The 41,851-nt window shown below is 53.6% G+C and carries 36 protein-coding genes and 1 pseudogene; 32 read left to right on the top strand and 5 right to left on the bottom strand.

Features of this window, described 5'->3' with window-relative positions:
- The 13 genes from HALA3H3_RS26130 to HALA3H3_RS12565 form a co-directional block, all read left to right on the top strand.
- On the top strand, window positions 1–425 hold a 425-nt coding region (locus HALA3H3_RS26130; protein WP_144410456.1), incomplete at its 5' end, for an MFS transporter.
- 291 nt (window positions 426–716) lie between these two features.
- On the top strand, window positions 717–1,016 hold the full coding sequence (locus tag HALA3H3_RS12510; protein WP_022521951.1) for a hypothetical protein: 300 nt from the start codon (window positions 717–719) through the stop codon (window positions 1,014–1,016).
- A 187-nt stretch (window positions 1,017–1,203) separates the two neighbouring features.
- A complete protein-coding gene (locus HALA3H3_RS12515; RefSeq protein WP_022521952.1) occupies window positions 1,204–2,328 on the top strand; it encodes a heparan-alpha-glucosaminide N-acetyltransferase domain-containing protein in 1,125 nt (374 codons plus the stop codon).
- Between the two features lie 29 nt (window positions 2,329–2,357).
- The gene (locus HALA3H3_RS12520; RefSeq protein ID WP_022521953.1) at window positions 2,358–3,503 is read left to right on the top strand and encodes a serine hydrolase; all 1,146 of its coding nucleotides are present in this window, start codon (window positions 2,358–2,360) and stop codon (window positions 3,501–3,503) included.
- Window positions 3,504–3,552: 49 nt separating this feature from the next.
- A complete protein-coding gene (locus HALA3H3_RS12525; protein WP_007112840.1) occupies window positions 3,553–3,831 on the top strand; it encodes a peptidylprolyl isomerase in 279 nt (92 codons plus the stop codon).
- 83 nt (window positions 3,832–3,914) lie between these two features.
- The gene (locus HALA3H3_RS12530) at window positions 3,915–4,856 is read left to right on the top strand and encodes an ABC transporter ATP-binding protein (RefSeq protein ID WP_022521954.1); all 942 of its coding nucleotides are present in this window, start codon (window positions 3,915–3,917) and stop codon (window positions 4,854–4,856) included.
- Window positions 4,853–5,614, top strand: a complete 762-nt coding sequence (locus HALA3H3_RS12535) for an ABC transporter permease (protein ID WP_009287521.1) — start codon at window positions 4,853–4,855, stop codon at window positions 5,612–5,614. The genes HALA3H3_RS12530 and HALA3H3_RS12535 overlap by 4 nt, the downstream gene beginning before the upstream one ends.
- Window positions 5,615–5,649: 35 nt before the next feature.
- The gene (locus HALA3H3_RS12540; protein ID WP_022521955.1) at window positions 5,650–6,663 is read left to right on the top strand and encodes a nucleoid-associated protein; all 1,014 of its coding nucleotides are present in this window, start codon (window positions 5,650–5,652) and stop codon (window positions 6,661–6,663) included.
- A 117-nt stretch (window positions 6,664–6,780) separates the two neighbouring features.
- Complete coding sequence (locus tag HALA3H3_RS12545; RefSeq protein ID WP_022521956.1) at window positions 6,781–7,743, top strand: RpnC/YadD family protein; 963 nt, start codon at window positions 6,781–6,783, stop codon at window positions 7,741–7,743.
- Window positions 7,744–8,272: 529 nt separating this feature from the next.
- The gene (gene ltrA, locus HALA3H3_RS12550; RefSeq protein ID WP_022521957.1) at window positions 8,273–9,661 is read left to right on the top strand and encodes a group II intron reverse transcriptase/maturase; all 1,389 of its coding nucleotides are present in this window, start codon (window positions 8,273–8,275) and stop codon (window positions 9,659–9,661) included.
- A 223-nt stretch (window positions 9,662–9,884) separates the two neighbouring features.
- Window positions 9,885–10,349 carry a tellurite resistance TerB family protein gene (locus HALA3H3_RS12555; RefSeq protein WP_022521958.1) on the top strand — a complete coding sequence of 155 codons (465 nt, stop codon included), beginning with the start codon at window positions 9,885–9,887 and terminating at the stop codon, window positions 10,347–10,349.
- A complete protein-coding gene (locus HALA3H3_RS12560) occupies window positions 10,342–10,935 on the top strand; it encodes an exopolysaccharide biosynthesis protein (RefSeq protein ID WP_009287523.1) in 594 nt (197 codons plus the stop codon). The genes HALA3H3_RS12555 and HALA3H3_RS12560 overlap by 8 nt, the downstream gene beginning before the upstream one ends.
- A gap of 42 nt (window positions 10,936–10,977) precedes the next feature.
- Window positions 10,978–11,538: a YqhA family protein gene (locus HALA3H3_RS12565; RefSeq protein WP_009287524.1), complete on the top strand. Its 561-nt coding sequence runs from the start codon at window positions 10,978–10,980 to the stop codon at window positions 11,536–11,538.
- A gap of 22 nt (window positions 11,539–11,560) precedes the next feature.
- Here the strand turns inward: HALA3H3_RS12565 and HALA3H3_RS12570 are convergent, their stop codons facing one another.
- Window positions 11,561–12,583 carry a serine hydrolase domain-containing protein gene (locus HALA3H3_RS12570; protein ID WP_022521959.1) on the bottom strand — a complete coding sequence of 341 codons (1,023 nt, stop codon included), beginning with the start codon at window positions 12,581–12,583 and terminating at the stop codon, window positions 11,561–11,563.
- A 173-nt stretch (window positions 12,584–12,756) separates the two neighbouring features.
- Here HALA3H3_RS12570 and HALA3H3_RS12575 point away from each other — a divergent pair, with 173 nt between their 5' ends.
- Window positions 12,757–13,077, top strand: a complete 321-nt coding sequence (locus HALA3H3_RS12575) for a helix-turn-helix domain-containing protein (RefSeq protein WP_230805795.1) — start codon at window positions 12,757–12,759, stop codon at window positions 13,075–13,077.
- The gene (locus HALA3H3_RS12580; RefSeq protein WP_022521961.1) at window positions 13,074–14,312 is read left to right on the top strand and encodes a type II toxin-antitoxin system HipA family toxin; all 1,239 of its coding nucleotides are present in this window, start codon (window positions 13,074–13,076) and stop codon (window positions 14,310–14,312) included. The genes HALA3H3_RS12575 and HALA3H3_RS12580 overlap by 4 nt, the downstream gene beginning before the upstream one ends.
- Before the next feature lie 375 nt (window positions 14,313–14,687).
- Here HALA3H3_RS12580 and HALA3H3_RS12585 read toward each other — a convergent pair whose 3' ends face one another.
- Window positions 14,688–15,059 (bottom strand): hypothetical protein, encoded by a 372-nt coding sequence (locus HALA3H3_RS12585; RefSeq protein ID WP_022521962.1) that lies wholly within the window; start codon window positions 15,057–15,059, stop codon window positions 14,688–14,690.
- 172 nt (window positions 15,060–15,231) lie between these two features.
- Between HALA3H3_RS12585 and HALA3H3_RS12590 the strand changes: the two genes are divergently transcribed.
- From HALA3H3_RS12590 to HALA3H3_RS12635, 10 genes are all read left to right on the top strand, one after another.
- Window positions 15,232–16,584 (top strand): UDP-glucose dehydrogenase family protein, encoded by a 1,353-nt coding sequence (locus HALA3H3_RS12590; RefSeq protein WP_022521963.1) that lies wholly within the window; start codon window positions 15,232–15,234, stop codon window positions 16,582–16,584.
- Between the two features lie 129 nt (window positions 16,585–16,713).
- Window positions 16,714–18,060, top strand: a complete 1,347-nt coding sequence (fliD, locus tag HALA3H3_RS12595) for a flagellar filament capping protein FliD (protein WP_022521964.1) — start codon at window positions 16,714–16,716, stop codon at window positions 18,058–18,060.
- Window positions 18,061–18,264: 204 nt separating this feature from the next.
- A complete protein-coding gene (gene fliD, locus HALA3H3_RS12600) occupies window positions 18,265–19,671 on the top strand; it encodes a flagellar filament capping protein FliD (protein WP_022521965.1) in 1,407 nt (468 codons plus the stop codon).
- 308 nt (window positions 19,672–19,979) lie between these two features.
- Window positions 19,980–21,680, top strand: a complete 1,701-nt coding sequence (locus HALA3H3_RS12605; protein WP_022521966.1) for a flagellin N-terminal helical domain-containing protein — start codon at window positions 19,980–19,982, stop codon at window positions 21,678–21,680.
- Between the two features lie 124 nt (window positions 21,681–21,804).
- Complete coding sequence (locus HALA3H3_RS12610; protein WP_053856974.1) at window positions 21,805–26,235, top strand: class I SAM-dependent methyltransferase; 4,431 nt, start codon at window positions 21,805–21,807, stop codon at window positions 26,233–26,235.
- A 60-nt stretch (window positions 26,236–26,295) separates the two neighbouring features.
- Window positions 26,296–26,499 carry a hypothetical protein gene (locus HALA3H3_RS12615; protein WP_022521968.1) on the top strand — a complete coding sequence of 68 codons (204 nt, stop codon included), beginning with the start codon at window positions 26,296–26,298 and terminating at the stop codon, window positions 26,497–26,499.
- A gap of 373 nt (window positions 26,500–26,872) precedes the next feature.
- Window positions 26,873–28,459 (top strand): ATP-binding protein, encoded by a 1,587-nt coding sequence (locus tag HALA3H3_RS12620; protein ID WP_022521969.1) that lies wholly within the window; start codon window positions 26,873–26,875, stop codon window positions 28,457–28,459.
- A gap of 185 nt (window positions 28,460–28,644) precedes the next feature.
- Window positions 28,645–29,415, top strand: a complete 771-nt coding sequence (locus HALA3H3_RS12625) for an amino acid ABC transporter substrate-binding protein (RefSeq protein ID WP_022521970.1) — start codon at window positions 28,645–28,647, stop codon at window positions 29,413–29,415.
- A 68-nt stretch (window positions 29,416–29,483) separates the two neighbouring features.
- On the top strand, window positions 29,484–30,152 hold the full coding sequence (locus tag HALA3H3_RS12630; protein ID WP_022521971.1) for an amino acid ABC transporter permease: 669 nt from the start codon (window positions 29,484–29,486) through the stop codon (window positions 30,150–30,152).
- Entirely contained in the window at window positions 30,149–30,904 is a 756-nt protein-coding gene (locus HALA3H3_RS12635) for an amino acid ABC transporter ATP-binding protein (RefSeq protein WP_022521972.1), read from the top strand. Before HALA3H3_RS12630 ends, HALA3H3_RS12635 begins: the two co-directional genes overlap by 4 nt.
- A gap of 60 nt (window positions 30,905–30,964) precedes the next feature.
- Here HALA3H3_RS12635 and HALA3H3_RS12640 read toward each other — a convergent pair whose 3' ends face one another.
- From HALA3H3_RS12640 to HALA3H3_RS12650, 3 genes are all read right to left on the bottom strand, one after another.
- Entirely contained in the window at window positions 30,965–31,318 is a 354-nt protein-coding gene (locus HALA3H3_RS12640; protein WP_022521973.1) for an HVO_A0114 family putative DNA-binding protein, read from the bottom strand.
- Window positions 31,315–31,665, bottom strand: a complete 351-nt coding sequence (locus HALA3H3_RS12645; protein WP_022521974.1) for a toxin-antitoxin system TumE family protein — start codon at window positions 31,663–31,665, stop codon at window positions 31,315–31,317. The genes HALA3H3_RS12640 and HALA3H3_RS12645 overlap by 4 nt, the downstream gene beginning before the upstream one ends.
- Before the next feature lie 631 nt (window positions 31,666–32,296).
- Complete coding sequence (locus tag HALA3H3_RS12650; RefSeq protein ID WP_053856975.1) at window positions 32,297–34,273, bottom strand: sensor domain-containing diguanylate cyclase; 1,977 nt, start codon at window positions 34,271–34,273, stop codon at window positions 32,297–32,299.
- Window positions 34,274–34,568: 295 nt separating this feature from the next.
- Here HALA3H3_RS12650 and rpsT point away from each other — a divergent pair, with 295 nt between their 5' ends.
- From rpsT to ispH, 7 genes and pseudogenes are all read left to right on the top strand, one after another.
- Window positions 34,569–34,835, top strand: a complete 267-nt coding sequence (rpsT, locus tag HALA3H3_RS12655; protein ID WP_022521977.1) for a 30S ribosomal protein S20 — start codon at window positions 34,569–34,571, stop codon at window positions 34,833–34,835.
- 84 nt (window positions 34,836–34,919) lie between these two features.
- On the top strand, window positions 34,920–36,503 hold the full coding sequence (murJ, locus tag HALA3H3_RS12660) for a murein biosynthesis integral membrane protein MurJ (RefSeq protein WP_022521978.1): 1,584 nt from the start codon (window positions 34,920–34,922) through the stop codon (window positions 36,501–36,503).
- A gap of 66 nt (window positions 36,504–36,569) precedes the next feature.
- Window positions 36,570–37,682 (top strand): bifunctional riboflavin kinase/FAD synthetase, encoded by a 1,113-nt coding sequence (gene ribF / locus HALA3H3_RS12665; RefSeq protein WP_022521979.1) that lies wholly within the window; start codon window positions 36,570–36,572, stop codon window positions 37,680–37,682.
- On the top strand, window positions 37,666–40,521 hold the full coding sequence (ileS, locus tag HALA3H3_RS12670; protein WP_022521980.1) for an isoleucine--tRNA ligase: 2,856 nt from the start codon (window positions 37,666–37,668) through the stop codon (window positions 40,519–40,521). Before ribF ends, ileS begins: the two co-directional genes overlap by 17 nt.
- A 58-nt stretch (window positions 40,522–40,579) precedes the next feature.
- Entirely contained in the window at window positions 40,580–41,077 is a 498-nt protein-coding gene (gene lspA, locus HALA3H3_RS12675; RefSeq protein ID WP_053857186.1) for a signal peptidase II, read from the top strand.
- Between the two features lie 35 nt (window positions 41,078–41,112).
- Window positions 41,113–41,559 carry an FKBP-type peptidyl-prolyl cis-trans isomerase gene (fkpB, locus tag HALA3H3_RS12680; protein ID WP_022521982.1) on the top strand — a complete coding sequence of 149 codons (447 nt, stop codon included), beginning with the start codon at window positions 41,113–41,115 and terminating at the stop codon, window positions 41,557–41,559.
- 11 nt (window positions 41,560–41,570) lie between these two features.
- A pseudogene (gene ispH, locus HALA3H3_RS12685) lies at window positions 41,571–41,851 on the top strand (4-hydroxy-3-methylbut-2-enyl diphosphate reductase); the annotation flags it as partial.

Consider the following 41,851-nt stretch of genomic DNA (forward strand, 5'->3'; position numbering starts at 1 on the left):
AGCCGCTGCTTTGGGGTGGTTCGGTTGGCATGGCGGGGACACTGGCGTGCCTCTCCTATGCGTTTTCTACAGCGACGATGGTGGATGGCAGCCTACAGTTATCGAGTGATATGGGCGTATTTGCGCTGCTGTGCGCCAACCTTTATGTGCTGTTTTTTAACGCCTCGTGGGGGCCGGTGATGTGGGTCATGCTGGGTGAAATGTTCCCCAATCAAATGCGCGGCTCGGGGCTGGCGATTGCCGGTCTTTTCCAATGGCTAGCCAACTTCGGTATCACCATGACCTTCCCGATCATGCTGGCATCTATTGGCTTGTTTGGGGCCTACGGGTTTTATGCGATCAGTGCCGTTGCCTCTGTCTTCTTTGTTATCTACTTCGTCAAAGAGACGCGCGGGAAAGAGCTCGAAGAAATGGCTTACGAGTAAGTCACTTTCACTTTGTTGCCCCGATTGCATGATTAACCGGGGATCATGTGTCTATTTTAAACAGTATAAGACTAGTTTTTATTAATAAAATCAAAGGGTTGGTGTGTGTTTAAAACATATAAGCAATTGTTTAACAATGCTTTTTGTTAACTATTGGCACAGGCTGGCACGGGCACTGCAATGCAGTAGGTAAGAGTGGAACAGGTAGGACGATCTGACGCTCTTACTCATTAAACCCAGTGCGATGCTCGCACAGATGTTTAAGTAGCAACGTTTGATAGGAGCAGTATCATGATGAAGACGGAATCTCTCAAGAAACTTGGCATCCTAGGTGTATCATTTGGCCTGTTGGCCAGCCCACTTGCGTTTGCTCAAGTGGACAGCAGTGACGAGTACGAAGAACCGACCCCGCAAGAAGAAACGACGCAGGATGATCAAGGTACCTACAACAGCTACGACACTGAGCAAGATAAAGGTTCGGATGTAGGCACTGAGTATGAAGAGGAAGAGCAAGAATTCACTTACGAAGAAGAGGAAGAGGAGCAAGAAGTACCCGCCACCGATGAAGAGGAGGATGATTCCGGCTGGTAATTGCAATCTTTAAGGAATAACTTTTCTCGGGCTCAAGGATGAGCCGACAGATGCCCCGCCAACTGCGGGGCATCTTTGTATGTGGCCGTTAACAGTATCAACCAAAGCGCACGATATAATTTCGCGCTAAGGTGTTAAGCATCGGCGCGCTTAACAATTTGAGAACGCTACCCACAAGGATGTCTCGATGCCCCTGAACTGGTCGCCCTTAAAATGGACAGACAAGCCCCAACTGCCCAAGGCCGAGGGCCGCATAGCGGCGATTGACCTAGCCCGTGGTATAGCCATCGGCTTGATGATTATTAGCCATTCAGTCAGTGGGTTAGTCGGCATTCGCAATGTACCCGATTGGGGGATGGTGCCGGTTCATTTGCTGACTAAATTCTCCTCTTCGCTGTTTATTGTGGTGTTTGGTATTGCCCTGGCGGTGGCGTTTCTTTCCCACACTCAAAGCGATGACTGGCCTAAGCGCCGGTTAAAGCTATGGCTGCGCGCTGTAGAAGTGTGGTTCTGGTACAAAGCGCTCCTTGTCATTGAGATGCTGCCGTTCTACTCGCCCAGCGAGATCGTCGATGCGTTGCGCTATGGCCGATTTGCCATTTGGGTCGAAATCTTAGGCTTCTACGCCATCGCGCTGCTTTGGGTGCCGCTGATTCTGCCGCTCTGGGCGCGGGCGCCGCTCTGGAGTCGACTCGCCACCATTGGTGCATTAACCGCACTCACTATTTGGCTGCAAAGCCTTACGTTTGGTGGCAACGATATTCTGAAGGCGCTGCTGGTGGATCATGAAGACCATTACACCTGGGGGCAGATCAGTCGCGCGCCGTTGATTTTGGTGGGCCTACTCATCGGCGAAGCGTTGCTGCGCTGCTACTTCGACTCCGCCAAACGGCGCCGCTTAGTACTCACTCTGTTGAGCCTGGGTACGATGATGGTGGCGGGGTTTTATGCGTTGGCGTTTATCAGTGGCGATGTGCATGCGGCGATGCTGGCGGTGGCCAACAATGTCGGCAAACACCCGCCAGGGCTTGAGTTTATGCTGTTTAGCTTGGGTGGTGCACTAGTGCTGTTAGCCCTCGCTTTAGCCGGTGGCGCCAAAGCCGCGAAGGCACTTTTGCCGCTGACGATGGTCGGTTCAGATGCCCTTAAAGCGTTTATTTTCCATATTGTGATGATCTTTTTAGTGCTGCGCTTTTTGTGGGAAGGCGAGGGAATGTACACCTATCCACAGGCGCTTGGCGTAGGCGGGCTGTTAATACTTGGCGCTGCGGGGTGGATTTGGTTGACCCGTTGGATGGCTAACCACCGCTAAAAGCGATTAATAACTGCTGGAGTTATGATTTGCGACACTGGATACAACGTGGGCTGGTGGCAGTAGCGCTGATTATAGCGCTCCCTGCTCATGCAGATGAATACGATACAAATTGGTACGATGCTCATTGGTACTATGAAGTCGATAAAAAGAGCACCTGGCAGGGCGATTTAACCGCGCGCTTGAAGGCTATCGAAGACATCTTTGAGGGACGGCTGGGTGTTTATGTACAAAACCTCGCCAGTGGTGAAGCGTTTTCATGGCGCGCCGATGACTCTTGGTATTTAGCCTCGCTGATTAAAATACCGGTGGCAGCGCAGGTGCTTGCAGAGCGACAGATAGGTACGCTGACGTTGGATGATCGGTTAACGCTTGCGCGTAGTGACTTTGTCGATGGCGCGGGCCCCACTAATTGGCACGACCCTGGCACGCCTATCTCTATCCGTTACTTGATGGAGCAGATGATTACCGTCAGCGATAACACCGCCACCGATATGCTGATTGACCGCGTGGGGCTGGCGGTAGTTAACGCACGCGCCCGTGCGATGATTGCCGCAAGCGGTGGTAACCCTGATGAGATAGGCCCTATCTCTAAACTGGTCGGCGTACGCCAAGGCGTTTACGGTGAACTCCACCCTGACGCTCGGGAGCTTGGCGGGATGGATTTTATCGCCCTGCGTCAGCACTCGGTGAGTCAGCGCGGGCAGGCGTTAGCCCGCGTGCTAGGCGTTAGTACGGCGTCCTTCACCCAGCCTGATTACGACCATGCGTTTGATGCTTACGAAGCCAGTGGTGAAAACGTGGGCACCCTAAGCGCCTTTGGCGACCTGCTCGCCAGCCTGCACTCTGTTCAACAAGGAAGTGCCATGGATGATTTAAATGACGAGCAGCGGCAAACGTTGTTGGCGCTTATGCAGCGAACCCGTTCCGGCAAACAGCGTCTTAAGGCGGGTATGGGAAGCGGTATAAGCTTCGCTCATAAAACCGGCACTCAGCAGCGGCGTAGCTGCGATGCCGGTATAGCCGAGCGCACTAACGCGGATATGGCAACACAAGGGCCCTGGGTGATTGTCACCTGTACTCGCGGGCCAGAGTCGGTAAGCGATCACGAACACGCCTTGGCCCGTGTGGGCGAAGCATTGCGTTATAGCGGAGCCCTGGGTAAGCCGTGGTAAACTACCGCCCCGAATGACCCCTCAGAACATCATTAGTTAGGAGTAACCTATGACACGCGCCAGCGCCCGCCACATTTTGGTCAGCAGTGAAGAGCAGTGCCTAGCACTGAAAGAAGAAATTCAAAATGGCCGCGACTTTGCTGAAGTCGCTAAAGAGCACTCCAGTTGCCCCTCTAGTCGTCAAGGTGGTGATCTCGGTAGTTTTGGCCCCGGCCAGATGGTACCCGAGTTCGATAAGGTTGTTTTCAACGACGAAGTAGGCCAAGTACACGGCCCAGTGAAAACCCAGTTTGGTTACCATCTACTGGAAATTACCGAACGCACTTAACTTTTCCTAACCAAACGCTCTTAATTGCGCCTAAAAGGCCGTCAAGCGTTGCGGTCATTCGACCGCAACGTGAGGAGTACGCCTTGAACGACCCGATTATTACTATTAACGGCCTGAACAAAACCTACGAGGGTGGCTTTCAGGCGTTGACCCATATCGATTTAACTATCCACCGTGGCGAGATATTTGCCCTGCTTGGCCCCAATGGCGCAGGTAAGACCACGTTGATTAGTGTGGTCTGCGGTTTGGTTAACCCCTCCGCTGGTCATGTGTTGGTAGACGGGTTCGATAATATTACCCACTACCGCCAAGCCCGCGAGCGCATTGGGTTAGTGCCCCAAGAGCTGACCAACGAAGCGTTTGAAACCGTCTGGAACACCGTCAGTTTCAGTCGTGGTCTGTTTGGCAAAGCGCCCAATCCTGCGCATATCGAAAAAGTGCTTAAATCGCTGGCACTTTGGGATAAGCGCAACAACCGCTTGATGACACTCTCGGGTGGCATGAAGCGCCGTGTGCTAATTGCCAAAGCACTTTCCCACGAGCCGCGCATACTGTTTTTGGATGAGCCCACTGCAGGGGTCGACGTTGAACTGCGCCGGGATATGTGGGAAGTGGTGCGCCAGCTACGCGATAACGGCGTGACGATTATTTTGACGACCCACTACATCGAAGAAGCCGAAGAGATGGCCGACCGCATCGGCGTTATTAATCGCGGTGAGCTGGTGCTGGTGGAAGAAAAAGCGGCGTTAATGAGCAAACTGGGCAGCAAACAGCTAACCCTGAACCTGCACAGCCCGCTGGCAGAGATACCTGCAAACCTGCAGCGCTTTGAGCTAAGCCTGGCCGCTGAAGGGCATGAGCTGATCTATACCTACGACGGTAGCCAGGAAGAGGATGGTCACGCGATTTCGGAGCTATTGACCGCACTTGAGCGAGAGGGTGTCACCTTTAAAGATCTGAATACTCGGCAAAGCTCGCTTGAAGATATTTTTGTCGACCTGGTTAACCCAAAGGAGCGTGCATGAACCTTCACCCTGTTCGCGCTATCTACATGGCGGAAATGGCCCGCACGCGCCGCACGTTGCTGCAAAGCATCGTCTCGCCGGTCATCTCCACGTCGCTCTATTTTGTGGTGTTTGGTGCCGCGATCGGCTCACGCATCAGCGAGGTTAACGGCGTTAGTTACGGCGCTTTTATTGTACCGGGTCTGATTATGTTGATGCTGTTGACCCAAAGCGTCTCAAACGCCTCTTTCGGCATCTTCTTTCCGAAGTTTTCTGGCAGTATTTACGAGCTGTTGTCGGCGCCTATCTCGCATTTAGAAATTGTGATCGGCTACGTGGGGGCGGCGGCCTCGAAATCGATTCTGCTGGGGGCGATTATTTTGGCGACCTCGGGCTTGTTTGTACCGTTGGAAATCGCCCACCCGTTTTGGATGTTGTTCTTTCTGGTGCTGACGGCTGTCACCTTTAGCCTGCTGGGTTTTATCATCGGCATTTGGGCCGATGGCTTTGACCGACTGCAGCTGGTGCCGCTGTTAGTGATCACCCCGCTGACCTTTTTGGGTGGCAGCTTCTACTCCATTGATATGCTGCCGCCGTTTTGGCAAACCATTACCCTGGCAAACCCCGTGGTGTATCTGGTGAGCGGCTTTCGCTGGAGCTTTTACGGTATCAGCGATGTAAGCCTTGCCGCGAGTGTGGGCATGATTGCCCTCTTTCTCGCGGCCTGCCTGGTCGCCATTGGCTGGATTTTCCGTACCGGTTACCGCCTCAAACCCTGACTCTTTTTTTAAACACTGGAAGCTATTAGACCTTTATGCCACTACTGCAAAGTATTGTGCACCGCCTCGATCCGACGCTTGACGGTGAGCGCCTAACCCTAACCGCTGCGCCTCAATCAGAGCAGGCAGCGCCCAGTGACGACTCAGTGATGGCGACCCTGGTGGGTGCGCTCAATGACACCTACAACACCAAGCCCAAAGGCTGGGGGCGCTTTGCCGAAGAGGGTGAACAGGCAGGGCCGCTTGCCATGTGGCTGCGCGACTATTTGGCGGGCGATAAAAGCTTTTCTGAGCTTTCTGTTGAACTGGCTGAGCGGCTCGCCAAGCAGCTTCAGGAACAGTTGTCAGTAAGTGGTTACTTAGTGTTCAGCCACCAGCGCCAGGGTGATACTGAAACACTGTTGATGGCATTGGTGCACCAGCGCGAAGGGATTGGCATTAATGATGACCACCACGCGGTGCCTGCTGCCCAGCTCAACACCAGCCAGCTTACCCTAGCGGCGCGTATCAACCTTACCCAATGGCAGAGCGAGGCACCGAATGCCCAGTATGTCTCGTTCCTCAAAGATCGCGGCGGTAAAAAACTCGCTGAGGGTTTGGTCACATTGCTGGGTATGGAAGAGGGCGTCGATGCCCCGGCCGAAACCCGCACGCTGCTGAAAGCGTTTAGCGACTACGTCGAGAAAGAGGATTACGACGACGAGGTGAGCCGAGAAAAAACCGACACGCTGGTGGACTACGCCAATGAACAGCTTCGCCGTGGCGAGCCAATGACCTTGGAAGAGCTTTCTGGGCTGGTGGACGAACAGCAGCCGAAAGCCTTTTACGACCATATTCGCAACGCCGATTACGGGCTCTCGCCGGAGATCCCTCCCGATAAGCGCACCTTGAGCCAGTTCCGCCGCTTTACCGGCCGAGCGGGTGGCGTTTCGATTAGCTTTGATTCGCACCTGCTGGGCTCAAGTATCGAGTATGACGCCACTCAGGATCGCCTGATTATCAAGCAAGTGCCCAAGCAGTTAAGAGAGCAGCTTACCAAGAAGGATTGAGGTAAGGGCATCTAGTCAGTAGAGCTCTTTTTTTGTTGATGTGCAGATAGCATGAAGGGGTATCGCGCTAGCTAGGCGCCACTGTGCTAGCATTTGAGTAGTGGAATAGGAGTTTGCATGAGCGAAGCGGATACCTCCCAGCCTGCTGACCACGACAGTCCTTGGAAAATGGCGCTTGATGGGTACTGCCAAGAATTTTTGGATCTGCTGTTCCCAGCCATTCATGAACAAGTGGATTGGTCGAAAGGCTTTAGCTTTCTCGATAAGGAGTTACAGCAGATCACAGCGGGTGCCAACAGTGGCAGGCGTTACGCCGATAAGCTGATCAAGGTCTATGCACAGGACGGCAGCGAGACTTGGGTTCTGATCCATGTTGAGGTGCAGGGGGAGCCGGAGGAGGCTTTTTCTGAGCGAATGTACACCTATCAGTACCGGCTACGTGACCGCTACGGGGTGGATGTGGTGAGCTTGGCGGTGTTGGCAGATATCCGCGATAGCTTCCGGCCCACCACTTTTCGCTATCAGCGCTGGGGATGCGAGCTGACCTTTACCTTCCCCACGGCTAAACTGATGGATTGGGAAGCAAACTGGACGAAGCTCGAAGCAAGCGATAACGTCTTTGCGCTGGTGGTCATGGCCCAGATCTACGCTAAGCGATTGAAGGACGGTGCAACGCGTAAGGATGTCAAGATTGCTCTCATTCGGCTGCTGTATGAACGAGGCTACAGCCGTGAACAGATTGTGCGGTTGTTCAATATCATCGACTGGATGCTCCAGCTGCCGAGAGCTCTGGAGTCTGAGTTTGTCCAGGCGGTTTACGCCATACAGGAGGAAAAACACATGCCTTATGTCAACACTGTTGAGCGCTTTGAGCGAGAAAAAGAGCGTCAAGAAGGGCGTCAAGAAGGGCGTCATGAAGGAGTGGAAGGTACGTTACGTAAGCAAATCGCCTTGAAGTTTGGTGAGATGCCCGATTGGGCAGATCAGCGCCTGACATTGGCTTCAGACACGCAGCTAGACGAGTGGGTAGTACAGATTCTGACGGCAGATAGCTTGGAAACTCTGCTTCATAAGCAATAACCTGCTAGTCAGTATCCTCACTTATCGCACTAAAGAGGGCAGCCCCTGAGGCTGCCCTATGTGTGGTGCGCCAGGCATGGCGCGCAGCGCCTTGACCGGCGCTGTTCCTGGGGGTGGTGCTTCAGGATGACTTGGGGGTGAAAGTCCCCTGCACGCCCTGCAAGGGGAAGTGCTAGCCGACGGCAAGGGTGTCCCTCGCGAGGGGGAATCTGAAGGCAGCCCGAGGCAAAACGCTGGCCTGACGAACAGGAAGCGGATACGAGGCGTCATGGCGGGGTAAGGTGGCTACACTCACCAAAGCCCGATACTTGCACGGAACGCCATGATGTAAATCCGACAGGCATAAGCGGGAAGGTCGCGCGTCTTACCCTGGGAGGTCTGGTGGTCTGCCACGGTGCTACCGTCGTCGAGAGGCGACGGGAGGGATCACCAGACGTCAGCCGAGGCCATAGTAAGTGCCGGTTCACCACGGCACCAAGGGCCGAACATGAAGAACCGCGAGTAGGCGATAACGTCTCGAGGATCGATCATGAAGACAGACCATGACGCTAATACCGTCACTCACCCAGAGGGGCAGGGGCAGTACCCCGAGTCCCAGCCGGTGAGCGTCGAGACCAGCCCGGCGTCGTTATCGTGGACGAAAGCGGAGCCAACCTCGCTCATGGAACGGGTCGTTGACCCGGAAAACATGGAGCGAGCTTACCGTCGGGTGGTGGCCAACAAAGGCGCACCGGGTGTCGATGGCATGACGGTGCATCAACTGGCTGACCACCTGAAGCAGTACTGGCCAACGCTGCGCGAGCGGCTGTTGGCCGATCAGTACCACCCCAGCCCGATCCGAGCAACCACGATCCCTAAGCCCAAGGGTGGGACGCGGCAGCTCGGTATTCCCACGGTTACCGACCGCCTAATCCAGCAAGCGCTGTCCCAGGTACTGATGCCGATCTTCGACCCGGGCTTCTCCGAGTCGAGTTACGGCTACCGCCCCAAGCGGAGCGCCAAGCAGGCCGTCTCGGCCATGAAGGCCCACGTCACCGCCGGTCACCGCTGGGTGGTCGATCTTGACCTGGAAGCCTTCTTCGACCGAGTGAATCACGACCTGCTGATGGCACGGGTCGCGCGGCGCGTTGACGACAAGCGTGTACTGCGTCTGATCCGTCGCTATCTGGAGGCGGGTATGTTCCAGCATGGCTTGCCCACGCCGAGGCGGCGGGGGACACCCCAAGGCGGGCCCCTCAGCCCGCTACTGGCGAACATCCTGCTGGACGACATGGACAAGGCGTTGGAACGCCGAGGCCACCGCTTCTGCCGCTACGCCGACGATGTACAAATCTATGTACGGAGCCGACGAGCAGGCGAGCGGGTCATGGGCAGCTTGAGTGAGTATCTCGAGAGCTCACTTCGGCTGACGGTCAATCGCCGTAAAAGTGCGGTGGATCGGCCATGGCTACGCGGATATCTGGGCTACAGCCTCACTCGGCACAAGCAGTCGAAACTGACGCTCGCCAAGACAAGCCTGACACGCATGATGCAGCGTGTCCGTGAGATCCTGAAACGTGGCAGGGGGCGTAACATCCAACGGGTAATCGAAGGGTTGAGGCCAGTCCTACGAGGATGGGCTAACTACTTCAATCTTGTTGATGTGAAACGCCCCTTGGAAGCACTGGATCAATGGATACGGCGGCGCTTACGCGGCCTGATCTGGCGACAATGGAAACGCCCATCGACTCGGCGTCGGAAGCTGCGAGGGCTAGGCCTAGACGGGCACCGCGCCTGGAAATCGGCGGGGAACGGTCGAGGCCCCTGGTGGAATGCCGGGGCTTCGCACATGAATCAGGCCCTGCCGAGGAAATGGTTTTATGACCAGGGACTGATCTCGGTACTGGATACGGTAAGATGGCTTAAACGTTCTGCATGAACCGCCGTGGTACGGAACCGTATGCCCGGTGGTGTGAGAGGACAGGGGAGGCGACTCCCCTTCCTACTCGATTCCGCTTAATAATGGTTTTTCACTCAGTGATACTCATTTGGGTATGCCCTAAGCGCTTCCGCAACTCGTACTTAATAGTTACCAAGTATCTATGAATGCACTTCAAGGCTTAAGTACGGTCAGAAGTCGGTAGCTATAAATGGAGAGTAAAATGCTGAACGCCATTAGTGATTTCTTCCAGCGCTCGCTGGCGCAACCCGAGCAGCGCGAAAATCAAACGCTTACCCTGGAACTGGCCACCGCAGCACTGCTGTGTGAAATCGTCCGCGCCGATTATGACACCACCGATGAAGAGTTTGCCGCGCTGCGCCTTATGCTGACCGAGCGCTACCAGCTCAGCGCTAGCGATGTGGAAGAGCTGATGACGTTGGCACAAACAGAAGTGGATGAGGCCGTCGATCATTACCAGTTTGTTAGCCTGATCAAAGAGCACTATAACTATGACCAGCGCTGTGAGCTGGTCGCGCAAATGTGGCAGCTGGCCTGGGCCGATGGCAGCGTTGACCCGCTTGAAGAGCACCGTATTCGTCGCTTGGCGGATTTACTGTATGTTAGCCATAGCGATTTTATCCGTACCAAACTGCACGTAGAGGAGCGCAATAAACCCGATGCATAACCGCAACGAAGACTCGAATTTAATGGATCTAATTAGCTCGATTGAGCGTATGGAGCAGGATGCTTCGCGGGTCAGCGTTGACGATGTTGTTCACGCCGTTGGGCGGCGCTCGTTTGGGCCGCTGCTGCTGGTTGCCGGGCTGATTACGCTCACCCCGATCATTGGCGATATACCCGGCATGCCGACCTTAATGGCCGCATTGGTATTGCTGGTTTCCGTACAGTTACTAGCGGGAAGTGAGGCGTTTTGGCTGCCCCGTTGGTTGCTAAAACGCTCTCTCTCCCGTCAAAAGTTTGATAAAGGCATTCAGCTGATGAAAAAGCCTGCCCGCTGGATAGATGGACTATTGCGGGTGCGATTACCTTGGCTGACGGGCTACATCGGTATCCGGGTAACTGCCTTGATGTGCTTATTGATTGCCTTGGCCATGCCGCCGATGGAGTTTATTCCCTTTTCGGCCAACGGAGCGGGGCTTGCGCTTACCCTGCTGGGGTTAGGCTTGGTTGCCCGTGATGGTATCGTGCTACTGCTGGGGTTCGTGCTGTTCGTCGCCACCTGTGTATTGATCACGATGAGTCTGATATAGCAGCGTTATATAACAACTTTTATATAACAACAGGAGTATGCCATGACTGATCCGGTTTCAACGCCGCCGCCTAACCCCCCCGAGAGCCAGAATCGCTGGGAGCGACGCATTGAAACAGCGCTGTGGAATTCGCGCTTTTTGGTCATGCTGGCGGTCGTGCCCAGCTTATTGGGTTCGTTGATGTTGTTTATCGTCGGCACCGTGGATATTTTCAAGGTAGTCGCCGACGTGATGGGTTACTACCTATTGGGTGGCACCCAGGACATTCACGACAGCCTAGTGCCCGATATCATCATTGCGGTGGACATCTATCTGATTGCCATCGTATTGCTGATTTTCGGCTTAGGCGTTTACCGACTGTTTGTCTCCCGCATTGACCAAGCCGAAGCGAGTAATCTGCGCCACCCGTTTAACGTCGCTTCATTAGACCAACTGAAAGATAAAATCGCCCGGGTAGTGATTCTAGCGGTGATCATTGAGTTTTTCCGCGCCGTGGTGGATATCCGTTTTGCCACGCCCCTGGAAGCTATCTACTTAGCGCTTTCAGTGCTGGCGCTGGCAGCCGCGCTCTACTTGATGAGCCTAGGCCATAAAGGCGAGTAAGCGCACCCGCGACCTGGCTGTGCTACTCGTCATTTTCAGCTAGCAAGCCTTCTACCAGCCTGTTCAACCGCTGCTGGAACTGCCCGCCCGGCGAGGGTGGGTTAGGGTCTGAGGTGATCGCTACGGTCATCTCACGCTCTGGAATAACGTAAAGTGCCTGGCCGCCGTAGCCACGTCCGTAGTACACGTCTTCGCCTGACAACTGCGTAATAAACCAACCATAGCCGTATCCGTCGCCCGTCCAGCGCGATGTACCGCGCGGTTGCCATGATTCTTCCACCCAACCCTCCGGCAGAACGCGCTGCTCGCCTCCTGCTTCATTCACTACGACGCCATCATTACGATACAGCTCGCCTACCTCAATGAGTGCTCGTGGCGAGAGCTGCATATCGTTGCCGCCAAAGTAGATCCCTTGGGGGTCGCGTAGCCAGGGGCGAATGGTGATATTAAGCGGATCACCCAATAGGCGCTGGGCAAGGGAATGGGTCGTCTCGCCGCTGGCGTGGGTGAGTGCGGCGGAAAGTAGATGGCTGGTGCCGGTGGAATAGAGCATCTGCCCACCCGGCTCATCCACGAATGGGCGCGTCATCGCATCGTTCACCCAGTTGGCGCTGGCCACCCAGGCGCCATAGTTGCTGCCAGAAGTGCGCTCAAGCCCAGCCTGCTGGGCGAGCAGATGCGCCACGGTGATATCCCCAACTTGCGGATCAATACCGCGCGGTAGATGCTCGCCAAACAGCGCCACCATAGGTTGCTCAGCGGATTCAATGATGTCCGTTTCAATCGCTGCACCCGTAATGGCAGCCAGCACCGTTTTGGACAGCGATTTAATATTGGTAGGCGACGCCACCCCCGGCCCACCTTGGTGAAGCTCGTGGATAATCTCACCGTCATAGGCCACTACCACGCTGTGCACGCGGTTTAGCTGGCGGGTTTGCCGGTCTAGCGTCTGGAGTGTGTTTGCAGAAGGTTCATTAGCGGCTGCATAGGCGGTGGGTAACAACGAAGTAACAGCAAACGAAACAAGCAAAGCAGTAGCGCGCATCGCAACACCTTCGGTATAAGAGGCAACGGTTCGAGGTTTAGAAGTCGCAGAGGTTCCACAGCAAATAACCGCTAGAAGTAAGGCTAGGTAGTACTTTCTGAGCCTGGAACCAAGTGCCTTAAAGGATCACATTTGATATTTTATAATCATTTTTAGTGTATAATGGATTATAAATGAGCCATTATTTAGAGGTTTCTATGGCCCTGACGCACTCTCTACTTGCCCCTGGTGAACTGTCCCAGCAGGTCGGTGCCAATGCACGAGAAGCGCGACTGGCGCAGAACCTTTCCCGTAAAACCTTGGCGCAGATGGCGGGTGTTTCCGAGTCCACCATTAAACGATTCGAATCCAGTGGGCAAATAACTCTCGATGGCCTAGTGCTCATTGCCACAGCGCTGGGTGCCACACGCGAAATTGCCGAGCTCTTCAAGCATGAGCACCCCATCTCACTTGAAGAGATCAAGCAGGTAGGGCGTGTCCGGGGGCGAAAATGAAGCGTATCAATACAGTAGAGGTACTGTTAGCAGGTAATCCTGTGGGGGAACTGGTCGCTAGCCGGCAGGGCATCTACTTTGCCTACCACCCCCATTGGGTAGCGGAAGGCTTCAATTTGTCGCCTCTGAACATGGATTTTACTACCCAACCACAGAAGGCGCCGGATCCACTTCTTTTTGCTGGTCTACCAGGAGCATTTGCTGACTCGCTGCCTGATGGCTGGGGAATGCTGCTCATGGATCGCTATTTCCTGACCGAGCATGGGAAAGACCGGAGAGATATTTCTCCTCTTAATCGGCTGGCTTATATGGCCGACAGGGGAATGGGAGCACTGGAGTATCGTCCCGTTATTGAGCGTACCACTGACGAAGATAATATTGACCTAGCCCAACTCTATCAGGCAGCAAACGCTGTCTACGAAGGTGAAACCGCGGCCACTCTTGATGCTCTGCGCCTGGCCGGTGGTTCCCCGGCAGGTGCCCGACCCAAGGTGATCGTTGCATTATCTTCTGATGGTAAGCAGTGCAGTACATCTTTTCAGGAACTTCCTGCGGGTTATCAACATTGGCTAGTGAAATTCCGTGCGCCAACCGAGCATCGCGACACCGGCGCCATTGAATACGCCTACTCGGTGTTGGCAGAACGTGCTGGGGTGAAAATGGCCGCGAGCAAGCTGATTGAGATCAACTCCTCAGCGGAAACCGAGCGATTCTTTTCTACTCAGCGTTTTGATCGTAACGGTAATCGCAAAATCCATATGATGACCGCTAGCGGCATTCTTTATGCCGATTACAGCGCTCCATCGCTGGACTATTCAGATCTGCTCAAAGCAACCAACGCTTTTACCCGCCACGCAGAAGACGTTGAACGCATGGCGAGGTTGATGGTGTTCAACGCCCTTACCCATAATCACGATGACCACGCTAAGAACTTTGCTTTTTTGTATGACCAAGGTCGATGGACACTAGCGCCGGCTTATGACCTGACTTATGCCCCTGTCCGGGGCTACGCAGATGAGCATACAACATCTTTCAGTGGGGCAGGCCTGGCTACCCGTAAAAAGCTCAATCAGGTTTGTGCTTCCTTCAGCTACTTAAACCCGGATCTCTATATTGAGCAAACCCTTGATGCTCTTTCCGAATGGTCGTCCCTTTGCCGTGAATTAGAAATCGATGCCAAGCAGCAGAAAATGATTCAGCGAGCATTCGATGAGAACCGCCAGCGCCTCGGATAACGCTATCAATGCGGCCACGCTAATCCAGCCACTTTCTAAGAGGGAAATGCAGCGACATTACGCAAAAGCAGGAAAAGCCTGCTAGGCTGGAGGTGTTGGCTAATGGGTAAGCAAGCCTTTGATTTCCCTAAAACGCAATAAGCAAGGAGTGCCCTATGCGTAATATTATCTACATTATTGGCCTTATCGTGGTTGTGCTGTTCATTCTGTCAATGCTCGGCCTGCGCTAAGCTACATAGAACTAGGTCTTATAGGGTCAGGCTTTAAAAACGAGCCTGAAGAACATAAGACCAAGCAAAAAACGCCCAAAGCTTTCGCTTATGGGCGTTTTTTTTGATCAGCTGTTTAGGGCAGCAGTGCTTGGTGGCAGAGGGATTAGGCGCAGTCAGCGGCCCCTTGGCCAAACATATCAAACATCAATTCGCGGCCAAGGCAGGTTAATACAAAACGGCCATACTCATTAAAGGTTGCTGCCTCACTGGCTTCCATCACCTGTTGGCAGGTTGCCCAGGTGGGCGTGGCAGAACTAAGTGCCGACAACTCGCGGCGGGCTAAGCCGCGCTGGGGAAGGGTAATGGTTTCAAGTACATGACCATGATCGTACAGCAGCTCAGCGGCAATCGATAAACACTGGCGAAGGCTACGTTGAACGTTTGCGGTGGTCGATGGCCCATAAGACGATGGAGTAGAGCGTTCTTTCGTCAGTTCTGGAGGCGTAGGTTCTGAAGTCATAAGTCTCGGAGTCATAGCATGTTCTCCTGCGGTCAGCACCAAGTCGGGCTTGTTGCAGCGCATTATAAACCAAAGTCGATGTTAGACCAAGGTCTATAGTTTAGAGAGAATCTCCCACTATTGAACTCATCAACGGTAGGTCAATGTGCTACGCTCGCTACCACGTATTTTAGCGAGTTAATAAGTCATGCATATCAGTGTATTCGGAACCGGTTATGTCGGCCTTGTCGCAGGCGCCTGTTTAGCCGATGTTGGTCATCAAGTCACCTGTATGGATGTTAACGCTGATCGGATTGATCAGCTTAATGGCGGAGAGGTGCCGATCTTCGAGCCAGGGCTAAGCACTATCGTTGCCCATAACGTGGCGGCTGGCCGTTTACGCTTTACTACCGACGCTGCCCAGGCGGTAGCCGATGGCGAACTGCTGTTTATCGCCGTGGGAACGCCGCCCGATGAAGATGGCAGTGCCGACTTGCGCTATGTGCTCGAGGTGGCGCGCACCATCGGCCAGCATATGGATAGCTATAAGCTAGTGATTGATAAGTCTACCGTGCCGGTGGGCACTGCAGAAAAAGTCCACGCTGCTATCAGCGATGTGCTCGAACAACGCGGTGTATCGCTCGCGTTCGATGTGTGTTCGAACCCTGAGTTTATGAAGGAGGGGGCAGCGATAGATGACTTTACCCGTGGCGCGCGGATTATCGTCGGTACAGAAAGCGAGCGGGTGAAAGCGCATATGCAAGAGTGCTACGCCCCCTACAACCGCAACCACGAAAAGCTGATGTTTATGAGCGTGAGGGCTGCCGAGCTAACCAAATACGCCGCCAATGCCATGCTTGCCACCAAAATCAGCTTTATGAACGAGATCGCCAATCTTGCCGAACGGCTTGAGGTGGATGTCGAAGACGTACGCCGAGGGATTGGCAGCGACCCACGTATTGGCTACCACTTTATCTACCCTGGCTGTGGTTACGGTGGCTCTTGCTTCCCCAAAGATGTCCAAGCGTTAGAGCGTGCCGCGCGTCAGCTAGGCTATACGCCGGAACTGCTCAGCGCCGTCGAATCGGTTAATTTGCGTCAAAAGCAAACCCTGTTCACAAAACTGCAAGACAACCTAGGCAGTCTAAGTGGCAAGACTATTGCCGTTTGGGGCTTGGCCTTTAAACCCAACACAGACGATATGCGCGAAGCCCCTAGCCGCACGTTGATGGAAGCACTCTGGCAAGCGGGCGCCAAGGTGCAGGCGTTTGATCCTGAAGCCATGGCGGAATGCCGACGCATTTATGGCGAGCGGGATGATCTAATGCTGGCAGGCGATCGGATTCAGGCAGTGAAAGGTGCCGATGCCCTGGTGATCTGCACTGAGTGGAAAGAGTTTCGCAGTGTCGATTTCGCTTGGCTAGCCGACCAGTTGGCTGAAAAAGTCGTAATTGATGGGCGTAATTTGTACACGCCCAGCGCGGTTGAAGAAGCGGGTTTGCGGTACATAGGGGTGGGGCGGAGAAGCCACGAGAACAGTCACGAGAGAAGCCACCATTAAGTGGTGAGCTAAAAAAGATTTAAGTTTAATTGTAAATGGTCGATAGTCATTAACAACTACTATGATAAATTTCTTCACGAGCAGTGTAATTCAGTAGCGTGATGACGTTATAAAAGAGGACGGTAAAGTATGGCTTCCATTACATCACTTGGTATTGGCTCAGGCTTAGATCTCAATGGCTTATTAGATCAGTTGAAAGAGGCCGAGGAAGAGAAGCTTGTTCCAATTCTTAAGCAGCAGGAAACCCAGCAGACCAAAATTTCAGCCTATGGGCAGCTGCAAAGTGCGCTTTCAACGTTTCAAGACGCCGCGGATGCACTGAACGACAGCACGCTTTATGAAAGCCTTTCTACCAACGTAGATGGCGAAGCAATTACGGCCACAGCAGACGGTGAAGCGCAGCCAGGTAGCTATAACGTTATCGTTGACACCTTAGCGACTCGCGGCACGCTTGCCTCCGACGGGGTGACCGCTGCCGATGAGGCAATTACAACGGCTGACCAAACATTAACCTTAAACTTTGCCGATGGCTCCACCCAAGAGATCGATATTGCCTCAGGCAGTACGCTAGAAGATATTCGCGATACGATTAATGCCACTGAAGGTTCGGGCGTCAACGCGACTATTGTTAATGACGGCACCAATTTCCGCCTGGCGCTTAGCTCTAGCGAAACCGGTGCGGACGAGTCTATTAATAATTTCAGTTTTGATGGTGCGGCGCCTTTTGCTGCCGATACGGCAAATACTCGACAGTTGGGAACCGATGCGGCGCTTACCGTTAACGGCATTGATATCACCAGCTCCACTAATCAGGTTGAAGGCGCTATCCAGGGTGTAACGCTGAACCTCCAAGAAGAAGGCGAGAGCACCGTTAACGTAGAGCAGAATACGCTAAAAGTTCGTGAAGCTGTAACGGGTTTCGTGAATGCCTACAACGATCTTAAAGATAAGATTGGTGATCTAACCAGCTTCAACTCCGAAACTGGCGAGGCGGGTGAGTTGTTGGGAGATAGCGCCGTGCGTACCGTCGAATCGCGCATGCGGATTGCACTTAGCAGCGGTTCAGATGGGCAGTTTTCAGTACTTAGCGATATCGGTATTTCGTTAAAGCGTGATGGTCAGCTAGAAATCGATTCCGACGAGCTCGACAATGCCATTGTGAATAACCAAGGCGCCCTTTCTGAGTTTTTCGCCGGTGGTTCTGATGAGACGGGCATGGCTGGGCAAATTAATACTACTATCGAGCAATTGCTGAGTTCTAATGGCCGAGTGTCAGGCGCAATTACAGGGGCGGAAAATCGCAAAGCATCGTTAGTTGAACAATATGCCCGCACGGAGCAATCAATTGAGAGCACGATGTCTCGTTATCGCACCCAGTTTGGCCAATTGGATGGCATGATTGCGCAAATGAACCAAACCAGTAGCTATCTCACCCAACAGTTTGATGCGCTGGATGCACAGCTAGGCCGTGATTAATACTTGTAAGCGGCTAGTGAACATTGCCAAACGCCTGCGCCAAGCAGGCGTTTTTATTCATAAAAAAAATATAGCCATATTAGCTGATGAAAAAGCGCTAAAGTCGCCCTCTGTTCAGTCGATAGGTTTGTTAACAAGATTTTGCGCAGGCACCACGGAGCGCAATCCTATTGGTTTAGCCTTTTGCACTGAGGAATACCCAGCATGGCGACGATAACCTCCCTTGGCGTTGGTTCGGGTCTTGATTTGACCGGTCTGTTGGATCAATTAAAAGACGCAGAACGTGGCAAGCTCGCCCCGATTACACTTCAAAAAGAGCAGCAGAAGGCCAAAATTTCTGCCTACGGCCAATTACAGACCTCGTTAAACGCGTTTCAGGATTCGTTAGCAAAAATCAACGACCCCAAGCTTTACCAAAGCCTTTCCGCCAGCGTGCGGGGTGATGGCATCACCGCCACTACCAAGGCGGATGCACTGCCGGGTAGCTACCGGGTAGAAGTCAGTCAGTTGGCAACGTCTGGTACGCTCGCCTCTGCCCGCGTGGGCACCAATGACCAACCGCTTGACTTACAGGGCGCTACTACGCTCAAACTTAATTTTGGTGCAGTTGGCGCGGATGGGTCGGTAGATATTGATATAGCCGCTAACAGCTCATTAAACGATATACGTGATGCCATTAATGCCAACAAAGACTCCGGTGTTAACGCCACTATTATTAACGACGGCCAAGGCTACCGGCTGGCGCTAAGTTCTAAAGAAACCGGTGTTGACGCGTCTATCCATAGTTTTAGTTTTGTCGACGCCGCCAATGCCCCCGTCACCGGGCCATTCGGTGAGGCAACAGAAGTGGGTGCCAAGCAGCAAGGCAAAGATGCGTCGCTAAACGTGAATGGCATCGTTATTACGAGCAACAAGAACCAAATCGAAGGCGCGATACAAGGTGTTACCCTGAATCTTGGCGAACTCAGCATTGCCGAGGGTGAAACCGCCACCAGCACGGTGAAGGTGGAACGCGACACTCTTAAACAGCGTGAAGCGATTAACGGCTTTGTAAAAGCGTTCAACGATTTAAAAGGCACCATTGGTAAATTGACGGCGTTTGATAGCGAGACGGGCACTGCAGCGCAGCTGTTGGGCGATAGTGCCGTGCGTACTATTGAGTCACGCCTACGTAGCGCATTAACGGGAGGCGTGGAGGGGGGGGAACTCTCCACCTTGACTCAGTTAGGTATTTCTTTACAGCGCGACGGTACATTAAAAACCGATGATGCCAAGCTAAGCGATCTGGTAGCGAATAACCCTCAAGCACTTAGTGCTTTTTTTGCGGGCGATAAAGCCGAGGGAGGCTTAGCTGGCAAACTGGAAGCTTCTGTTGAGCAGATGCTAGGCAATAACGGTGTGCTTAAGGGGGCTAAGACCGGTGCGGAAAACCAGGTAAAAAGCCTGGATATTCGCTATGAGCGCATGGAAAAATCAATTGATGCCACTATATCTCGTTATCGCAGCCAGTTTAGCCAACTTGATGTCATGGTGGCACAAATGAACAGTATGAGTTCCTATCTCACCCAGCAGTTTGATGCGCTCGATTATCAACTAGGCCGCAAAAAGTAGAGCTATCTCAGCAGGCATTTTTTTAATATGACAAAACAGCGCTCAGCGCTGTTTTGTCATTGTGGGAGGCAGCTTTAGCTCGCGACCAAAGCGCGGTGTCATCGCAAATCTAGTGAAGCCAACTCAGACTCACTGCGGCCATCTCGACCAAGCATGAAAACCCTCACTATTCAGTTACCAACATTTACATCTTTTTTTACCACTTCCCCTAAAGAATCCTCTCGCGCTGCCGTTAATTAATATAACGGCACAAACAGTGGCCGAAAGCAGGCCCCAGGGCCAGTGTCCAAAGCAAGGAGTATCATCCCATGGCAGTGATCAACACTAACATCACATCGATGATCGGTCAGCAGAACCTGCGTGAATCGCAAAATGCTCTGCAAACCTCAATGGAGCGTTTGAGCTCAGGCCTGCGTATCAACAGCGCTAAAGATGACGCAGCGGGTCAGGCCATTGCCAACCGTATGTCTTCTCAGATCACTGGTCTGGCACAGGCGCAGCGTAACTCCAACGACGGTATCTCCGTTGCACAAACTGCGGAAGGCGGTTTGGATCAGGTGAACGATAACCTTCAGCGTATTCGTGAGCTGTCCGTTCAGGCACAAAACGGCACCAACTCAGCGGATGACTTGGACTCCATTCAGGACGAAATCAATCAGCGACTAGGCGAAATTGATCGTATCTCTGAGCAGACTGACTTCAACGGCACTAAAGTGCTGGCAAGTGATAATGGCCTGAAGATTCAAGTGGGCGCCGACGACGGCCAAACCATTGAAGTCAACCTGAAACAAATCAATGCCGAGACGTTGGGCCTGAAAGGTTTCAACATCAACGCCAGCGGTACCCCTAACAGCAAAGCGGCCACTCAAGACCTGGCTGCCAACGGGTTCACCCAGGTAGGCACCACCAACGAATACACCAACGCTACCTTCAACACCGCTTCTACTGTTGGTGATGTTTTCCAGAACCTGGAAGACGGCGCAACTATTAAAGAGACTGCTTCCGGCAGCACATATACCTACGATAAAGCGGCTGGTACCTTCAGCGCTGACCGTACAGACGTTAAAATTGATGGTTCAGCTGGCGCGCAGAAAGCAGACCTTGGCTTAACGCCTTCTGCAGGTGAAACCAACACTCTGACCGTTGAAATGGGTGGCGAAACCCAGAAAGTCAACGTTTCCTCTTCTGGCGCGTTGTCACTAGCTTCTACTGGTGAAAGCCTCTATCTATCAGGGACTGGTGGTACGAAGGAACTGAGTGTGACCGATACGGGTGGTAACGGTGTTGCTACCATGGAAGACTTGGCAACAGAACTCGCTGCGCGTGACTCAGCTGGTACACCGGCATTGGCTGCGAGTATCACCACTGCAGATGGCACTGTGTACAGCACATCTACCTCCACTGATGCGACGCTTGTAGACGTCTCAAACGAGATTGTTGCTGCTGAAGATCTTCAAACGCAGATGGAGGGTGATGTTCTTGCTTATACTGGCTCGCTCGATGGGTCAGCTACTGCAGCAAAACAGTTCGCCGTCGATGCTGCCAATGCAGTGACTGTTAACTCCGCAGCGTCCTTCACATCAGGCTTTGAAGGCGACTTCACGCTTTCTGCTGCTGCAACCGCGTCTGTCTACGTCAACGATAACGGCAAGATCACCGATGGCGCTGCCAACGAGATCTATGCCAACGAAGACGGTAAACTGTCCTTAGAAGCTGTCTCAGGCAGCGACAAGACAGAAAACCCGCTAGAAGCACTGGACGCCGCGTTGTCACAAGTGGACAGCCTACGCTCCGAGCTGGGTGCGGTGCAGAACCGTTTTGAGTCTGCGATCACTAACCTGAGCACCAACCAGACCAACCTTTCCGCTGCCCGTTCACGCATCGAAGATGCCGACTACGCCGTAGAAGTGGCCGACATGACGCGTGCACAGATCCTGCAACAGGCGGGCACCTCAGTACTCGCCCAGGCGAACCAGCTGCCGCAGAACGTTCTGTCTCTGCTGGGCTAATCGCGCTAGCAAGCTAAAAGCAGTTAACGACGGGGCCGAAAGGCCCCGTTTTTTTGCGCTTAAATAACAATACACCATGCTAGGCTAACGCAGAATGCGTCTAATAAAGTGTAAGGGTAATGCGATGACAACGTCCTCCAAGGTAGTTTCCGCCTATCAAACTGCTGAGTCTTACTGGCAAAGCGGCGATACAAACGCCGCGTTTGAGGCCTACCAAATGGCCAACCGTCTGGCGGCACAGGTGTCTCCTGCCCTCGTCGAGCAGCCATCGCTTGAGCTTAAAAAGAACCGCGAGCTATTTACCGCAGAACGCTATGCGCTGCTCCAGGAAGGTGGCCTGAATTACCGTGATGCGGTCTTGCTGGTGAGCACTCCAGGCGATGGCGCTGGCTACCTTGCCCCGCTATTAGCCGCTACTCAAGGCCATCAACCGGCCAGCGCGTTACCCCGGATCGATGACATAGTCGATAGCTACATTAACGAGGTGTTAGCGCCCTACCACAATGACCTGAACGCCTATTTAGATGACCTGACCCCGGCACGCTGCCGCGCTGATGCACAGGGATGCTTAAAAGCACTGACATCACAAGTGCCCCCTGCAGGGCTGCTCCAGGTGTCAAGCCTATCCCCTTATTTGGGGCTACTGGGACTATGGTTACCGCAGATGCCCCTAGTGTTTTGCCGCCGTGAGGTGATGGACGCCGGTTGGGCGGCTTACATGCAGCCGCCGGAACACGGCGAATGGCAGCAAGAGAGCTTGCCCGCCCTGGGGCAAACCATTGCCACATACGAACTGGCAGGGCAGCACTGGGCCAGCGTGCTACCCAACCCGGTATATTGGGTGGATCACCAAGCGCTGGTGGCGTCGCCCTCACAGTTGACCTCGCGTTTGCTATCTGCCTGGGAGCGCCATGTGGTTGAGGAGGCACCCTTGCCGCCACCTAAGCCCTGGGATCAGCCCGCGCTTAGCACAGCATTGGAAGATGCCCTTGCTCCCCTGCTGGAAGGCTACCAGGCGGTAATGGACGCGGAAGGCCTTCCCAGCCGTCCGGATGAGACCTTTCATTGGCAGCTTCAAGGGCGCGCAGTGGTGGTGGATAACGCCGCCCAACTGCCTCGGCAGGCGGATTTCCGCGAGCTGATGGCCACCCGCTCCCTTGCCGTGGTGGCATTCGACCCGGTAAGCCGGGTAACGGCGGAAAGCGTTGCCGGTATTGAAGAGTTTCAGCATGTGCCCAATGCCCTGTTGGGCGATGGCAAACCCGCGACGCTGTATGCCACCTTAGAGGAAAGACAGAGCGCCACTTTGCCGCCGCTCGCCGAGCCACAACAGCCCGCTGCACTGCGTGAAGGTAGCAAGGTACTCGCTAAGCTGCCGGTTAGCACTGTAACGCTGGATAGCATTGAAGGTTTAGCCAGCCTGGATTGGCTGATACTCGATGAATACGCTGATGCCCTGGGCGTGCTTGAGAATGGCACGCGCACCTTGGTGGATACCCTTTTGCTACAAGTGCGGGTGGTCTTTCAGCCTACCCATGAACGCCAGCCCACGCTGACCGAGATTAGCCACTGGGCTAGCCGTCACGGGTTTGCTTTTTATCGTCTACATAACCCCCAGCATCGCAGCCTGCTGCCCGCGCGTGACGATATTGCCCAACACCAGGCTTCCCAGCTTGCCAGCGCCGACGCGCTGTTTATTCCCTCGCCGGAGCGCATGGCGGCGCTGAACCCGCAGCAACGCCAGCGGTTGGCGTTTTTGCTGGATAGCCACTTCGGTATTCACGATCTGCCCTACCAGCTATTGGCCGATGTTGATAGCACGCTAGCCGAACGCTATCTGTACATTCGAGGCTATACTCAAGCGCTTGACGATGCAGCCGCTAATAAGGCGCCGGCGTTTTTAACCTTTGATTCACGACCACCACGCCCTTTGCAAACGTTAGCCAATATGCTGTCAGCGCAGCGACTAATGCCTGCTATGAGCATGGCGCGTCAACAGTTGGAAAAACAGGAAAACGAAAGCGAGGCCCGCTATTACCTTGGGCAAGCGCATTCCCTTTGGGGGAATCATCAAGAGGCGCTCAATGAACTTGCTACCCTTTGCAGTCAGGTGAAAACCGGCACCGAGCGCGATCTGCGCTATCGGTTGGCACTGGGGTGGGCGCAGTGGCGCGCTGGGCAGACCAAGCTGGCCAAGCGCACCCACGAAACACTGGCTTCAACCTTTGCCGGTTCACTGGCAGTTGCACACCTGGGGGTTTTTGCATGGCTAGGTAGCCAAAAGCCCCGCGAGATAAAGGCCGCGCTGCAACAGTGTGAAGAGCTCCTCGGCAGTCCTGACACTGCCCTTCGTTTGGCGGATATAAGCGTGCCCAATGATATCCGCGCTGAACTTATCGATGCTAAAGCACGCCTGCAGTTGGCACTTGCTAGCACCCATAACGAGCGCAGCGAGGCCCTGGCGTTATACCCGCAGGCCTTTGCGCTACTGGGTGAGCAACAAGGGCCGCGGCGCACGCGGCTATTGGTGGGTTTAGGCTTGGCAAAGTGCGCAGTGGGCGATTTTCAGGCGGCGGTAGATGCGCTCTGGCAGGCGTGTGCAACCTACCCTTACTCGTTGGAAACGGTCACTGCCTACACGCAGCTGCGTGAAACTCTCGCCCAGAGTGACGATTTAGACCATCAAGCGTTGGCCCAGTTGCACCAGCAAGTATTTGCCCTGTGGCAGCACTACCCGGATAAAGGTTTGTCGCCATGTTTTAATGATTTTGGCTTGCCTTATCAGGCGTTCGAGCCGCTCATGCTTCCCGGTAACCGCCCGGCGGTGGCCCGTTTGGATGCCTATGGGCTTAGCGACTGGCTGCCCGCTAACGCGACGGCATTGGATATCGGCTGTAATCATGGTTACCTCTTGTTGGGCCTGGCGGACAAGCTGGCAAAGGGGGTCGGGTTGGATTCCAGTGCGACCTGTGTGGCCATTGGTAATGCCGTCGCCAAGTACCTGGGGCATTCACATATTGAGTTGCATCAGGCCAGTTTTGAACAGTGGCACAGCGAAGAAACCTTTGATCTTGTCATTGTTAGTGATGTTCACCCTTGGTTGGCGTTGCCTAAGGAAAATATAGGGGAACGCGTCAATGCGCTATGTAAACCTGGTGGGGTGCTACTGTTTGAAAGTGTTGGCAGCCGTGATCCTCAAAAGCCGGAAGGTGATATTGAGTCTACCGCTATAGCGGTAGCGAGTGCTGGATTCACCACGCTAGATGAAGGCAGCCTATGCGATGATGGCTTAAGCCAGCGGCGATACTGGCTGCTGCAGCGGCCTGCGGAGGAAGCGCACGCGCCGCAAGGCCCTGGTCGCAAAACGTTCTTGCCGATCATGGCGGGTGAGGCTGCGACACTGGCACCTATGCGGCATATTTGTGAGCTGCTCAGCAAAAATGGCGCCTGGTTCCACCCCCAGCTGCGTATTCATGCAGAAGGAGGCAACCTTTCCCTGCACGGTATAGCCGGTTCACCACGGGCGAGTTACCTGCGGGTACCGCTTGCGATAATGCCTCAAGTGCAATGCTTCGATATTACGCTGCAAGGCAACAACTTTCTCTGCCAGCCTAACGGTAAGCCGCTGCTTTCCCATCATCATGAAATGATGGAGGCTATGATTGAACTGTATAACGTCACCGGTAAACCCACACTTTGGCGCGATAGTCTACCGTTTTTTACATGGCAAGGTGAGCCCGCGCTTCAGAAGCTAATAGCGCTACGTTCTCATGACAAGCGTTTTGCGCATTATCAAAATCTTGCCACTGCTGGGGACGATGAAACGTTGCTGGTTGACAGTTTTATTGGCTCTCGTCAGTTTGGTTTGCGCAAGCAGCACCTGCAGGCATTGGATATGCGTGGGGTTCAAGGGTCGCGAACCGTACTGTTCCCCGTGATTGATTGCTTAAACCATCATTTAGACGCGGATGGTTTTACCACGCCTGCAGATGGTGGTGAGCCGATTATGCGAACCTTCCATCAGCCTTCTGACAAAAATAATGGTGAGCTATTAGTGCGGTATAACCATTACGATGCGGTCGATACCTTGTTAGGCTACGGTTTTGTTGATGTAACAAGCCATTGGATCACTTCCGTGCCGATGACGCTGGTGGTGGGTAATCACCACATTGAAGTGAAGAGCAATAAAGCCATTAGCGAAAGCTCGTTGCCATTTGATCTCGCTGATTTGCGAGAGTACATCCCCATCGTGGCGCCGCAAAGTCATACTCTGACACGTATTACCAAACTGATGTTGTGCGCGCATAAGCCGTTCAGCCTACGCCGTGTGCTAACGTATTTAGTCTATCAGCTGGGCTTAGCGCATACTTCGTTAGTGGCACAGCAGCAAGTGGCTGCGCTGGAACAACAGGTCATTGAGCAAAACCGCGCATGGTGGCAAGCCTTTGCAACCGACGTAGCACACCTGCCTGCGAGCCACCCCGCTCAACAGCTAGGCCAACACAGTCTTGGTTTGATTGAGCGGGTTGCTCAGCAATTAGACATTGCCCATTAACCTACCAGCAATCAAAGCGCCTGCTCATTAACGAGTAGGCGCGAACATGCAAAGGTGTATGTGAAAGAAAGCGACCACCAACACATCATCGGCGAGCTTCAATCGCTCATCGACGACACTCAAGCCACTCTCTCACGCTTTGAGCAAGAGGGCATGGATAAAGAGATGCCCAATGATTATAACAAATTGCTGAATATTCTGGACGATGCCATCAAGCAGCAGCGTGAGCATACGCAGGCGATGTTGGCTATGCAGCGTCAATAGAGTGTTAAGGCATCTGTTTTATTATGAATAGCTGACTTTAATGCAAGCGCTTTGAGCCTTAGAAGCGTTTTTTTTTAAATTCGAGTGCTATTCGGCGAGGTTGTTGCCATCGCCGATTTCCACTGCTTCTTTAGTCGCCATGGCGGGTTCCTCATTGCTTATAGTGTTACTCTAACAAGGTTACCCGGGCGACAAAGACCCTAACTTCGGTCAGGTTCCATTATGGTGTGTTTACAAACGCAAAACACGCGGCTGGTTCATCACATATTTCAAACCGCTGCGCCCGCTTTCCTGTACGCGTTCTCGTCCTTAGATAGAGGCAGTGCTGTGCGTGTTATGCTGATGCATAGAATACCTGCTGCTTGAGGTTGCCATGTCCGCTGAAATACCCACCGCAAACCATCTCAAACTGCCGATTGGCGTTCAGGCTTTCGATAAATTGCGCACAGGCGGTTATTATTATGTAGATAAAACGCCATTACTTCACCGGTTGGTTGAAGAAGGTGGTTACTTCTTCCTTTCCCGCCCGCGCCGTTTTGGAAAAAGCCTGTTGTTAGACACTCTGCGCTGCTTGTTTGAAGGCCGTGAGGCGCTGTTTGAGGGGCTATATATTCACGATAAATGGGATTGGCAAGCTCAGCATCCGGTGATTCGTATTAGTTTTTCCGATGGCCATTTAGCCAGCCGTGAAGATTTGGATACTCATATTCGCTATCAACTTTCTCAGTATCGCGAACGCCTGGGGATTGTCAGCGAGCGCCCCGAGCTGATTGCTAATGACTTTTCGGATCTGATTCACCGTGCCCATCAGACGTTTGGACAGCGTGCAGTGGTACTGATCGATGAATACGATAAGCCCATTCTCGATAATATTTTAGTTCCCGAGCGAGCTCGCGAGCTGCGCGAAGGGCTGAAAAACTTCTACAGCGTGCTCAAAGACGCTGACCCGCACTTACGCTTTGTGCTGCTCACCGGAGTGTCTAAGTTCAGCAAGGTTAGCTTGTTTTCGGGGCTGAATAATCTTAACGACATTACGCTTGATGCGCCTTACGCGACGATTTGCGGCTATACCGATGAGGATGTCGATGCGGTCTTTGCCCCAGAGCTGCCGGGGTTGGATCGTGCTCAAATCAAGCACTGGTATAACGGCTACCGTTGGGGCGGCCAGGAAGTCACCGCCGTTTATAATCCCTTTGACGTGTTGTTGCTGTTTCAAAAACGTCAGTTTGGTGCCTATTGGTTTGAGAGCGCTACACCGACTTTTTTAATCGATATTCTGAAGCAGCGAGGGGTGTTCAGCCCTCGTCTGGATAAGCTGCAAGCCAAAGCGCAGCTATTAGGGCGTTTTGATGTCGATGATATCACCACGGAAGGACTGCTGTTTCAGACCGGTTACCTCACGATTAAGCAGCTCACAGAGCCGATGGTGGGGTATCAACTTTACACGCTAGGCTTTCCCAACCAGGAAGTGGAAAGCAGCCTGAATGAGATGCTGTTGCCCGTTTTAGGACTTCGTGATAACGAGCTACAAACCTACCAGTTGGCGTTATTAGAGGTGCTGCAAACGCACGATTTAGCGGGACTTGAAAATCACCTCAAAGCCCTTTATGCCGGGCTGCCTCACGACTGGTACCGCAACAATCCCATCGCTCAGTATGAGGGACATTATGCGAGTGTCTTCTATAGCCATTTTGCCGCTTTGGGCGTGGGCGTCACGGTGGAGGATGCCAGCCACTTTGGCAAGGTGGATATGGCGGTGGACATTGCTGGGCACGTTTATTTGTTTGAGTTCAAGGTGGTGGAGCAGCTACCCGAAGGTAAGGCGCTAGAGCAGATTAAAACCAAAGGCTACGCTGACAAGTATCGCGCCGCAGGCAAGCCGATTCACTTGGTGGGGGTTGAGTTCTCTCGTGAGCAACGCCAAATAGTCGGGTTTGATGTGGAGACTCTTTCTGTTTAACCGTTGTTGTCCTTTTTACATAGCGGCCATGATCGATACTAATTCCAAAAAAATATAAGCATGCTGTTTATTATTTCTTTTTTGCTGCTATCTTGATGCCATTCTGCTGGTGTTATGAGGCATAAGCGACTTACCCCGCGCCCATATCTACATCAGATTATTTGTATTCACAGAGGAAAGTAATAATGGCCAATCTACGCCGCTGGAAAAGAACCGTTGCTGCTCTTTCACTTAGCATGGTGGGTGGTGTGCTATCAGTGGCTGCCCAAGCCGACACGCTCCGTGTGGGCATGTCCGGCGGTTACTTCCCCTTTACCTTTGTTGAGCAGGATGAGTTAAAGGGTTTTGAAGTTGATGTCATGAATGCCGTGGGTGAGGTCACCGGTGATGACATTGAGTTTGTCACGGCGAGTTTCTCGGGCCTGGCGGGGATGCTTGAATCTGGCCGTATCGACACCATTGCCAATCAGATTACCATTACCCCAGAGCGCGAAGCGAAGTATGTGTTCACTTCGCCTTACGTGTATGACGGTGCTCAGGTCGTCGTCAAGGCAGGTAATGATACTATTCAGGGCGTTGAGGATTTGTCCGGCAAAAGCGTGGCCGTCAACCTGGGCTCGAACTACGAGCAGTTACTGCGTGAGCAGCCGAACGCCGATGAAATCGACATTCGCACCTATGAGTCTAATATCGAGCAGGATGTGGCATTGGGTCGGGTAGAAGCCTTTGTGATGGATCGTGTTAGTGCGACGCAGGTCATTAAAGAGAAAGGCCTACCCTTAGAGCTGGCGGGCCAGCCTTTCTCGACCATTGAGAACGCATTACCCTTCCGTGACGACGAGGCGGGCCGCGAGCAACGCGACCGTGTCGACGCAGCCCTTGCTGAACTTCGCGAAAACGGTGAGCTGCGCGAGATATCGGAAAAGTGGTTTAATAGTGATATCACTCAGCCCTAACCGCTGGGATCATCCGTATAACGCGGCCGTGGCATTGCCACGGCCGTTTGCTTATAAGCGATCTTGATATGCTTAATCTTGAATATATGTGGGGGCTGTTGCCGGTTCTGCTGCGCTACTTGCCGCTCACCCTTCAAATGGCAACGATTGCCATGTTTTTTGCGCTGGTTTTGGCGTGCCTGCTGGCGGTGGTTCGCGTATCAAAAGTGCCGTTCTTGAACGGTTTCTCGCTGCTGTTTATCTCGTTTTTCCGAGGTACGCCGCTGCTAGTTCAGCTATTTCTTTTCTACTATGGCTTGCCGCAGTTGATCAGCGCATTAATTTCGATTACCGGCGTTACCGCCGCCGTGCTAGGCCTGACGCTGCACTTCTCTGCTTACATGGCCGAATCTATTCGTGCGGCGATTGTCGGGATTGATCGCAGCCAGACGGAAGCCGCGCTCTCCATCGGGATGACTCAGTCGCAGTTAATGCGGCGTATCATTTTGCCTCAGGCCACTCGTGTGGCAACGCCGACGCTAATGAACTATTTCATCGATATGATCAAAGCGACCTCGTTGGCCTTTACGCTGGGGGTGACCGAGTTAATGGGCGCCACGCAAAAAGAAGCCGCGGGCAGCTTTCTCTATTTAGAAGCATTCCTGCTGGTGGCGCTGATTTATTGGGCGATTGTGGAAGTGCTCTCTTGGGGGCAGCGCCGGTTAGAAATTTATCTGAATAAGGCCTACCAACGATGATTTCGCTGCAAGGCATTACCAAGCGTTTTAGTGGCCATACGGTGTTTAAAGATATCGACTTGAGCCTTGCTCAGGGTGAGATCATTGTGATCATTGGGCCTTCCGGGACGGGTAAATCGACGTTGCTGCGCTGCATTAACTTTCTTGAGCGCCCTGATGCAGGCCGTTTGCAGGTGGGTGACTTGAGTGTTGATACCCAGCGTGCCAGCCGGGCAGATATCCTGGCACTGCGCCGACGTACCGCCTTTGTATTTCAGAACTACGGCCTGTTCGCTAACAAAACCGCGTTGGAGAATATCAGCGAGGGGATGATCGTGGTGGATAAGTTGCCGAAAACTAAGGCCCACGCCCGTGCCAGGGAGATTCTTGAGCGCATTGGCTTGGCGGATAAAGCGGATGCTTACCCTGCTTCGCTCTCCGGCGGTCAGCAGCAGCGGGTGGGTATTGGTCGGGCGATGGCGGCCAATGCTGATGTAATTCTGTTTGACGAGCCCACCTCTTCACTTGACCCTCAGTGGGTAGAGGAAGTATTGAGCCTGATGAAGCAGTTAGCAGTAGAACGCCAGACGATGATCGTGGTCACCCACGAGATGCAGTTCGCCCGGGAAGTAGCGGATCGGGTTGTCTTCATGGACGAGGGCGGCATCGTCGAGGAAGCGCCTCCTGAAGAGTTGTTCACTGCACCCAAAGATGAGCGAACGCGCCATTTCTTGCGCAAAATTTTAGCGCCCACGGGGCAGGCTGTGCCTTAAATGCTGAATACAGTTACTATCCGCGGTGCACCGCTAAGAAAAATGCCTGTTTTGCACTTTTTACATTAACGTGACTTCAAAGCTATCGGCAGTAACCACAGGGGTCTTGGCATGTCGGGGGCCTTCTTGGATTTCCACTAAGCCATAATCGCCCATCTTTTTAATGGTGCGACTCAAACTTTCTTTTCGACGCCCGGTTATCTCAGCAAGCTCCCCTAATGATTGCGGCTTGCAGCGCCGAATCGTTTTGAGAAGTTCAAGGTTTTTCGTGTTTAACAGACGAGACATGGACTCGACACTATCAAACCATACCTTAGGCTCATCAGGAGCAGGTTTATAGAAACCTTTGGCAATTGAGATTGTGCGCTCACGGAATTCATCACGGTTCATGATGCCGATCTTGACGGTTGTCATATTCCTTCCTCTCGGAGTATTTCGTCGACATGCTTCCAAAAGTCTTCAATCAAGTGAGCCGCAGAATCAAAGAAGTAATCACTGACAACGCTGCGATAATGGCGGTGATCCCACTCTTCGCGTCGTCCCGCAAACTTTCTGCGTTTGATTTTTGGAGCATGTGCGTTGTCAAAGCCAAGTAGCCGTGTCCCGCTCTTATGATGCAAGGTCAAGCTATATTTTATTCCATGGGGGATGTTCGGTGTTGCCTCGACTCGCCGCACCTCAAACTTGACCCAAAAATCACCTTGGATGCCGTACTGAGTTCCATCGAGCGCTAATAAAGTATCTAGCCCTTGATCATCCATACGCTCCTTCCCTATTTCATAGATGAAATATAGTAGGGTTGATTGTAGATGTCAATGGTTGGGTGTGGAGTTGCGCCTATCTACGAGCCGGGCTTGAGCTGCTATCAGGCACTCTGGACGACGAACATGCTGGGTCGATTTGCAATACGCGCTGGCGATTTTGGACTGGTGGCACGCCCGTGCTGCACTTGTTGGTTGAGTTCAGGCCATTGGGCCCAGCAAACATCCGCAAGCGGGGATGTCTCATCCATTAGGTAACCTTGAGCTTCATTCCTATGGGAGCTTTATGCTTAGCAGGCGCTTTCTTCAGAACCTGCGTGCTGCCATCGGGACGTGTTTCAACAAGTTCACCGTCGATGATTTCCACTATGTGTTGACCGCTGCTCAACGAGACCTGATAAGCGCGTCGCGTGTGACGCGTCGATTGGGCTGCAAGTTGTTGTTCTTAATCAGGTTTAATCGCCGTGGGCTCACCTCGTTGCTTGTATCTTGCTATCATATTATAGTTCAAGCACTGGATAGTAAGCGCTAGTGGTCATGTTTATTCTGCGCACTATATCGAAGTACCCATAATTGGCAATTACAGCAGTGTTTTGGCTGTGTAAGCTGTACCTTCGAGCACGTAATCCTGCTACGCCGCGTTAACGACTACTTGATTACGGCCGTTTTCTTTAGCCTGATATAACCCTATATCAGCACGTTTTAGGGCAGGCTTAAGTGCTTTTTCGTTGTCTAGAATAGTCGTTACCCCTAGTGAAGCAGTCAGCCAAAGTGCCTGTTCGGCGTGCTCAGCTGTGACGTTAATGGGGGTAACTGCCGTTGTTCTGCGTATTCGCTCGGCCACCTGTTCCGCTTGAGAAAGCGAGGTATTGGGAAGCAAAATAGCAAACTCTTCGCCGCCCACTCGGCATAGCAAGTCTTCCTGGCGAAGCAGTTTGGTTACTATTTTGGTGAAGTTTTTCAGTACGTCATCGCCTGCGTCATGTCCGTACGTATCGTTAATGTGCTTAAAGTGGTCAATATCAATGGCGATGAACGCGATTGGGAGATTTTGCCTTCGCGCCCGGGATATTTCAGTCGTTGCTTGGGCCTGTAAATAGCGCCGATTGAAGACCCCCGTTAAGGGGTCGGTCATGGCTTGGGCGCGTAGTTTCTCTTCCAGCTCTTTGCGCTCGGTAAGGTCAAAGACGGTAGCGCGCGAATGCACAAACTGACCATTGCGGCAGAAGGCTGAGGCTTGAATCATGACGTGACGCTGCTCGCCGTTTCGGGTTAGCAGGCTGCATTCAGCGCTACTGGGTTGATTTTGTTTTACGTTTGCGAAAGCTTTATCAAACTGATCGCGGGTTTCTGGCGTGATCAATTCTCGGTAAGTGATGTGACCAATAACTTCTTCGTCGGTGTAGCCTAGCCAAGCGAGCTCGGTGCGGTTCATTTTGATCACTCGCCCTGTGGTATCGAGCGAGTGGTAGCCACAGGGGGCGTTTTCATAAAGATCGCTGACTTCATGAGCGTGGCGCTGAGCCGCCCTACGTAGCTGGCGCTGACGCTGGCTGCTGAGAGCCCAGAATATTCCAAAGGCGACGGCGACACCGTAGGTCAACAGTAGAAACCAGAGCACGGTGGTCTCTTCTTCTATTAAGGATCGCCAAGTAGGCAGTGGTAATGTCACGCCCAGCTTCCAAGGGTAGTAAGCGTTTTCGCTGAAAACAGTACCCGCTAGGCTACGGTAGCGCTGAGTGCGTATATCTTCAGTCTGAAAGCGTAATAGCTGACCATCGACCTTGGCATGACCTGTGTTGCGCTGCTGCATGGCTTGCCAATAGAGAGGTGAAAGGGCGGCAAAGTCGCTGCCAAAGCTCGTCGTATTTAATGGCGGGAAGCCTTCATCGAGCAGCCATCGTCCTTGGGCGTCGATTAAAATCGCATTGGCATCTTGGTCAAGCAACATGGCCTGACGTAGGGCGCTGGTAAGGTAATCCCAATTGAGGCTCAAAAGCACCACGCCGCGGCGTTCCCCTGCTGCATCAAAAACAGGGGTAGATACATTGACCACAGGAATCACGTCGCGACCCATTAGCTCAAAGTGGAGGTTACGGCCCGGTGGCGAGATATAAAGATCGCGTGGCTGTAGTGAAGAGGCTCCTTTGAAATAGTCGGTATAGGCATGATGATTGGCATTCACGCGGGGCCCCGTTTGAATACTTTTAGGTGCACGGAGTACTTCGCTGCCATGATTATCAATGAGTACCAGCTTGGTATAGCGAGGGTTGTGGCTGATCAACGTGTTTAGAAAGGTTGAAAGTTGCGATAAGTCGCTAAGCGAATAAGGCTGGGCTGATATCGACGAGTTGTCCTGTGCTGCCAGGTACCGCCTTAACGCAGGCATTTCGGCAATCGCCAGCGCGTAATTTAGGCTTTCATTAATATCGCGGGTTAGTGCCTCCTGGCCAGCTTTCAATAAGGCATCTGCTTCGGTATGCAGGCTATCTAGTCGGGACTCCATATGGACATGGAGCACAGGCAGCAACGTTGTCGATACGAGGATCAACGGTATGCAAATGGCTAGTAGTAAGCGAGTGTGTAAACGCCGCAATGACACTGACATGTTTCCTTTGAGTAGGTCTGCGCCGGGCAGCCTGCTTTTAAAGTTATACGTTGTACTTGTAAAGGCGTAGCTAGCAAGCTCGCCAAGCGCGTGATAGACTACGCCATCCTCTCAGACAAGTCCCGTGAGCGGGCAGCTTATTTCGACTGCCTGCTACACACTTTGGTAGGGTGATACGCCTGCCAAATCAATTGGTTGTTGCGGAAACGTCGTGCTGTGGCAGCACAACAGACGAACACATATTTAATTTCGTTGCCGTTTTATCGGCAACCTTTATTCTCCAAGGAGATACCCTGTGGCGAACAGCAAGCAAGCTCGCAAGCGCGCCCGCCAGGCCGAGAACCGTCGCGTCCTGAAATCCAGCCAGCGCAGCATGGTCCGCACCTACATCAAGCGTGTAGTGAAAGCGATCGGCACCGGCGACCACGCTAAGGCAATGGAAGAGTTCAAGGCAATGCAGCCGGTCGTTGACCGTATTGCAGACAAAGACGTGCTGTCTAAGAAGAAAGCAGCTCGCCTGAAGAGCCGTTTGAACAAGCGTATTAAGGCACTGGCGGCGTAAGCCGGCAGGCGCCATAAAAAAACCGGCTGCGGCCGGTTTTTTTGTGTCTGGATGATTTTTCTAGATGATTTTTCTGGATAGCTTATGACAGCGAAGAAAGCACCCAACACATCCCCAGGCACCACAGTCGTGCGTCGCGGGCTAATGCGCTCGGGGCTTGTAGTCAGTGCCATGACCATGCTGTCGAGAGTGATGGGGCTGGCGCGTGATGTGGTTATCGCTACCTTCTTAGGGGCAGGGGATGGCGCTGATGCGTTTTTCGTGGCGTTTAAGATCCCTAACTTTCTGCGCCGTCTGTTTGCCGAAGGGGCTTTCAACCAGGCTTTCGTACCCGTGCTCTCAGAGTACTCCACCCAGCGTAGCCGGGAGGAGATACGCGCGCTGCTGAATGCCACTGCCGGTAGCTTAACGGCGGTGCTGGCGCTAATTACCGCCGTGGCGATGCTCTGTGCGCCGTGGCTGATTTGGGTATTTGCCCCTGGGTTTGGCAGTGAGCCGGACAAGCTGGCGCTGACCGCGGATATGCTGCGCTTAACCTTTCCTTATTTACTGCTGATTTCGCTCACCGCGTTTTCCGGTAGCGTACTGAATACCTGGAACCGCTTTGCGGTTCCCGCGTTTACCCCGGTGCTGCTTAACCTTTCGCTGATTGGTGCGGCGCTGTTTTTAATGCCGCTAATGGAAGAGCCCGCCATGGCGCTCGCCTGGGGCGTGTTGATCGCTGGAGCGGCCCAGTTGGTTTTTCAGGTGCCGTTTTTACTGCGCTTGGGATTGATGCCTACTCCCTGGCCTAATTTTGCTCATGAGGGAGTGCGACGCATACTGAAACTCATGGGGCCTGCGCTGTTTGGGGTATCGGTATCGCAAATTAACCTGCTGTTGGATACCGTTTTGGCGTCATTGCTGGCGGCGGGCAGCGTGTCGTGGCTTTACTACTCGGATCGTTTAGTGGAACTGCCGCTGGGCGTGTTTGGGGTGGCCATTGGGACGGTGATTTTACCAGCACTCTCTAAACGCCATGCTGACCAGTCCAAGGAGCACTTTGCTGCGATGCTTGATTGGGCGATCCGCATTGTATTGCTGTTAGGCTTGCCCGCGGCACTGGCGCTGGCGGTGCTTGCCGAGCCGCTGTTAATCACGCTGTTTCATTACGGAGCGATGACCGACAACGACATCCAGATGGCGGCCATGAGCCTGCGTGCTTATGCCTTTGGCTTGGTAGCCTTTATGCTAATCAAAGTATTGGCACCGGGATTTTTTGCTCGCCAAGACACCAAAACCCCGGTGAAGGTAGGCATTATCGCCATGGTCGCTAATATGGTGTTTAACCTACTGCTGATTTGGCCGCTGGCTCATGCTGGATTGGCGTTAGCCACCGCGCTTTCTGCGTTCTTGAACGCGGGCCTGCTGGGTTACTTACTGCATAAGCAGGGAGTGTTGGTCTTTCAGCCGGGCTGGAAGCGCTATTCGGTGCAGTTACTAGGTGGCAGCGGGCTAATGTGCGCGGCCCTCTATTTTATTGCGCCCGACTGGCAGGCTTGGCTCGCGTTTGGCCTTTGGCAACGGATAAGCTGGGTCACCGGGCTAGTGATACTGGGCGGCTCGCTGTACTTTGCGTGGCTGGCGGCACTGGGTTTGCGCGTTCGTCATTTAAAAATGCACTCATAACACTGCATCCTGGGGTGTGGGTTCGTTATAATCAGAGGCTTTATGTCCTCCAACGGCTGAGGTGCCATGCGCGTCATTCGAGGTCTGCACAACTTGAGAGCGGCTCATCGTGGCTGCGTTGCCACCATCGGTAATTTCGATGGGGTGCATCGCGGTCATCAAGCCATCCTTCAGCAGTGCCGCGAGCACGCGGCTCGCTGGAGTGTGCCGCTGACAGTGGTGGTATTCGAGCCCCAGCCGCGGGAGTTTTTTGCCGGCGATCAAGCGCCGCCGCGTTTAACCCGGCTGCGCGAAAAAGTGCGGCTACTGCGCGATTTTGGCGCTGAGCAAGTGCTGGTTCTGCCGTTTAACGATGCGCTGCGTAGTCTTACCGGGCGTGAGTTTATCGATCAGGTGCTGATTGGTGGCCTGGGCGTTAAGCACCTGGTCGTGGGCGACGATTTTCGCTTTGGCTGCGATCGCCGCGGTGATTTCGCGCTGCTGGCGGAGGTCGGGCGTGAGCAGGGGTTTGATGTAGAGCACACGCGTACTTTTACCGTGGATGACGAGCGGGTTTCCAGTTCGCGGGTGCGTACGCTGCTTGCCAGCGGCAATTTTTCTGCTGCTGCGCGTTTGCTGGGCCGCGCCTATTCGTTACATGGCCGAGTGGTGCGCGACCAGCAGTTGGGGCGCACCATTGGTGTACCGACTGCCAATTTGCCGCTGATGCCCCAGCCATTAACGCTGCGTGGGGTTTATGCGGTGGTGGCTGAGCTTGAAAATGGCGAGCGCTACCCAGCAGTGGCGAATGTGGGCTTCCGCCCTACGGTGGGTTCGGAACGGCCAACGCTGGAGGTGCACCTGCTGGATTTTAAAGGTGATCTCTACGGCCAACGCATGACGGTGTTTCCCTGCGCGCGCCTGCGGGGCGAGGTGAAGTTTGACAACCTTGAGGCACTTAAAGCGCAAATTGAACGTGACCAGGCCCGCGCTCGCCACTATTTAATGGCGGCAATAGGTGGGCAAAACAGCGCTGACCAAGAGAACGCTGAACAGGACTATTCGCTTCCGCTGGCCTCGGCCCCGCTTGGGCGTGAGGCCATGTCTTCAAGTGCAATGTCTTCAAATGCGGTGTCTTCAAACACGATTCCTTCTGATTCTTCTTCGGCGGATGATGCCGCCGATGCTAACAACGGCTGACCAGACCATGGATTATAAGCACACGCTGAATTTGCCTGAAACTGATTTCCCCATGCGCGGCATGCTGCCAAAGCAGGAACCAGGGCGGGTTTCCCAGTGGCAGGATATGAACATTTACCAGCGCCTGCGGGAAGCGCGCGCGGGCGCGCCGCTGTTTGTGCTGCACGATGGCCCTCCCTACGCCAACGGCAGTATTCATATTGGTCACGCCGTTAATAAGATCCTTAAAGATATTATCGTTAAATCGAAGAATTTAGCCGGCTTTGATGCGCCTTATGTGCCCGGCTGGGACTGCCACGGCTTGCCCATTGAGCACAAAGTAGAAACCACTCACGGCAAGAACCTGGCGCCGGAACATGCCCGTGAGCTTTGCCGTGAATACGCTGGCGCCCAAGTTGAAACACAACTGGCCGACTTTGTTCGTTTGGGCATTATTGGCGATTGGGATCACCCATACCGCACTATGGATTTCGCCAACGAAGCGAGCGAGATTCGTGCTTTGGCCGAGATGGTCGACGCGGGTTACGTGTTTAAAGGTTTGAAGCCGGTCAACTGGTGCTTTGACTGTGGTTCGGCGCTGGCGGAAGCCGAAGTCGAGTACGCTGATAAGAAATCCGACGCCATCGACGTCGCTTTCCCGGTAGAAGATGCCGACAAGCTCGCCGCCGCCTTTGGCTTAAGCGAACTGGCCAAGCCTGCGGCAGTGGTGATCTGGACTACCACGCCGTGGACCATTCCGGCCAACCAGGCGCTCAACGTTCACCCTGAGTTCACCTATGCACTGGTCGATACCGGTGAGCGTTTGCTGCTGCTGGCGGAAGAGTTGGTGGAGAGCTGCCTGGAGCGCTTTGGCCTGCAAGGCGAGGTAATTGCTACGACCCAGGGCAAAAACCTCGACCTGATCAATTTCCGTCACCCATTCTACGATCGGCTCTCGCCAGTCTACCTGGCAGAGTACGTCGAGTCTGAGGTGGGTAGCACCGGTATCGTTCACTCCGCGCCCTCTTACGGTATGGATGACTTTATCACCTGCCGCGAGCATGGCATGGAGTTTGATGACATGCTCAACCCGGTGCAGGGAAATGGCGTTTACGTTGACGACCTGCCGTTCTTCGGCGGCCAGATGATTTGGAAGGCCAACCCGCATATCGTCGAAAAACTGCGCGAAGTGGGTGCGCTAATGGCGTATATCCCGATCAAGCATAGCTACATGCATTGCTGGCGCCATAAAACGCCGGTGATCTACCGTGCCACGGCGCAGTGGTTTGTGGGAATGGACATCAAAGGCAAAGATGGCAAAACCCTGCGTGAACGTGCCCTTGAAGGTATTGAAGCCACGGCGTTTACGCCTGCCTGGGGCCAGGCGCGCCTGCACAGCATGATCGCCAACCGCCCGGATTGGTGTATCTCGCGCCAGCGTAACTGGGGCGTGCCGATCCCGTTCTTCCTACACAAGCAAACCGGTGAGCTGCATCCGCGCACCGTTGGGTTGATGGAAGAGGCGGCCAAGCGCGTTGAGCTGGAAGGCATCGATGCCTGGTTCAAACTCGACCCGGCAGAGCTGCTGGGTGCTGAAGCGGCGGATTACGATAAAGTCACCGATACCCTGGATGTCTGGTTCGACTCTGGCACCACCCACCGCCACGTACTTCGCGGCTCGCACCCCCATGGCCACGAAAGCGGCCCGCGGGCGGACCTCTACCTGGAAGGCTCCGACCAGCACCGTGGTTGGTTCCACTCATCGCTGCTCACCGGTTCAGCGATTGATGGCCATCCGCCGTATCGTCAGCTGCTGACCCACGGCTTTACCGTCGATTCCCAGGGCCGCAAGCAGTCCAAGTCGCTGGGCAATGTGGTCGCGCCCCAGGAAGTGATGGACAAGCTGGGCGGCGATATTCTGCGCCTGTGGGTCGCCTCCACCGACTACTCTGGCGAAATGGCCGTTTCTGACGAAATTTTGAAACGCACCTCTGATGTGTATCGGCGGATTCGTAACACCGCTCGCTTCCTGCTGTCGAACCTTAACGGGTTTGATCCAGAGAAAAACCAGGTAGCGTTTGACGATATGCTGGCACTGGATCAGTGGGTGGTGGATCGAGCGCACCAATTGCAGGCGCGGATCGAAAAAGCCTACGAAGAGTACCGCTTCCTGGATGTTTACCAACAGGTGCATGGTTTCTGCGCCCGGGAACTGGGTGGCTTCTATCTGGATGTGATTAAAGACCGCCAGTACACCACGCAAACCGATTCGCTGGCGCGGCGCAGTGCACAAACCGCGCTCTATCACGTGGTGGAAGCGCTGAGTCGTTGGATTGCGCCGATTCTCTCCTTTACCGCTGAGGAGATTCACGAAAACATCCCCGGTAAGCGAGGCGACAGCGTGCTGCTGGAGACTTACTACACTAACCTTGGCAGCCTGGAAGAAAATGCTGAACTGGGTCGTGCTTTCTGGGAGCAAGTGCTGGAAGTCAAGCACTCGGTCAACAAGTGTCTTGAAGATGCCCGTAATGCCAAAGTCATTAAAGGCAGCTTGGCAGCTGAAGTCACGCTGTATGTCAGCGATGACCTGCAGGCGACTCTGGCTAAACTGGGTGATGAACTGCGCTTTGTGATGCTAACCAGTGAAGTGACGCTTAAGCCCTTGTCTGCTGCGAGTGATGCAGAAGCGACCGAGCTGGATAGCTTGAAAGTCGCGGTTAAAGCCAGCGACAACACCAAGTGCGAACGTTGCTGGCACCATCGTCCCGATGTAGGCACCTATGCGGACCACCCGGATCTGTGTGGACGCTGTATCAGCAATCTTCCCGAAGGTAGCGGTGAGATTCGTTACTATGCTTGATAAAAACATAGCTAAAGAAACTAAAACACCGTCTGACGATGTCGACACACGGCCGCCAATGCAGCGGCCGCTGCGCTGGCTGTGGCTAGCTGTGGCAGTAATTGCCTTGGATTTGGTCACCAAATACGTGGCCAGTAGTCAGTTGGGCTATGCCCAGCCGGTCGAAATACTGCCGTTCTTTAACCTGACGCTGCTGCACAATACTGGCGCAGCGTTCAGCTTTTTAGCCACGCATCCTGGCTGGCAGCGCTGGTTCTTTGCGTTGATTGCTGTGGGAGCCAGCGTGGCGTTGACGGTGTGGCTTTCACGCATCAAACACGATGAAAAGTTACTGGCGATAGCGCTGCCGCTGATTATTGGCGGGGCGCTGGGGAATCTCTACGACCGCCTGGTGCATGGCTATGTGGTCGACTTTTTATCGTTTCACGTCGCTGGGTGGTACTACCCGGCGTTTAACGTGGCGGATATAGCGATTACCCTGGGGGCGGTCGCTTTAATCTGGGAATCCATTATGGGCGAGCGGCGGCGCAAAAAAGCGGCCAAGACTTCCCATTAATTGAACGTTGAGAACAACGTATATTGAGAACTGCTATGAGCGACTATCTGATCGATGAAGGCATGGAGGTGACGCTACACTTCACCTTAAAGCTGGAAGATGGCACTTTGGTGGACTCCACCAAAGACAAAGCACCGGCTACCTTCGAGTTTGGCGACGGAAATTTGCCGCCCGGTTTTGAGCATCCGATTAAAGGCTTGGCTGCGGGGCAGGAGGGTACCTTTCAGATAACCCCTGAGCATGCATTCGGCCAGCACAACCCGCAAAATATTCAAACCCTGAAGCGGGCAGATTTTGGCGATGAAGCCCCGGAAATTGGTATGGTAATGTCGTTTGCCGATAAAGCGGGAACGGAATTGCCAGGTGTGGTCAAAACCATTGACGGTGATCGTATCGAGGTGGATTTCAATCACCCGTTAGCAGGCCGCACGCTCACCTTTGAGGTCGAAGTGCTCGACGTCAAACCGGTGACAACGCATTAATTCACTAAGCGATGCCGCTTACGCATCAAGGCGCTACTATGCAAACGACGCAAGCACAGCCCATACAGATCAAGTTAGCCAATCCGCGTGGTTTTTGTGCCGGTGTGGATCGCGCGATTGATATCGTTAATCGCGCGTTGGATGTGTTTGGCCCGCCGATTTACGTGCGCCATGAGGTTGTGCATAACCGCTTTGTGGTCGAAACGCTGCGCGCTCGTGGGGCAGTGTTTGTTGAAGAACTGGATGAAGTGCCGGACGATGTCATCGTCATTTTCTCTGCCCATGGCGTTTC

This window comes from Halomonas sp. A3H3 (assembly GCF_000982975.1).
GTDB lineage: Bacteria > Pseudomonadota > Gammaproteobacteria > Pseudomonadales > Halomonadaceae > Vreelandella > Vreelandella titanicae.

Coding starts and splice junctions, on each gene's coding strand:
- HALA3H3_RS12510 (WP_022521951.1), top strand. CDS start 717: ATGATGAAGACGGAATCTCTCAAGAAACTTGGCATCCTAGGTGTATCA.
- HALA3H3_RS12515 (WP_022521952.1), top strand. CDS start 1,204: ATGCCCCTGAACTGGTCGCCCTTAAAATGGACAGACAAGCCCCAACTG.
- HALA3H3_RS12525 (WP_007112840.1), top strand. CDS start 3,553: ATGACACGCGCCAGCGCCCGCCACATTTTGGTCAGCAGTGAAGAGCAG.
- HALA3H3_RS12535 (WP_009287521.1), top strand. CDS start 4,853: ATGAACCTTCACCCTGTTCGCGCTATCTACATGGCGGAAATGGCCCGC.
- HALA3H3_RS12540 (WP_022521955.1), top strand. CDS start 5,650: ATGCCACTACTGCAAAGTATTGTGCACCGCCTCGATCCGACGCTTGAC.
- HALA3H3_RS12545 (WP_022521956.1), top strand. CDS start 6,781: ATGAGCGAAGCGGATACCTCCCAGCCTGCTGACCACGACAGTCCTTGG.
- ltrA (WP_022521957.1), top strand. CDS start 8,273: ATGAAGACAGACCATGACGCTAATACCGTCACTCACCCAGAGGGGCAG.
- HALA3H3_RS12555 (WP_022521958.1), top strand. CDS start 9,885: ATGCTGAACGCCATTAGTGATTTCTTCCAGCGCTCGCTGGCGCAACCC.
- HALA3H3_RS12560 (WP_009287523.1), top strand. CDS start 10,342: ATGCATAACCGCAACGAAGACTCGAATTTAATGGATCTAATTAGCTCG.
- HALA3H3_RS12565 (WP_009287524.1), top strand. CDS start 10,978: ATGACTGATCCGGTTTCAACGCCGCCGCCTAACCCCCCCGAGAGCCAG.
- HALA3H3_RS12570 (WP_022521959.1), bottom strand. CDS start 12,583: ATGCGCGCTACTGCTTTGCTTGTTTCGTTTGCTGTTACTTCGTTGTTA.
- HALA3H3_RS12575 (WP_230805795.1), top strand. CDS start 12,757: ATGAGCCATTATTTAGAGGTTTCTATGGCCCTGACGCACTCTCTACTT.
- HALA3H3_RS12580 (WP_022521961.1), top strand. CDS start 13,074: ATGAAGCGTATCAATACAGTAGAGGTACTGTTAGCAGGTAATCCTGTG.
- HALA3H3_RS12585 (WP_022521962.1), bottom strand. CDS start 15,059: ATGACTCCGAGACTTATGACTTCAGAACCTACGCCTCCAGAACTGACG.
- HALA3H3_RS12590 (WP_022521963.1), top strand. CDS start 15,232: ATGCATATCAGTGTATTCGGAACCGGTTATGTCGGCCTTGTCGCAGGC.
- fliD (WP_022521964.1), top strand. CDS start 16,714: ATGGCTTCCATTACATCACTTGGTATTGGCTCAGGCTTAGATCTCAAT.
- fliD (WP_022521965.1), top strand. CDS start 18,265: ATGGCGACGATAACCTCCCTTGGCGTTGGTTCGGGTCTTGATTTGACC.
- HALA3H3_RS12605 (WP_022521966.1), top strand. CDS start 19,980: ATGGCAGTGATCAACACTAACATCACATCGATGATCGGTCAGCAGAAC.
- HALA3H3_RS12610 (WP_053856974.1), top strand. CDS start 21,805: ATGACAACGTCCTCCAAGGTAGTTTCCGCCTATCAAACTGCTGAGTCT.
- HALA3H3_RS12620 (WP_022521969.1), top strand. CDS start 26,873: ATGTCCGCTGAAATACCCACCGCAAACCATCTCAAACTGCCGATTGGC.
- HALA3H3_RS12625 (WP_022521970.1), top strand. CDS start 28,645: ATGGCCAATCTACGCCGCTGGAAAAGAACCGTTGCTGCTCTTTCACTT.
- HALA3H3_RS12630 (WP_022521971.1), top strand. CDS start 29,484: ATGCTTAATCTTGAATATATGTGGGGGCTGTTGCCGGTTCTGCTGCGC.
- HALA3H3_RS12635 (WP_022521972.1), top strand. CDS start 30,149: ATGATTTCGCTGCAAGGCATTACCAAGCGTTTTAGTGGCCATACGGTG.
- HALA3H3_RS12640 (WP_022521973.1), bottom strand. CDS start 31,318: ATGACAACCGTCAAGATCGGCATCATGAACCGTGATGAATTCCGTGAG.
- HALA3H3_RS12645 (WP_022521974.1), bottom strand. CDS start 31,665: ATGGATGATCAAGGGCTAGATACTTTATTAGCGCTCGATGGAACTCAG.
- HALA3H3_RS12650 (WP_053856975.1), bottom strand. CDS start 34,273: ATGTCAGTGTCATTGCGGCGTTTACACACTCGCTTACTACTAGCCATT.
- murJ (WP_022521978.1), top strand. CDS start 34,920: ATGACAGCGAAGAAAGCACCCAACACATCCCCAGGCACCACAGTCGTG.
- ribF (WP_022521979.1), top strand. CDS start 36,570: ATGCGCGTCATTCGAGGTCTGCACAACTTGAGAGCGGCTCATCGTGGC.
- ileS (WP_022521980.1), top strand. CDS start 37,666: ATGCTAACAACGGCTGACCAGACCATGGATTATAAGCACACGCTGAAT.
- lspA (WP_053857186.1), top strand. CDS start 40,580: ATGCAGCGGCCGCTGCGCTGGCTGTGGCTAGCTGTGGCAGTAATTGCC.
- fkpB (WP_022521982.1), top strand. CDS start 41,113: ATGAGCGACTATCTGATCGATGAAGGCATGGAGGTGACGCTACACTTC.